This window comes from Nostoc commune NIES-4072 (assembly GCF_003113895.1).
Taxonomy (GTDB): domain Bacteria; phylum Cyanobacteriota; class Cyanobacteriia; order Cyanobacteriales; family Nostocaceae; genus Nostoc; species Nostoc commune.
The window spans coordinates 1,015,759-1,073,429 of record NZ_BDUD01000001.1 but is presented as its reverse complement, the minus strand read 5'-3'; the positions used below and the strand labels follow the sequence as shown (position 1 = coordinate 1,073,429).

General features: G+C 42.2%; 53 protein-coding genes and 1 pseudogene (2 of these 54 only partly in view). 22 read left to right on the top strand and 32 right to left on the bottom strand.

The window, feature by feature from the left end; all coding sequences use genetic code 11:
• Positions 1–698: the 3' portion of a PEP-CTERM sorting domain-containing protein gene (locus CDC33_RS04765; protein ID WP_109007518.1), read on the top strand. The gene continues 286 nt to the left of window position 1, outside the view; only the last 698 of its 984 coding nucleotides appear in the window; its start codon lies off the left edge, out of view; it ends in the stop codon at positions 696–698.
• Between the two features lie 191 nt (positions 699–889).
• Here CDC33_RS04765 and CDC33_RS04760 read toward each other — a convergent pair whose 3' ends face one another.
• The 3 genes from CDC33_RS04760 to CDC33_RS04750 form a co-directional block, all read right to left on the bottom strand.
• A complete protein-coding gene (locus CDC33_RS04760; protein WP_109012442.1) occupies positions 890–1,219 on the bottom strand; it encodes an MgPME-cyclase complex family protein in 330 nt (109 codons plus the stop codon).
• A gap of 65 nt (positions 1,220–1,284) precedes the next feature.
• Positions 1,285–2,001: a nuclear transport factor 2 family protein gene (locus tag CDC33_RS04755; RefSeq protein ID WP_109007517.1), complete on the bottom strand. Its 717-nt coding sequence runs from the start codon at positions 1,999–2,001 to the stop codon at positions 1,285–1,287.
• A gap of 166 nt (positions 2,002–2,167) precedes the next feature.
• Positions 2,168–2,893, bottom strand: coding sequence for a pyridoxine 5'-phosphate synthase (locus CDC33_RS04750; protein ID WP_109007516.1), 726 nt, complete (start codon positions 2,891–2,893; stop codon positions 2,168–2,170).
• Positions 2,894–3,261: 368 nt separating this feature from the next.
• Here CDC33_RS04750 and CDC33_RS04745 point away from each other — a divergent pair, with 368 nt between their 5' ends.
• Complete coding sequence (locus tag CDC33_RS04745; protein ID WP_109007515.1) at positions 3,262–4,698, top strand: phosphoglucomutase/phosphomannomutase family protein; 1,437 nt, start codon at positions 3,262–3,264, stop codon at positions 4,696–4,698.
• An 87-nt stretch (positions 4,699–4,785) separates the two neighbouring features.
• Entirely contained in the window at positions 4,786–5,361 is a 576-nt protein-coding gene (gene rdgB, locus CDC33_RS04740; protein ID WP_109007514.1) for an RdgB/HAM1 family non-canonical purine NTP pyrophosphatase, read from the top strand.
• A 110-nt stretch (positions 5,362–5,471) separates the two neighbouring features.
• On the opposite strand, the gene CDC33_RS04735 is transcribed toward rdgB, so the two are convergent.
• The 3 genes from CDC33_RS04735 to thiD form a co-directional block, all read right to left on the bottom strand.
• Positions 5,472–5,810, bottom strand: coding sequence for a P-II family nitrogen regulator (locus CDC33_RS04735; protein ID WP_012410794.1), 339 nt, complete (start codon positions 5,808–5,810; stop codon positions 5,472–5,474).
• Between the two features lie 358 nt (positions 5,811–6,168).
• Positions 6,169–6,771, bottom strand: a complete 603-nt coding sequence (locus tag CDC33_RS04730) for a hypothetical protein (RefSeq protein WP_109007513.1) — start codon at positions 6,769–6,771, stop codon at positions 6,169–6,171.
• A 245-nt stretch (positions 6,772–7,016) separates the two neighbouring features.
• Complete coding sequence (thiD, locus tag CDC33_RS04725; protein ID WP_109012441.1) at positions 7,017–7,850, bottom strand: bifunctional hydroxymethylpyrimidine kinase/phosphomethylpyrimidine kinase; 834 nt, start codon at positions 7,848–7,850, stop codon at positions 7,017–7,019.
• An 824-nt stretch (positions 7,851–8,674) separates the two neighbouring features.
• Between thiD and CDC33_RS04720 the strand changes: the two genes are divergently transcribed.
• The 4 genes from CDC33_RS04720 (at position 8,675) to CDC33_RS04705 (ending at position 15,290) form a co-directional block, all read left to right on the top strand.
• On the top strand, positions 8,675–11,512 hold the full coding sequence (locus CDC33_RS04720) for a choice-of-anchor D domain-containing protein (protein ID WP_109007512.1): 2,838 nt from the start codon (positions 8,675–8,677) through the stop codon (positions 11,510–11,512).
• Between the two features lie 417 nt (positions 11,513–11,929).
• Positions 11,930–12,715 (top strand): HAD family hydrolase, encoded by a 786-nt coding sequence (locus tag CDC33_RS04715; RefSeq protein WP_109007511.1) that lies wholly within the window; start codon positions 11,930–11,932, stop codon positions 12,713–12,715.
• Positions 12,716–13,053: 338 nt separating this feature from the next.
• Positions 13,054–14,229 (top strand): DNA double-strand break repair nuclease NurA, encoded by a 1,176-nt coding sequence (locus tag CDC33_RS04710; RefSeq protein ID WP_109007510.1) that lies wholly within the window; start codon positions 13,054–13,056, stop codon positions 14,227–14,229.
• A 338-nt stretch (positions 14,230–14,567) separates the two neighbouring features.
• Positions 14,568–15,290 carry a TerC family protein gene (locus tag CDC33_RS04705; RefSeq protein WP_109007509.1) on the top strand — a complete coding sequence of 241 codons (723 nt, stop codon included), beginning with the start codon at positions 14,568–14,570 and terminating at the stop codon, positions 15,288–15,290.
• A 115-nt stretch (positions 15,291–15,405) separates the two neighbouring features.
• Here CDC33_RS04705 and ndk read toward each other — a convergent pair whose 3' ends face one another.
• Positions 15,406–15,855 carry a nucleoside-diphosphate kinase gene (ndk, locus tag CDC33_RS04700; RefSeq protein ID WP_109012440.1) on the bottom strand — a complete coding sequence of 150 codons (450 nt, stop codon included), beginning with the start codon at positions 15,853–15,855 and terminating at the stop codon, positions 15,406–15,408.
• A gap of 238 nt (positions 15,856–16,093) precedes the next feature.
• Here ndk and speA point away from each other — a divergent pair, with 238 nt between their 5' ends.
• The gene (speA, locus tag CDC33_RS04695; protein ID WP_109007508.1) at positions 16,094–18,109 is read left to right on the top strand and encodes a biosynthetic arginine decarboxylase; all 2,016 of its coding nucleotides are present in this window, start codon (positions 16,094–16,096) and stop codon (positions 18,107–18,109) included.
• Between the two features lie 87 nt (positions 18,110–18,196).
• Here the strand turns inward: speA and CDC33_RS04690 are convergent, their stop codons facing one another.
• The 3 genes from CDC33_RS04690 to CDC33_RS04680 all read right to left on the bottom strand — a co-directional run bounded on the left by CDC33_RS04690 (position 18,197) and on the right by CDC33_RS04680 (position 21,706).
• Positions 18,197–19,366 carry a nucleotidyltransferase family protein gene (locus tag CDC33_RS04690; protein ID WP_109007507.1) on the bottom strand — a complete coding sequence of 390 codons (1,170 nt, stop codon included), beginning with the start codon at positions 19,364–19,366 and terminating at the stop codon, positions 18,197–18,199.
• 230 nt (positions 19,367–19,596) lie between these two features.
• Positions 19,597–20,424 carry a segregation/condensation protein A gene (locus tag CDC33_RS04685; protein ID WP_109007506.1) on the bottom strand — a complete coding sequence of 276 codons (828 nt, stop codon included), beginning with the start codon at positions 20,422–20,424 and terminating at the stop codon, positions 19,597–19,599.
• Between the two features lie 196 nt (positions 20,425–20,620).
• On the bottom strand, positions 20,621–21,706 hold the full coding sequence (locus CDC33_RS04680) for an AI-2E family transporter (RefSeq protein ID WP_109007505.1): 1,086 nt from the start codon (positions 21,704–21,706) through the stop codon (positions 20,621–20,623).
• A gap of 133 nt (positions 21,707–21,839) precedes the next feature.
• Here CDC33_RS04680 and pdxH point away from each other — a divergent pair, with 133 nt between their 5' ends.
• Positions 21,840–22,484: a pyridoxamine 5'-phosphate oxidase gene (gene pdxH, locus CDC33_RS04675; RefSeq protein WP_109007504.1), complete on the top strand. Its 645-nt coding sequence runs from the start codon at positions 21,840–21,842 to the stop codon at positions 22,482–22,484.
• A gap of 138 nt (positions 22,485–22,622) precedes the next feature.
• Here pdxH and CDC33_RS04665 read toward each other — a convergent pair whose 3' ends face one another.
• Positions 22,623–23,240 carry an FMN-dependent NADH-azoreductase gene (locus tag CDC33_RS04665; protein WP_109007502.1) on the bottom strand — a complete coding sequence of 206 codons (618 nt, stop codon included), beginning with the start codon at positions 23,238–23,240 and terminating at the stop codon, positions 22,623–22,625.
• Between the two features lie 149 nt (positions 23,241–23,389).
• Here CDC33_RS04665 and CDC33_RS04660 point away from each other — a divergent pair, with 149 nt between their 5' ends.
• Positions 23,390–23,764, top strand: coding sequence for a winged helix-turn-helix transcriptional regulator (locus tag CDC33_RS04660; RefSeq protein WP_109007501.1), 375 nt, complete (start codon positions 23,390–23,392; stop codon positions 23,762–23,764).
• Positions 23,765–23,939: 175 nt separating this feature from the next.
• On the opposite strand, the gene CDC33_RS04655 is transcribed toward CDC33_RS04660, so the two are convergent.
• From CDC33_RS04655 to CDC33_RS04645, 3 genes are all read right to left on the bottom strand, one after another.
• A complete protein-coding gene (locus CDC33_RS04655) occupies positions 23,940–24,848 on the bottom strand; it encodes a DUF3153 domain-containing protein (RefSeq protein WP_109007500.1) in 909 nt (302 codons plus the stop codon).
• Between the two features lie 400 nt (positions 24,849–25,248).
• Positions 25,249–25,791 (bottom strand): tetratricopeptide repeat protein, encoded by a 543-nt coding sequence (locus CDC33_RS04650; protein ID WP_109007499.1) that lies wholly within the window; start codon positions 25,789–25,791, stop codon positions 25,249–25,251.
• 369 nt (positions 25,792–26,160) lie between these two features.
• The gene (locus tag CDC33_RS04645; RefSeq protein WP_109007498.1) at positions 26,161–27,342 is read right to left on the bottom strand and encodes an RNA-guided endonuclease InsQ/TnpB family protein; all 1,182 of its coding nucleotides are present in this window, start codon (positions 27,340–27,342) and stop codon (positions 26,161–26,163) included.
• Between the two features lie 60 nt (positions 27,343–27,402).
• Here CDC33_RS04645 and CDC33_RS04640 point away from each other — a divergent pair, with 60 nt between their 5' ends.
• A complete protein-coding gene (locus tag CDC33_RS04640; protein ID WP_109007497.1) occupies positions 27,403–27,588 on the top strand; it encodes a hypothetical protein in 186 nt (61 codons plus the stop codon).
• A gap of 39 nt (positions 27,589–27,627) precedes the next feature.
• On the top strand, positions 27,628–28,032 hold the full coding sequence (locus CDC33_RS04635) for a hypothetical protein (protein WP_244919141.1): 405 nt from the start codon (positions 27,628–27,630) through the stop codon (positions 28,030–28,032).
• A gap of 80 nt (positions 28,033–28,112) precedes the next feature.
• Here the strand turns inward: CDC33_RS04635 and argB are convergent, their stop codons facing one another.
• Entirely contained in the window at positions 28,113–29,009 is an 897-nt protein-coding gene (argB, locus tag CDC33_RS04630) for an acetylglutamate kinase (protein ID WP_109007496.1), read from the bottom strand.
• 213 nt (positions 29,010–29,222) lie between these two features.
• Here argB and CDC33_RS04625 point away from each other — a divergent pair, with 213 nt between their 5' ends.
• Complete coding sequence (locus tag CDC33_RS04625; RefSeq protein WP_109007495.1) at positions 29,223–29,375, top strand: Uma2 family endonuclease; 153 nt, start codon at positions 29,223–29,225, stop codon at positions 29,373–29,375.
• 103 nt (positions 29,376–29,478) lie between these two features.
• On the opposite strand, the gene CDC33_RS04620 is transcribed toward CDC33_RS04625, so the two are convergent.
• Genes CDC33_RS04620 through CDC33_RS04610 form a run of 3 tightly spaced genes read right to left on the bottom strand, consistent with a single transcriptional unit; the run spans position 29,479 to position 30,784 of the window.
• Positions 29,479–29,814 carry a XisI protein gene (locus tag CDC33_RS04620; RefSeq protein ID WP_109007494.1) on the bottom strand — a complete coding sequence of 112 codons (336 nt, stop codon included), beginning with the start codon at positions 29,812–29,814 and terminating at the stop codon, positions 29,479–29,481.
• Complete coding sequence (locus CDC33_RS04615; protein ID WP_109007493.1) at positions 29,802–30,218, bottom strand: XisH family protein; 417 nt, start codon at positions 30,216–30,218, stop codon at positions 29,802–29,804. The genes CDC33_RS04620 and CDC33_RS04615 overlap by 13 nt, the downstream gene beginning before the upstream one ends.
• 20 nt (positions 30,219–30,238) lie before the next feature.
• Positions 30,239–30,784, bottom strand: coding sequence for a shikimate kinase (locus tag CDC33_RS04610; RefSeq protein WP_109012439.1), 546 nt, complete (start codon positions 30,782–30,784; stop codon positions 30,239–30,241).
• 903 nt (positions 30,785–31,687) lie between these two features.
• Here CDC33_RS04610 and CDC33_RS04605 point away from each other — a divergent pair.
• The gene (locus tag CDC33_RS04605) at positions 31,688–31,882 is read left to right on the top strand and encodes a hypothetical protein (protein ID WP_100901787.1); all 195 of its coding nucleotides are present in this window, start codon (positions 31,688–31,690) and stop codon (positions 31,880–31,882) included.
• Between the two features lie 19 nt (positions 31,883–31,901).
• On the opposite strand, the gene CDC33_RS04600 is transcribed toward CDC33_RS04605, so the two are convergent.
• The 3 genes from CDC33_RS04600 to CDC33_RS04590 form a co-directional block, all read right to left on the bottom strand.
• On the bottom strand, positions 31,902–32,597 hold the full coding sequence (locus CDC33_RS04600; RefSeq protein WP_109007492.1) for a hypothetical protein: 696 nt from the start codon (positions 32,595–32,597) through the stop codon (positions 31,902–31,904).
• 455 nt (positions 32,598–33,052) lie between these two features.
• Positions 33,053–33,673, bottom strand: coding sequence for a flavin prenyltransferase UbiX (locus CDC33_RS04595; RefSeq protein WP_109007491.1), 621 nt, complete (start codon positions 33,671–33,673; stop codon positions 33,053–33,055).
• 149 nt (positions 33,674–33,822) lie between these two features.
• The gene (locus tag CDC33_RS04590) at positions 33,823–36,174 is read right to left on the bottom strand and encodes a ribonuclease R family protein (protein ID WP_109007490.1); all 2,352 of its coding nucleotides are present in this window, start codon (positions 36,172–36,174) and stop codon (positions 33,823–33,825) included.
• A gap of 1,219 nt (positions 36,175–37,393) precedes the next feature.
• On the opposite strand from CDC33_RS04590, the gene CDC33_RS04585 reads away from it, so the two are divergent.
• On the top strand, positions 37,394–38,281 hold the full coding sequence (locus CDC33_RS04585; protein ID WP_109007489.1) for a slr1353 family protein: 888 nt from the start codon (positions 37,394–37,396) through the stop codon (positions 38,279–38,281).
• Between the two features lie 236 nt (positions 38,282–38,517).
• Here the strand turns inward: CDC33_RS04585 and clpP are convergent, their stop codons facing one another.
• Entirely contained in the window at positions 38,518–39,129 is a 612-nt protein-coding gene (gene clpP / locus CDC33_RS04580; RefSeq protein WP_109007488.1) for an ATP-dependent Clp endopeptidase proteolytic subunit ClpP, read from the bottom strand.
• Between the two features lie 467 nt (positions 39,130–39,596).
• On the opposite strand from clpP, the gene CDC33_RS38310 reads away from it, so the two are divergent.
• The 3 genes from CDC33_RS38310 to CDC33_RS04570 all read left to right on the top strand — a co-directional run bounded on the left by CDC33_RS38310 (position 39,597) and on the right by CDC33_RS04570 (position 42,819).
• A complete protein-coding gene (locus CDC33_RS38310) occupies positions 39,597–39,752 on the top strand; it encodes a QAALIT motif small membrane protein (protein ID WP_181373890.1) in 156 nt (51 codons plus the stop codon).
• A 388-nt stretch (positions 39,753–40,140) separates the two neighbouring features.
• A complete protein-coding gene (locus tag CDC33_RS04575) occupies positions 40,141–42,195 on the top strand; it encodes a thioredoxin domain-containing protein (RefSeq protein ID WP_109007487.1) in 2,055 nt (684 codons plus the stop codon).
• A gap of 27 nt (positions 42,196–42,222) precedes the next feature.
• Positions 42,223–42,819: a molybdenum cofactor guanylyltransferase gene (locus tag CDC33_RS04570; protein ID WP_181373889.1), complete on the top strand. Its 597-nt coding sequence runs from the start codon at positions 42,223–42,225 to the stop codon at positions 42,817–42,819.
• Positions 42,820–42,947: 128 nt separating this feature from the next.
• On the opposite strand, the gene CDC33_RS38305 is transcribed toward CDC33_RS04570, so the two are convergent.
• From CDC33_RS38305 to CDC33_RS04550, 5 genes and pseudogenes are all read right to left on the bottom strand, one after another.
• On the bottom strand, positions 42,948–43,124 hold the full coding sequence (locus CDC33_RS38305; protein WP_181373888.1) for a hypothetical protein: 177 nt from the start codon (positions 43,122–43,124) through the stop codon (positions 42,948–42,950).
• Positions 43,125–43,254: 130 nt separating this feature from the next.
• Positions 43,255–43,821 (bottom strand): annotated as a pseudogene (locus CDC33_RS04565) (WD40 repeat domain-containing protein); the annotation flags it as partial.
• Positions 43,822–43,976: 155 nt separating this feature from the next.
• Positions 43,977–46,289, bottom strand: coding sequence for an nSTAND1 domain-containing NTPase (locus tag CDC33_RS04560; protein ID WP_244919140.1), 2,313 nt, complete (start codon positions 46,287–46,289; stop codon positions 43,977–43,979).
• Positions 46,290–46,308: 19 nt separating this feature from the next.
• Entirely contained in the window at positions 46,309–46,701 is a 393-nt protein-coding gene (locus CDC33_RS04555; RefSeq protein ID WP_109007484.1) for a Het-E N-terminal domain-containing protein, read from the bottom strand.
• Positions 46,702–47,129: 428 nt separating this feature from the next.
• Positions 47,130–48,629, bottom strand: coding sequence for a family 10 glycosylhydrolase (locus CDC33_RS04550; protein ID WP_109007483.1), 1,500 nt, complete (start codon positions 48,627–48,629; stop codon positions 47,130–47,132).
• 288 nt (positions 48,630–48,917) lie between these two features.
• On the opposite strand from CDC33_RS04550, the gene CDC33_RS04545 reads away from it, so the two are divergent.
• Positions 48,918–49,853, top strand: coding sequence for an ABC transporter substrate-binding protein (locus CDC33_RS04545; RefSeq protein ID WP_109007482.1), 936 nt, complete (start codon positions 48,918–48,920; stop codon positions 49,851–49,853).
• 69 nt (positions 49,854–49,922) lie between these two features.
• Here CDC33_RS04545 and CDC33_RS04540 read toward each other — a convergent pair whose 3' ends face one another.
• From CDC33_RS04540 to CDC33_RS04520, 5 genes are all read right to left on the bottom strand, one after another.
• Positions 49,923–50,360, bottom strand: a complete 438-nt coding sequence (locus CDC33_RS04540; protein WP_109007481.1) for a hypothetical protein — start codon at positions 50,358–50,360, stop codon at positions 49,923–49,925.
• Between the two features lie 262 nt (positions 50,361–50,622).
• Entirely contained in the window at positions 50,623–51,591 is a 969-nt protein-coding gene (locus CDC33_RS04535) for an FTR1 family iron permease (RefSeq protein WP_109007480.1), read from the bottom strand.
• A 79-nt stretch (positions 51,592–51,670) separates the two neighbouring features.
• On the bottom strand, positions 51,671–52,105 hold the full coding sequence (locus tag CDC33_RS04530; protein ID WP_109007479.1) for a ferritin-like domain-containing protein: 435 nt from the start codon (positions 52,103–52,105) through the stop codon (positions 51,671–51,673).
• A gap of 175 nt (positions 52,106–52,280) precedes the next feature.
• The gene (locus CDC33_RS04525; RefSeq protein WP_109012438.1) at positions 52,281–53,315 is read right to left on the bottom strand and encodes a 4-helix bundle domain-containing protein; all 1,035 of its coding nucleotides are present in this window, start codon (positions 53,313–53,315) and stop codon (positions 52,281–52,283) included.
• A gap of 169 nt (positions 53,316–53,484) precedes the next feature.
• Positions 53,485–54,519 carry a multicopper oxidase domain-containing protein gene (locus CDC33_RS04520; RefSeq protein WP_109007478.1) on the bottom strand — a complete coding sequence of 345 codons (1,035 nt, stop codon included), beginning with the start codon at positions 54,517–54,519 and terminating at the stop codon, positions 53,485–53,487.
• Positions 54,520–55,216: 697 nt separating this feature from the next.
• Between CDC33_RS04520 and CDC33_RS41570 the strand changes: the two genes are divergently transcribed.
• The 3 genes from CDC33_RS41570 to CDC33_RS04505 form a co-directional block, all read left to right on the top strand.
• On the top strand, positions 55,217–55,408 hold the full coding sequence (locus tag CDC33_RS41570) for a CbtB domain-containing protein (protein WP_109007477.1): 192 nt from the start codon (positions 55,217–55,219) through the stop codon (positions 55,406–55,408).
• 426 nt (positions 55,409–55,834) lie between these two features.
• The gene (locus tag CDC33_RS04510) at positions 55,835–57,004 is read left to right on the top strand and encodes a hypothetical protein (protein WP_109007476.1); all 1,170 of its coding nucleotides are present in this window, start codon (positions 55,835–55,837) and stop codon (positions 57,002–57,004) included.
• Between the two features lie 421 nt (positions 57,005–57,425).
• Positions 57,426–57,671, top strand: the start of a protein-coding gene (locus tag CDC33_RS04505) for an ArnT family glycosyltransferase (protein WP_244919139.1). The gene runs 1,770 nt beyond the window's last position; 246 of the gene's 2,016 nt are visible here — the first part of the coding sequence; it begins with the start codon at positions 57,426–57,428; its stop codon lies off the right edge, out of view.

Here is a 57,671-nt window from a genome sequence, read left to right as displayed (position 1 = left end):
ACTCTTCTTTTCTTCCTGCTCACTTTGCGCTTGGAACTTTTGCTCCCGTTAGTTTGGGGAATAATATAGGCGATGCCCTTGATTTAAGCTTTGATTTTCGCTTCACTACTGAGCCTAGTCTTTCTAGCACTTCTGCTGAGTTTCCGCAAATTCGTGGTAGTGGTTTGCGTTTTGGTTTATACAACTCTGGTGATACACCTGTCACGACTGATATTTTAAATTCACTTGTTGGCAGTAGCACTCCCATCGAAGATGACGGTGGTTATTGGGTGTTGTCTGGTCTAGCTGTTACCAAATCACTGGGAATTAATAAAGAAAACTTCGACTCTGGGGATAGCATTACTGGTGGTGATGGAAATGTTCCGTTAGCATTAACTACCTCTGTACCTACTATTAACGACACAGCACCTCATACTGCAAACCTCCTTCTCGAACGCTTAACTCCGCAATTAGTTCGACTAACTGCATCAGTTGATGGTTTTTCTATAGAAGCATCTGATTCTGGTTCTGGGATCATTAGCTCTTTTAACGAAATTGCAGTCAGGAGTGTTTTCAGTAACCTTGATGTCAACATCGACAACGTGGTACTCCAAACGCATACAAATACCTCAGTTCCAGAACCGTCTACTAATATTGCAATTTTCGGCTTCGGTCTAGGTTGGCTATTAAAGCGGAAGCTCAATCGCTTCATCAATTGAAGACATTACATTCATTGCACGTCTATCCATGAGGGGTTATCCGGGCATCCTCACCCCTAAACAGTATGCAGCAATTACTCTTGATGCTGTCAGCAAGAAACTGCATTTATCAACTCAATCAAGCGAATGGGTGATGAGGAAGGCAAAGGGACAATGAGATAACGAGAATAACCCAATGCCCCATACCCAGATTAGGAAACAGTAGCAAGCGATGCCAATGCATCGGGTATTGTCTCAGAAGGAGCTTGGAATTCACCAGTGATGACGTACTCTAAACGCAGTTTTAACCAAGTAATAAATTGGGGATTAGTAGAAATAATTGCTACTGCTGGTTGAGGACACTTCGCTTTTAGCTCTGTAAACTGCGGTGTTTCTAAGAAAGCTGGTTGTTGAACCAACCAAAAATCTATTTGTTTTTCTTGTTCGTGGTAGTGGCGGGTGCGTTCTTTGAGAACTTCGTGTGTTGGTTCTTCATCGAGAAGAAATTTTTTACTAGCCAAAACGTAATAATATGTTTGCATTTTCATCCTCTGGTTACTATGTGAATAATTTAAGGGCACAGTACTGCACTCTGTACCCCTAAAAACTAACTCTTGTGCTTCTTGAACCAAGAACTGAACGGACAAGCACTTCCCTGCTTTTGGGGATTTATCTGTTTGCCACCAGATGTTAGCTTTTCCAAGAACAAATTATTGTCGAAGTAATGTTCCAAAGAAATAACCTTCAAGTCATCGGTAACTTTTGCAATGCTCATGCCGATAATTTCTACTGTCTCTCCAGTAGGTGCATGGCCTTTGTATTCTCCTTTAAAATGTCCCCAATGCCGCCATTTGAATGTGACATTTGGTGGCCCTGAGAAAACTTCCAGCACTTCCCAAGGAAATCCTTGGGGAAATGTTGTGTGGAAGACTTTTGCGGATGATTCAAAGCTTTCTTCTGAAGCCTTGTAGTGTTCTGAATCAGCCATAAATAAATTGTAAGTACCTTGGGCTGATAAATCTGCTGCTGTGTACTCGACTCCGCCATTGGTACTTACACGAAACTTGTCATTCACAATAGATAACCACTGTTGCGGGTTAGCTTTAAAGGATACCTCCATCTCGAAGGTTCGTACCAAGTTTTGCACGATCGCTTCCAGTGTACCTTCAAGGTGATTATAAGTACTTTCTTGAGCGAGATTCTCTTTGGAACGTGAATAATCAGGCGGTGTCTGATAGCGCCACTCGACATCAGTGCTTTCTGCTATCACCTTATCCCGATCCTGTACCCAAAGCGGCAGGTTGTTAGACTGTGTTGCGCTCATAGAAGTTTTTGTTGAAGGTTTGCTCTCAATTTCTAGATTTCGCAGTAGACAACCCTCTTTTAAGATGTGGGAGTGGGGAGATGAGGGAGTGAGGGAAAAGAATTAATAATCAATGCCCAATGCCCGATGCCCAATGCCCAATGCCCAATGCCCAATGCCCTATTCCCTATTCCCTACTCCCTCTTATAGCTTGTTTCATCTCGCGGACTGCCCTTTCTATACCTACTAATGCTGCCCGACTGATGATGGTATGACCAATATTCAGTTCTTCCATACCTGGAAGCGCAGCTACCGGATAGACGTTCCAGTAGGTGAGTCCATGACCAGCGTTGACTCGCAATCCAGCTTGAATCGCTTGTTCACACCCCTTAGCTAATATGGCTAATTCTCGCTGGCGATTGGTTTCATCTTTAGCCTCAGCATATTGTCCGGTGTGCAATTCAATAAATCGCGCCTGCACCTTGACAGATGCTTCGATTTGTGATGGCTCGGCGTCAATAAATAAACTAACCGGAATATTAGCGCTTTGCAATTTATCGACTATCTCACCTATTCTAGCAATTTGCAGGGTAATATCTAATCCGCCTTCTGTTGTGACTTCTTCGCGCTTTTCGGGGACTAAAGTTACATAATCTGGTTTGATATCGAGAGCGATCGCTAGCATTTCATTTGTAGCGGCCATTTCTAAATTAAGATGCGATCGCACTGTTTCTCGCAATATACGCACATCTCTATCTTGGATATGCCGCCGATCTTCCCGTAGATGCACCGTAATTCCATCTGCACCCCCTAATTCTGCCAGCACCGCCGCCGCCACAGGGTCAGGTTCCACTGTCCGCCGTGCTTGCCGGATGGTGGCGATGTGGTCAATGTTAACGCCAAGTGTAGGCACCCCAAATTTCTCCCAAATCCACAGTCCTCAGAATTTGATTTTACCGGAAATACTGGTCTTACATCGCGAAGTAGTCAAGATAATTGATTATTTGGTCAAAGCAAAGACTAAAAGCAGAAAGCACAGCAGTGAAGTTATGCTCTGCTTTGGTAAAGTATCAAAGATTCATTAATGAAGTTCTAATAGGATTTAAACACAACTTAAAACAATGTCTGCAACAGTATAATTCTGGGGCGATCGCACTTCTAGAATGCACAAGTTTGCCCAATTTACTGTTAATTATTAGTACATATTATTACTAGATTCTTTTTTTACTTTGTACACTGTATAAATGCTAGAATCCTCAAGTAGACAGTTAGGATACTTAGATGCCAGTTGTAGCTAACTCAATCAAGTTTGGTACAGACGGCTGGCGGGGCATCATTGGTGACGAGTTCACCTTTGAACGCCTAGCCCTGGTCGCGCCAGTTGCCGCAAAAGTATTATATGATACATATTTTCCTACGGTGGGTAGCCGGACAATAATTGTCGGTTATGATCGCCGATTCATGGCCGAAGATTTTGCTCGTGCTGTTGCAGATACTGTCACCTCTGTCGGATTTGATGTGCTATTGAGCGAAAACTTTGCCCCAACCCCAGCTTATAGTTGGGCAGCAAAACAACTCAATGCTTTAGGGGCGCTGGTGATTACAGCTAGCCATAATCCTGGTAAATATTTGGGGTTAAAAGTCAAGGGTTGTTTTGGTGGTTCGGTGCCGCCAGAAGTCACAAAAGAGATCGAAGCGCAGTTGTCGGTTGGAGTCCCATTAGCAGCTACTCCAGGGAAGCAAGAGAAATTTGATCCTTGGCCCAGTTATACCCAAGCATTAGAGGGTAAAGTTGATATTGCCAAAATTCGAGAAGCGATCGCATCAGGCAAATTGACTTTATTTGCCGATGTTATGCATGGCGCGGCGGCTGGCGGATTGGCGAGACTACTAGGCAATCAAGTCAAAGAAATCAACTCAGAACGCGATCCCCTATTTGGTGGTGGTGCGCCGGAACCGTTGCCTAAATACCTTTCAAAATTATTTGAAGTCATCAAAACTCACCGAGAAACAGATAAATCAGGTTTAACGGTGGGGTTGGTATTTGATGGAGACTGCGATCGCATTGCGGCTGTAGACGGGGAAGCCAACTTCTTGAGTTCTCAAGTCTTAATCCCAATATTAATCGACCATTTAACCTTGCGGCGCGGCTTTAAGGGTGAAATAGTCAAAACTGTTAGTGGTTCCGACTTAATGCCCCTAGTAGCAGCACTACATAACCTGTCAGTATTTGAAACAGCAGTTGGTTATAAATACATCGCTGACAGAATGTTAGTTGCAAAAGTGTTACTGGGCGGCGAAGAGTCGGGAGGCATTGGCTATGGCAGCCATATACCCGAACGTGATGCACTGCTGTCAGCATTATACGTTTTAGAGGCGATTGTAGAATCTGGTTTAGATTTAGGTGAGTATTACCGCTACTTGCAGAAACAAACAGGGTTTATTTCTGCTTACGATCGCATTGATTTACCCTTAGCAAGTATGGAAGTGCGATCGCGTCTTTTGCAACAACTGCAAACTCAACCCTTAACAGAAATTGCCGGGTTAGCAGTGATTGATTGCCAGACAATTGACGGCTATAAGTATCGCCTCGCTGATAAAAGCTGGTTAATGATTCGATTTAGCGGTACTGAGCCAGTTTTACGCCTCTACTGCGAAGCCCCGACAATTGAGCAAGTACATCAAACTCTTGCTTGGGCAAAACACTGGGCAGAGTAAAATTAGTGAGGAGTTGAGAGTTAAGAGTTAGGAATTAATTAACTTATAACTTATCACTCCTAACTCCTAACTAATAATTTGTAATTCATGACATTACTCGTAGTAGCTACAGGAAATCCAGGTAAGTTGCGGGAAATGCAAGCTTATCTGGAAAATTCTGATTGGGAATTAACCCTCAAACCTGAAGATTTGGAAATTGAAGAGACAGGCGAAACCTTTGCCGCCAATGCTTGTTTGAAAGCATCACAAATTGCTCAAGCTACAGGAAACTGGGCAATTGCTGATGATTCTGGTTTGCAAGTAGATGCTCTAAATGGCGCACCAGGGGTATATTCTGCACGTTACGCCAAAACCGACTCAGAACGCATTGCTAGGCTATTGAGAGAATTAGACAACGAGGTAAATCGACAAGCTCAATTTGTTTGTGCAGTAGCGATCGCTCGTCCTGATGGTGCGATCGTATTAGAATCTGAAGGTATTTGTCGCGGCGAAATTCTCTATGCACCGCGTGGTGATGGTGGTTTCGGCTACGACCCAATTTTTTATGTGCAAGAGTTGCAATTGACCTTTGCTGAGATGACACGGGAGCTGAAAGGGTCAATTAGCCATAGAGGCAAGGCTTTTACAGCTTTACTTCCACAGCTAGAGAAAATTAAGAGTTAGGAATTGGGAGTTTAGATTTATGAATTTTACTAAATCATTACTCATTTAGTCTTGATTCACAAATCATAACTCCTGTACAGACGCGATTAATCGCGTCTCTTATAACTTTTTTAAACTGCTTCTGTGTTCTTTTCGCCGGTGCGAATCCGAATCACTTGCTCAACAGGCGAGATGAAAATTTTACCATCGCCGATTTCACCAGTGCGGGCAGCAGCAATAATTTTATCCACCACCATATCAACTTGATTGTCATCAACAACGATTTCCACTTTGAGTTTCTGTAAAAACTCAACAGTGTACTCAGAACCGCGATAACGTTCAGTTTGGCCTTTCTGCCGTCCGAATCCCCGGACTTCAGAAACAGTCATGCCGACAATACCAGCATTAACCAAGGCAATTTTTACCTCATCTAGCTTAAATGGGCGGATAATAGCTTCTACTTTTTTCATCTTTTTGACTCCTGACTTTTACTAGCTTCGTTTATATATCTAACCAGATCCTTTGTCTGAAGCTGTAACTAGCAGTGCTTTTCCTAAAATATATGTAATAATTACCACTTTTTGAAAGTGTAGATGCTTTGCTTGAGGGTTTGGGATATGAAAAGCGGCAAGGATTTATTAATTAGATAATCTTTAAAGTTGTAACATAAAGAAGTTGCTGTCAATTTAGCATTTTATGTAGCTTTTATAACCTAAAAATAAATAAATTCCGCCATTTAGCAGATATGCTCAGATATTTTAGAGAATGATTGCAGAGAAATTGCTCGGTAGCTTGAAAGCTTGGTGCTGCTGACTGTGGGAGTGCCAACTAACGTTTCTGATGTTCAAACAAGGGACGCACAACGAAATATCCAGCACTAAAGGCAGTAAGCATGATTAACAATATGGTGATAATTAACCACCAGCCATTAAGTTCCTTGGCATCTGGCTCAGTAGTGGGATAATAACTTACTTGTTGCTCTTCTATATAAACTGGTTCTGCTATCGGAAAATTCATTTCCATTACAGGTGGAGAAAAGTCTTGGCGGCTTTTTTTGGGTGGTGTTTTGGGAGTTACGGGTGGATGCGACCAATACTGCTGAGGTGGACGCGCTTGTGTTACTGGCACTTTAGCGGCATTTTTAAAATCACTAGAAGTTTGAGGAACTTGCTGATAACCAGGCGCAGTATGGGAATCCACAAACTTTTGCAAATGAGAAAAAGACTCAACAACTTTGGTAATTTCTTGGCGTAATAGTTGATTTTCTTGTACTAATTGCTGATTTTTGGTGGTAAGTGCATGTAGCTTCGCCTGTGTTGCTTGCAACTCTGTTGATAATTCCCTATATACAAAAAGTGGTACAGAGGGAGGGGAGGCTTGAGTAGTCGGTGTTGGCGAATTCCTGTGAACTGAACCTATGGTTGTTCGCATCGGGGACTTGGTATTAAAAATCAAAGTAAGTAGGTCGTACAGAGATGCTAACAAAGATAGTCAGCCCTGAAACTATGCCCAAGAATAATAGAAAAATGCCGAAAGAGCAAAGATTTATTGGGAATTGGGAATTGGGGATTGGGGATTGGGGATTGGGGATTGGGTACTAAGAAAACTTTTCTCTAGTCCCTAGTCCCTAGTCTCTAGTCCCTAGTCCCCAGTCCCTAGTCCCTAGTCCCTAGTCCCTAGTCCCCAGTCCCCAGTCCCCACAATGGGAAGAAATGTCCTACAGGGCCTTGCCCTTCGCCAATATCTAAGGCGTAAGTGAGTGCAGTAGTTACATACTTCTTTGCCTCTTGCACTGCCTGCCACAAGCCTTGTCCCTTGGCCAGATTAGCAGCGATCGCAGCCGATAGTGTACAACCAGTACCGTGGGTATTTTTTGTCTCTACCTGCTGGCAAGTCAAAACTTCCAACTTGTCCCCATCAAACCAGATATCAACACCACGTAAATCTCCCTGCATACCTCCGCCCTTGACTAAAACAGCCTTCGTCCCTAAAGTCTTGTGAATAGTTTCAGCAGCAGCTTGCATATCTTCCAAAGAATTAATTTGTAAACCGCTTAAAATCTGGGCTTCGTAGCGATTCGGCGTGATTATAAGCGCCTTGGGAATCAGGGCATGGCATAGAGTCTTCACAGCATCATCATCAATCAATTGTGCCCCTGTACGTGAAACCATTACCGGATCAACTACTAAATTATTGATTTGTAAAGCTTCCACCTGCTGGGCAACAGCAAAGATAATTTCCTGATTCAGCAACATTCCCGTTTTGGCAGCTTGTACGCCAATATCCTCAACTACTGCCTGAATTTGCGCCACAACAGCCTCTGTTGGCATGGCATCAACCCTTTTCACCCCTAAAGTGTTTTGTGCCGTGATGCAGGTTATAGCGCTAGTACCGTGGACACAGTGAAAAGCAAAGGTACGTAAATCGGCTTGAATTCCTGCACCGCCACCGCTATCTGAACCAGCAATAGTCAAAGCAACGGGTATTCTGGAGTTTATTTGAGTGTTCATATTATGAAGATTAAGTAGGTTGGCATTATCAAACCAAACTATCTCAAAGAAAGATTGATGAACTAGGCCAAAACCTTCTTCTTTCCAGCTTCTTTTGCGATCGCAACCACAAAGATTTACGATAACCTGACTTAAAAGTGCTGTTAGGGGTAGCGGGACGTTTAGTAAAGAAGGTATCTCTTCTTCAAAAATTTTTCGAGAAACTTCATCAAAACCTTGCACAAAGCGCTCTCCACTGCCATATCACTCTGAAAATTAACAGGACTCCAGCACGACATCTCCATAAAAGTTTTGGCTTTGTTGTAAAAAAAATAACTATATTCCGAATATTCACTGATTCTGATCTTCTATGTAAAGGTTAATTTTAATACATGAGTTCACAACCCTTAGTTACACCGCTTACAACAAGTTCGACCAAGTTGTTACATTAGTTCCCTTTAAGTTAAGGGGTAAACCTACTAAAGTTTCAACCAATTCAACTTTGACCACTGAATAAAACGCAGAGATGACAGGAAACGTCTTTGGCTTTGCGCTGCCTTGTCTGCGTGCAAATTGCCCGATTACCCTCAATAAAACACTGACGATTGACGGTATTGACATACCTACTTTAACCATCAACGGTTAGTAGGATAAAAATTTTCAGTTTTATAACAGTTTTGCTAAAAAAAACGCGATTTCAAGTTGCGATCGCCTACGCCATCGCACAACTGCGACTGCCTTGAAAAAGCCAGATAAATGACCCATTCAAATAACTACTTAGCAACATAGTTTGTTGCTGAAAACGTACTACCAATTCCCCTTATAAATATTAGGAGTTAAGTCTCATGGCTGGCAAAACATATTACGTTTCTGGAACAGGCGATGATAAGAATGATGGCTTGAAACAAGGAGAGGCATTTCGCACCCTCCAAAAAGCTGCGGACTTAGTGCAGGCAGGTGATACTGTCTACGTCATGAATGGTACTTACACAAACATTTACCCTAATATCCTGAGTATTTCAGATAAGCACGGTACTGCTAGTGCGCCGATTACATTTACTGCTTATCCAGGACACACACCTGTTTTAGAAGCACACACAAACAATTGGAATGCTATCTCAATTACAGGCTCTTCTTATATAGTCATTAATGGGCTGAAGCTCGTGGGAGCACGAGATGAAACTACATTAGAATATGCGCTCGAGCATAAAGATAATTTGAGTAATCCAGCAACATCTGGGAATGGTATTCACATTACATTCATTGATGATGACCAAAAGATACGTTCACATCACATCACAATTAGCAATAACAACGTTTCTAAGTTTCCAGGAAACGGGATTGCAACAGAAGAAGTAGACTACATTACAGTAAAAAACAATATTGTTTCTGGAAATGCTTGGTACTCACCTTTTGGAAACCAAGGGATTACAATGCTTCACCTTTGGAATTCCGATAACAACGTAACAGATTATAAAGTAGTTATTGAAGGTAACACCTCTTTTGATAATAAACAATTAGTTCCTTGGGTTAATGCAGGAAAAGTAACAGAGGGTCATGGAATAATGCTTGACACTGCTTCTGTTGAAAATGTTGCATACCAGGGCAAAGCCTTAATCAGTAATAACGTAGTTTACAACAATGGTGGCGCAGGTATTCAGATTTTCAAAGGAGAAAACCCTGTAGACATCGTGAATAATACAACTTACCAAAATTCCCTTGAACTCTCAGCCGGAGAAATTTTCATTAACAGCGCTAAAAATGTTCGGGTTGTTAACAATATTATGTATGCGTCTGGAGAGTCTGCCAGTTCTATTGCTAATTCTAGTAATTATTCATTTGACAATAACCTTGCTTACAACGGAGTTCTTAAAGGTACAGGATCAGGAAATATATTAAACAAAGACCCGTTGTTTGTTAATGCAGCGAATGGTGACTTTAGGCTCAAACCTGGAAGTCCAGCAATCGACGGTGGTTCCAATGCTTTCAATAGCATCACAAAGAACACTCCCCTAGATGGCAATGGCGACGGCAGTGTATTGATTGATATTGGCGCATACGAAGCCCCTACCAATAAGACTCCTAGCCCCGAAATTGAAGTTCTTGATGGCACAGTTGACATTGCAGATAACAGCACTACCCCCATTAACTTTGGCGAGGTGATTGCTGGCAGCACCGTGACCAAAACTTTTACCATTAAGAATACAGGTATAGCTGCACTCAACCTGAGTAATCTCAGACTCCCCGACGGCTTTAGTTTGGTAGGAACTCTTCCATCTACTGTGGCTGCCAAAACTTCGGCGAATATAACAGTGGCACTAAATACCACCACTGGCGCAACCTACACTGGCAGCTTCAGTTTAACCAACAACGATAGTAACGAAAGCCCTTTTAACTTTGTTATTAGTGGTAAAGTTAATGCTCCCGAAATTGAAGTTGTCAATAACAAAGTTGATATTGTAGATGGCAGCACTACTCCCATTGACTTTGGCGACGCCGATTTCGGCAGCACTGTATTTCAAACTTTTACCATTAAGAACACAGGTAAAGCTCCACTCAACCTAACTAATCTCGAACTCCCCGACGGCTTTAGTTTAGTAGGAACTCTTCCAGCTACCTTGGCAGTTAATAATTGGGCGAGTCTAACGGTGGCACTCAATACAAAAACACCTGGAACATACGGTGGCAGGTTCATTTTGAGTAATAACGATCCTAACGAAAGCTCCTTTGATTTTGCCATTAAGGGTAAAGTTCAGCCCGCTCCTGCCCCCGAAATTCAAGTTCTCAACGGTACAGTTGACATTGCAGATGGCAGCACTACTCCCATTGACTTTGGCAACGTCACTTTCGGCAGCACCGCTACCAAAACTTTCACCATCAAAAACATCGGTACAGCTACGCTCAATCTAGGTAATCTTACACTTCCCGACGGCTTTAGTTTGGTAGGAACTCGTCCATATAGCTTGGCTGCCAAGGATTCGACGAATATAACAGTGGCACTCAATACAAATATACCTACACCTGGAACATATTCTGGCAGTTTCAGTTTGACCAACAACGATAGTGAGGAAAGCTCCTTTAACTTTGCCATCAAAGGCACAGTTAAACCCCCTCTTGCTACTGAAATTTATCTTCTCAATGGCACTGATAGTTCTGAGTACTTAAAAGGCTATGCCCCATCTAACAAGATTTATGGGTTTGGCGGTAACGACAACATTGTAGGTAATCTAGGAAATGACCAACTATTCGGAGGCGACGGAAACGATACTCTCTGGGGAAATGAAGGTAATGACCTGCTCTATGGCGATAGCAGCAATGACAGGCTTTTGGGTGATAACGGTAACGATACACTATTTGGTGGTATCGGCGATGACCAAATATTCGGTGGCGCAGGCAATGACTGGCTTTATGGGGGCTATGGTAAAGATGTACTTACAGGGGGCTATGGCGCTGACACCTTTGTATTGGCTTTAGATGAGGGCACGGACTCCATTACTGACTTTGAAATAGGTAAGGACAAACTTGCATTGTCAGGTAGTCTCCAGTTTGGTCAATTGTTGATACAGCAACAAGGAAGTCAAACCTTCATTATGAATAGTTCTGATAATCAAGTGTTGGCGAAGTTGGATAATGTCACTGCAAGTATACTTTCGGCTCAACCTTCTACTTTTATCACGATTTAGTTTGTGTCTTTTGATAACCAAGCTAGACAAAGAAGATTTAATATTCAGCAACTAAATTGTTTGCTAGGCTACCCTACACCCTATCTTTGTAAAGGGTTGCGTTTAAAAACTGGCATTAGTCTGTTGAAGTTCTCCCTGACCTTTTGGTACAGGGATTTTAATTATCACTAATTAGGTTTTCTCTTTCATTGAGTTCCTTGCAAGTGTGAGTTCTAGACGAAGTACCCAAAGGGGTACTGTTGAGAAGCAAAAGGTCGAGGTGCTTTGGAGTCATGAATACAATGAAAAGTTACTCGGTTGGGAGTGCTAAAGCGATCGCCTGTAATCATCCAGACTATTTTTTCTGCCTACAGTTGTGATACAACAAATCATTGCTAGTTCAGTTAAGCTGGCAACAGCAGTTTCATCCTCAAAACAATGGTAGCAAGTAGTCCCACAATTTTAGCCCTAGACTTTGATGGAGTCATATGCGACGGACTAATTGAATATTTTGAGGTAGCATGGCGTACCTACTGTGAAATTTGGTCTTTTGCTAACGACACACCACCAGATGATTTAGCTTTAAGATTCTATCGCCTACGACCTGTAATAGAAACAGGTTGGGAAATGCCCGTTTTAATCAAAGCCTTGGTAGATGGAATTCTTGATGATAAAATTCTTCATGAATGGGCAAGCATCGCCCCAAAACTTTTGTTAAACGACAAGCTGCAAGCAAAAGAAATTGGCGCGAAACTAGATAAGCAACGAGATGAATGGATTACCACAGATTTAGATGGTTGGCTAAGTCTACATAGATTTTATCCAAGTGTAATAGAAAAAATCAAATTAACTATTGACAGTGGAGTTGATCTATACATTGTGACAACTAAAGAAGGGCGTTTTGTCCAACAATTGTTACAACAAGAAGGAGTGAATTTACCAGCAAAATCAATTATTGGCAAAGAAGTCAAGCGTCCTAAATATGAAATTTTGCGAAATTTAAAGCAGGAAGCAGAAAATAAGGCAATTAGTCTCTGGTTTGTAGAAGATAGACTCAAGACTTTGCAGTTAGTCCAACAACAAGCAGACCTTAAAGAGGTGAAACTCTTCCTCGCAGACTGGGGTTATAATACCCAAGCAGAAAGAGAAGCCGCCCAAAATGATCCGCGAATTCATCTGTTATCACTGTCTCACTTTTCCAAAGATTTCTCTGCTTGGCTTTAAATACATGAAATACGTTGCAATAATCTCTTGATACCTTTACCTTAAAAGGGCTTGTCATTGTCTAGATTTCTGTAATAGTCAAATTGTTTGTTGCCTTTTTCGATATCCCGCCAGGAACTTAAGTTCCTGGCTGATAACCTAAGTCCACTCAAGTGGACTGAAATCATTTATTTAGTCGTTTGAAGAGAACTTTAGTTATTAGCTTCGGAATTTATTCTGAGGTCAAATGGTAACGAAATGGGATAGATAGCAAAGATTAGAAACCAGAAGCTTACGTTTTTCGATTTAGGTGAAATAATAACTCATAACGATTCACTCCTCACTTAGCACTTACTTTTATGCTTGACCTTACAAAACTAGCGCGACAAATGCAGGGTTTAAGTCAGCATCTTACTTTAGAAGCTGTTGCCAGTCGTCAGCGTTTAGAATTGGCGCAACAACATCTAAAAAATGCTTACGAGTCTCAACAAGATTTAATTGATCGCCAGGAAAAATGGCGCGATCGCATTCTCTTTGCTAATGCTACCCCAATTGAGCCGTTAGAAACCTGCATTGATATCCCAGTTCCCCCCAAGATACATACTGTCATCGCTACCGATGGTTCCCAAATTGCCCCCAACCATCACGAAATTGCTTATTGTTATCTCCTAAATATCGGCAGAGTCGTATTACACTACGGGCAAAATCGCCATCCATTACTTGATAGTTTGCCAGAGGTATTTTACCGTCCAGAGGATTTATACATGTCTCGGCAGTGGGGAATTAGAACCGAAGAATGGATGAGTTTTCGCCGCACTGCTTCAGAAACAACGGTATTAGCAGAACTTGCATGTGCAGCGAAAGGGGAAGCACCAGCATTGGCGATGGTAGATGGTTCCTTAATTTACTGGTTCTTAGAACAATTACCAATGGATGCACGCGATCGCATTTTACCCCCAATCCTGGAAGCTTGGCAGCAGATGCGTGATGCTCAAATTCCGTTGATGGGCTATCTTAGCGCCTCTCGCAGCATCGAAACAATGAACTTTTTACGGTTGTTAGCTTGTCCTCATCCAGTACCAGACTGTAAAACTTATTGCCCAAATCAGTTAGAAAAAGTAGCTTGTAAAATTTTTGAACAGTTGCGAGATACTTCTGTTTGGGCAACCCGACTCAAACCAGGACAACGCAGTACCCTGTGGCGCAGTAATTCCCCAATTATCGAACTCTACGGAGATCAAATCATTTACTTTTGCTATGTCCACGTTGGTACCGAAATCGCTCGGATCGAAGTTCCAGCATGGGTAGCAGAGAATGTAACTATATTAGACCAAGCATTGGGGCTAATGCTAGCACAAGTCCAAAAAGGATATGGCTACCCAGTAGCGATCGCAGAAGCCCATAATCAAGCAGTAGTTAAAGGTGGCGATAGAACGCGTTTCTTTGCCCTCCTCGAACAACAAATGATTAAAGCTGGTTTGAAAAATGTGGGAACTTCCTACAAAGAAGCCAGAAAGCGCGGCAGTATTGCTTAGGAACTTCTAGAGTAATCTATTTAAGATCCAGTTAGCCTTTAAAGATACCGATCTTAAAAATGGCGATCATAGCCATCCGAATTTTTGTTCTTATATTCTAATTTTAGATGCGAACTTACAGTAGTCCATTGCGATCGCATTCACTAGATGTTAAAACTTTGGGTGTATTGACTTATACGCAAATTACCCCACTCATATTACGATCACACACATTCAATCCTCTTCAAAATCCAGCACAAGCACGTTAAGCTGGATTAGAGTGGCAATTTATTGCGATTTTTAATATATAAATCTCTGTTCTTGTCAAATTTTAATTTTTTCTGCTTGAGAAACCCGGAATGCTAGACCGAATTTTTGATTACCTCGACTTTCATTTCAGCATTGAAGCCCCAATAGTTCTGCTGATCTTGGTGCTTTTAGAGGCGCTGTTATCTGCCGACAATGCCATCGCCTTGGCTGCGATCGCAAAAGGGTTGGAAGACAAGGAACTTGAGCGTAGAGCTTTGAACTTTGGTTTAGTCGTTGCTTATGTGCTGCGAATCAGCCTGATTCTCACTGCCACTTGGGTACAACAATTCTGGCAATTTGAATTATTGGGCGCTGCTTATCTGCTGTGGTTGGTATTCCAACACTTTACCTCAGAAGAAGCCAAGGACGATCACCATCACGGGCCGCGTTTTAATTCATTGTTGCAAGCGATACCTGTGATCGCATTTACAGATTTGGCATTTTCTTTGGATAGCGTGACAACTGCGATCGCAGTTTCTCAAGAAAAATGGCTAGTGCTGACGGGTGCAACAATTGGTATTATCACGCTGCGATTCATGGCGGGATTGTTTATCCGTTGGCTAGACGAATATGAAAACCTAGAAGACGCAGGCTATATAACTGTGGCCTTGGTGGGTTTACGCTTGTTGTTGAAAGTGGTGAACGATAGTTTTGTTCCACCAGAATGGATCATGATTGCTGCGATCTTCCTGATTTTAGGCTGGGGATTTTCCAAGCGTGTTGGCACTGAATTGCCCCAAGTAGAACCAGAAAAGAGCGAAGTATCTAAATAAGTGAGAAGTCAGGAGTCAGGAGTCAGGAGTTATTAATTTTCAACTCCTAACAGACGCGATTAATCGCGTCTCTACTCCTGACTTTTGTACAGACGCGATTAATCGCGTCTCTCCATTACTCGTGCAACCAAGGCGTTAAATGTGGTTGCCAATTTACTAATTCTTCATCCTTAAACCATAGGGCTATTTCCTTTTGCGCGGTTTCTGGAGCATCAGAACCGTGGATTAAGTTGCGACCAATATTTATGCCAAAATCACCGCGAATCGTTCCTGGCTCTGATGTTAAGGGGTTCGTCGCACCAATAATCTTTCTGGCAGATGCAACAACACCATCACCTTCCCATACCATCGCCACCACTGGGCTAGAAGTGATAAATTCCACTAGACCAGCAAAAAAGGGACGTTCCCGGTGAACATCATAGTGTTGTTCTGCCAATTCTCGACTGACTTTCAGGAACTTTAAACCAACTAGGGTAAAACCTTTAGTTTCAAAGCGACGGATAATTTCCCCCACTAATCCCCGTTGTACTCCATCTGGCTTAATTGCTAAGAATGTACGTTCCAAAGCTATCTCCAAAAACTTAATGAATTTTTTATTTTGTCAATTGTCATTTGTCTTTTGTCCTCTGTCTTAAGTCCAAGGGTTTTCCACTAATGACCAATGACTAATGACTAATAACTAATGACATACGACTCTTGACCAATCAGAGTTTATCTCAGAAATTATCATTGGGTGCATATACGTTCCCAAATGAATGCGTTAAATTGTTAAATTGTGGGCGAAAAACAGAGGTTAGGAAGAAATGGGTGCTGATTCAACTGCTACATCTGACGAGGTGGTACAAGTACCGTCCAATGGACACAAAGAAGTGAAAAACCATAAGCAAAAAAAGCTGTTACCACCTAGTCCTACCACAGGAGATTTACCTCGCTCTTGGAAAATTGAGGATAGTGAAGCCTTATACCGGATTGAAGGTTGGGGACAACCTTATTTTTCCATTAGCGCTGCTGGACACGTTACCGTGTCACCCAAGGGCGATCGCGGCGGTTCTCTTGACTTGTTTGAATTGGTCAACGCCATGAAGCAGCGCAACTTGGGACTTCCCATGTTGATTCGATTTTCTGATATTTTGGAAGACCGGATTGAGCGGTTGAATGCTTGTTTTGCTAAAGCGATCGCCCGCTATAATTACCCTGGTGTCTACCGTGGTGTGTTCCCCGTTAAATGCAATCAAGAGCGGCATTTGATTGAGGATTTAGTAAAATTTGGCAAACCCCATCAATTTGGTTTAGAAGCCGGTTCCAAGCCTGAATTAATGATTGCTCTGGCTGTTTTGGATACACCAGGAGCGTTGTTAGTTTGCAACGGCTACAAAGACCGAGAATACATCGAAACGGCAATGTTAGCCCAAAGACTAGGGCAAACACCAATCATCGTCTTAGAACAGATTGAAGAGGTTGATTTGGTGATTGATGCCAATCGCCAGTTAGGTATTAAACCAATATTAGGTGTTCGTGCTAAACTCAGTACCCAAGGCATGGGACGTTGGGGAACTTCTAGTGGCGATCGCGCTAAATTTGGTTTGACTATGCCTGAAGTAATCGAGGCTGTTGACAAATTACGCGAAGCTAACCTGCTCGATTCTTTGCAGTTGATGCACTTCCACATCGGCTCACAAATTTCTGCCATTAACGTGATTAAAGATGCTATCCAAGAAGCCAGCCGCATTTATGTGGAATTGGCAATGCTGGGAGCAGATATGAAATACCTTGATGTTGGTGGTGGCTTGGGCGTAGATTATGATGGCTCCCAAACCAACTTCTATGCATCGAAAAATTACAACATGCAGAACTATGCCAACGACATCGTGGCAGAGTTAAAAGATACCTGTGCAGAGCGGCAGATTCCCGTACCAACACTGATTAGCGAAAGTGGACGAGCGATCGCATCCCATCAGTCGGTACTGATTTTTGATGTTCTCAGTACTAGTGATGTCCCTCTCGATTCACCAGAACCTCCACAAGAGGGAGAATCCCCGATTATTAATTATCTTTGGGAAACTTACCAATCCATCAACCAAGAGAATTATCAGGAGTTTTACCACGACGCTGCACAATTCAAAGAAGAAGCCATCAGTCGTTTCAACTTAGGAATTTTACGCCTCAGAGAACGAGCCAAAGCCGAACGCCTATACTGGGCTTGTTGTCAGAAAATTCTCAAAATCACTAGACAGCAAGAATACGTACCCGATGAACTGGAAGACCTAGAACAAATCATGGCTTCCATCTACTACGTCAACATGTCAGTATTTCAATCAGCACCAGATTGCTGGGCGATCGACCAACTATTCCCAATCATGCCAATCCACCGCTTGGATGAAGAACCAACACGGCGGGGAATTTTGGCAGACCTTACCTGCGATAGTGATGGTAAAATCGACCGCTTTATAGACCTGCGCGATGTCAAATCGGTTTTAGAGTTGCATACTTACAAGCCCGGAGAACCATATTATTTGGGAATGTTCTTGAATGGAGCTTACCAAGAAATCATGGGCAATTTGCACAACTTATTTGGGGATACTAACGCCGTTCACATTCAATTGACGCCCAAAGGTTACCAGATTGAACATGTTGTCAAAGGTGACACCATGAGCGAAGTGGTGAGCTATGTCCAGTATGACTCCGAAGATATGGTGGAAAACATTCGCCAGCGTTGCGAGAAAGCATTAGAAGAAAAACGAATCACTCTAGCAGAATCTCAGCGACTGCTACAAACCTACGAACAGAGTCTCAGAAGATACACGTACTTAAATAGTTAGGATTGGGGATTGGGGATTGGGGATTGGGAATTAATTGGGGATTGGTTATTCCCCCTGCCCCCTGCCCCCTGCCCCCTGCTCCACTCCCTAACTTGCGTTTGTCCCCAACAATTCCTCTATCGCTTGTAACTCAAGAGGCGTATGTGATGGCGGAGTCTGACGGGCATCAGTAATCAGCCAGTCTAAAGCAGCCGCTTGAACATCTATTGCAGCGCCAGTTTTATCCACGCAATAACGTCCAAACACCAGCTTATCGACTAAACGCACTCCTGGGCCCAGGCGCGACCATTCAAAAATCACGCTGTTTTCTACTGTTGCACCACTACATATCCAACAATTAGGGCCAATCATTGCTGGGCCGACAATTTTAGCTCCGTCTTCTATTCTCGTCATACCGCCAATGTAAACTGGGCCTGTGATATCCACTTTGTCCCAATTTACGGCGACATTTAAGCCAGTATAGATGCCAGGAGCGACTTCATGACCAGGAATTTGCACATTCTTGATTTCACCTAGCAGTACACCACGAATCGCCCGCCAATAATCTGGTACCTTACCGATATCTACCCATTCAAAGTCCATAGGGATGGCGTAGAAGGGGGCTTTAATTTCTACCAATTTGGGAAACAATTGGCCACCAATATCATATTCGACACCAGAGGGGATATGGTTAAACACCTCTGGTTCAAAGATGTAAATACCTGTGTTGATGTTGGTGCTGAGGGCTTCTTCTGTTGAAGGTTTTTCTTGGAAAGCTTTAACACGTCCCTCTTCGTCTGTTACCACCACACCGTAACTAGAAACTTCTTCCTTGGGGACAGATTTCGTAATAATAGTAGCGATCGCTCCTTTGGATTTATGCCATTTAACCGCCGCAGTTAAATCCAGGTCAATTAAAGCATCACCACATAAAACCACAAAGGTATCATCAAAAAAGGGTGAGAAGTCTTGGATGCGCCGCATCCCTCCAGCTGAACCAATTGCTTCGCCCACCAGTTTCCCGTCGTCATCAATTTTTCCTTCAAAGGAATAGGCAATTTGCACTCCAAACCTCTGACCATCACGAAAATAGTTTTCTATTTCCTCAGCCAAATGACTAACATTTACTAGAATCTGGTCAAATCCATGATGCCGTAACAGTTCCAGCAAGAATTCCATCACTGGCTTTTGCAGGATAGGCATCATTGGCTTGGGCATAGTGTACGTAATCGGACGCACGCGAGTACCCTTGCCAGCCGCGAGAATCATCGCTTTCATAAAATTTATTCCTCAACCACAAGCCAGTTTACTTTTATCGAGTGATACTTAATCATCAATTTTTATTTCTGCTCTAAGTTATCCCTTAAACAGGGATAACAGGAATTTAGTGGTTATTGCAACCATAGGTATACTTAGATGACAAGCGATCGCTTATCTTTTCAATTTACTCGGATTTTGGGACTGAATCAAAAATCTGTAAATTATCTGTAAAGCTACTTTTTGCTTTTTTAGTTCATCGACTCCTCAAAAGGTTTACCAGTCTGAGCTGATGTAAGTAGCCGAACTTTAATCTCATGGTAAAACTCCTCTTGAAATAGCTCTACTTTCGATTGAGCCGAGAGCAACAGCAGTGCCCAGAAAACGCTAACTAAATTACTGTGTTTAGAATCATGTCCAGACCCATTTTGGTTGAGATGCTTTGTCTGAGTCCACAACTCTACAAGTTGTTCTAGATTCAACCAATTTTGTTCTAAATTTAGCTCCCTTGCCGACACATTCAATACCTGCTCCAGTTCCTTAGCTACTTCCGTCAGATTTTCCTGGTGAGCTAACTCCAGTGCTTCCCGCATACTTTGGACGCTAGGCAACCGCCTGGGACGGATAGGTTTGCTGACTTTTTCTACCTGTTTTAGCTGGTTTGCCATAATCTGCAATTGTTTAATTAACTCTTGCAGAGTCACCCGACGCTTTGGTGGCGGCATTGCCGATGCACGACGACGCAATTGCCGTTCTAATGGTAGACGATGACCCTGATGTGATATTCCGTCTTCATCTTCCAATAGGGAATCATCTACTACACCATTCTGGATATCTCCTACTGTTGACAATTGCATCAAGGTATTAGCTTTGAATAATACCAGCATTGATGCTGACAAAAATGCCTGTCCAGATTGAGACAAGTCCGATTCATAACCTCTTCCTATTGCCTCCGGTGCCATCAGTTCTAAGTAACGGTCAATCACCTCAATCACTTGGACATCCCAAGGGTCAATTTCTCCCTGTTGGGCTTGGTAAATCAGGAGTGTGATTGTTTCTAATAGCTCGGAAGCTTCCATCAACGGGTTCTAAGTTAATTAATCAGAATCAATCACCATTGTGAATTGTGAGATCAGATTGTGCAACTTTTGACCTTGGGCATTGGGCATTGGGGAGATGAGGCAGAAGTTGTTTAATTGTGAATTTTGTTAGCGCAGCGTTAGCGAGTCCGCGAGCGTCATTTTGAATTTTGAATTGATTTCTCCCCTTACCCTCTTAATCAGGGGGTGGGTCATGAGTAATAGTGACAGTTGAGACAAAATCACTTGGCTTGCCGCTCTTAATTGCATCGAAAGTTCCTTTGATAGTACCAGCAATGGGAACAGCAACAAGTGTCCCCAACAAGCCAGCAATCTCAAATCCCATCAAAATAGCTACGAAAATCCAGATAGGATTCAACCCAATAAAGTTGCCGAGTAATCTGGGAGCTAACAAGTTATCTTTAAGCTGCTGCATGAGAATTGCCGCTATAGCAACTTGAACTGCCAACCACCAATTTTGCAGCAGTACTAAAATCGTTACTAGACCAATGCCAAGAGATGCCCCGATAAAGGGAATGAGTTCCGAGATCCCGATTAATATGGCAAACAACAGAGCAAAGGGCAGCTTCATTACTAAGAAAATTGGCGTTAGGGTTAGCACCATGAACAGTCCTAGCAATAACTGGCTGAGGAAAAAGTTCTGAAAATTTAGGCGCAAGGATGCGGTGAGGGGATCTGCAATATTAGATGGCAAAAGATTGACCAGACCATACCAGACGCGATCGCCATATAAAAGCATATAAAATGCAAGCACAATTACTAACACTACGTCAAGTAATCCTGAAAGCAGTGTTCCAGCAAATCCCACTGCACCAGAAGCTAGTTGTTGTACCAGATTCTGAATGTTGGCATTGATTTGACTGCTCACAACCCTCAAATCAATTGGCAAACGTCGTTGTTTTGCCAGCATCTCAAACTGCTTTAAGTTCTCTTGACTCGCGCCTAACCAATCAGGGATATTATTTAACAATTGAACTGTTTGATCAATGATCAACGGCACTAGAGTTACGCCTAAAATCACCAACAGAGTTAATGTTGCAAGTAAAACTATGATCACCGCCTGAGGGCGCGTGATCCGGGCACGTTCAAATAACTTAACCGGATAATTTAGTAGAAAAGCCAGAATCGCTGCAATGATCAAGACGGTAATGGGATGCTGAAAATAGCGAAAAAGCACAGATAGCAGCCAGACATTGAGAGCGATAATCGGGCCGCTTAGACCATAAATTAACAGGCGTTGAAGGGAGGCCGAACGGCGCATCTTATGCAACCTATTTTAGATTTAGATATTCCTTGAGAGAATTTGTAAAATTCTTGATGGTGCTGATCATCATCATAGATATTTTTGACAAAGACATGTATAAGCGTATCTGATAGCAAGGAAGTAAATCAAAATGGACAAAACCATAGCTGACCTTCGTAAAGACTACACTTTAGAAGGTTTGAGCGAACTTGAGGTTGACCTCAATCCGTTCATCCAATTTAAAAAATGGTTCGATCAGGCACTAGCAGCGCAACTCCCAGAACCCAATGCCATGACCATTGCTACCGCAACACCTGACGGTAAGCCCTCAGCCAGAATGGTGTTACTCAAGGATTTTGATGAACGGGGCTTTGCCTTTTTTACTAACTACAACAGTCACAAAGGACAAGAACTGGCAGAAAATCCTCAAGGAGCTTTAGTGTTCTGGTGGGCAGAACTGGAACGTCAAGTGCGGATTTCGGGGTATGTAGAGAAAGTTTCCGAAACTGAGTCCGACCAGTATTTTCACAGTCGTCCTGCTAACAGTCGCCTGGGTGCGTGGATATCTAATCAAAGCGAGGTGATAGAAAGCCGAGAAGTTCTTGAGCGACGTTTGCAGGAGTTTAAGAGCAAATATGAAAATGAGGAGATTCCCCGACCGCCTCATTGGGGAGGCTTACGAGTGATCCCCACAGAAATTGAGTTTTGGCAAGGCCGCCCCAGCCGTCTGCACGATCGCTTACTTTATAGCCGTTTAGATAATGACACTTGGAAAATTGAGCGGTTGTCACCGTGAAGAAGAGGCAGGGGAGCAGGGGAGCAGGGGAGCAGGGGAGCAGGGGACAAAAGTTTAGAACTTCCAACAAGTCTTTCCCCTTGTCCCCAAGTCCTCTCCCCCATGCCCAATGCCCAATGCCCAATGCCCCGCGTCACATTACCACTGGGGGATCAAATCTTGAATTGCTGCTCGTGCTTCTGATAGAGATTGGGTACGGGCATCTCCCTCATTCAAGCTATTAGCGTTAATAAATTGAATGTCTGTAAGTCCAATAAAGCCGAAAATCGTCCGCAGGTAGGGTTCTTGGAAGTCGTAAGCAGCGTAAGGAGATGTGGCGCTAAAGTCAGCGCCGCGAGCTGTAATGATCACCGCCTTTTTACCCTCGACTAACCCTCTCAAGCCTTGAGCATCTATAGCAAAAGTCCGGTTAGCGCGAACGATTTGGTCGATGTAAGCCTTAAATGTGGAAGGTATATTGAAGTTATACATTGGCACTCCAAAGACGTAGCGATCGGCTGCCAAAAACTCATCAATCAGTTCGTCAGAAATCCTAAGTGCCTCAGTTAATTCTGGGGTATGGGTTTCTGGTGGTGAAAATGCAGCTGCAATCCAAGCTTCATCAACGTGAGGAATTGTGTGATGCCCTATATCTCGATAGGCGATCGCATCTTCAGGATGTGCTGCCTTCCAACCACTGACGAATTCTTTTGATAGTTCTCTGGAGTGCGATCGCTCTCCACGGGGGCTGGAATCAATATGTAGAATGTTTACCACCAAATATCTCCTGATTAACTAGCATTTACTGCTTTTACTTTTTTTGAGTCTAAATTTCAAAGCATTACATCAGATACTAAAAGTAACTAGTTCCTAAAGTAAAGTAGTTACTATAAAGTAACTGCCGCACAATTTTAGCTAACTTATCGATGTCTGTCTCTAAAAATCCTGATGCTTGCCCTGTCAGTATTCTGATGTCCTTACTATCAGGCCCCTGGACAATGTATATACTGTGGGTGTTGTGTAACAGTGGGCCTACTCGCTTTGGTGCATTGAAACACCTCGTTGAAGGCATCTCTACCAAAGTTCTGACGGAAAGACTGAGGATGCTTGAGGCAGCAGAGATTATTTATCGCCATTATGAACCGACTGTCCCACCTCAAGTAACTTACGGTCTTACAGAACGTGGTCAGGAACTCGTTGATGTACTTCATCAACTCAGTACACTTGCTGAACGTTGGTATGGCAGCGAACAACAGTCTGAATGTGAAGCAAAAAAGCCGATGCATTCTCCATCGGCTTAACTGACAATATTGAACAGATGAATATAGCGCTTCTCGCTTGGATGCAATACACTTTGACCTCACTTCCATTCCTCTCTCCTAAAAGGAGAGAGGCTTTGAGTCTTACTCCCCTTCCCTGCAAGGGAAGGGGCTGGGGGTTAGGTCTGTATTTCATGCAATTGAGAACCGCTATAGTCTACTGTTCTTGAGCAGTGGCTACTTTGGGAGGGAATTGAGTTCTGGGATCTGGCATGAAATTGTATCTCAAGTACAATCCTCCCCAAATAAACAGGATAATTAACAATGCACCAATACCAAGCGGACTGGGAAGCCAGAAAATAGTTTCTATATGGTTTAGCTCACCAGGCTGGAGTTTCCACACTAATCGATTGCCATTTTTTTCTGGCTCTATGGCAGTTTCAGTTAGTTGAATATTTTTGGCTCCCCAAGGAGTCTTTAAGCTAAATTCCAAGTCGAGAATTGAACCAGCATTAGCCAAGACGTTACCTTTGCTGGCAATTAAGGATAGCGATCGCAAATCCAAATCATAAATCAATCGATTTCGGACTAAAAGTAAAAAATTGTTTTGTTCCAAAAGGACGTTTGATTCAATTTTCGGCAGTTCTGAGTTAGATTGGCTCCCCACTGACTCAGAGGCTTGATTCGCACGGGAGTTAAAAAATTCGTTGAACTTCTCTTGCAATTCCCTACCACTACTAAAAGGAATTGTGACAATGATTTCTTCTTGGGAAACTCGCTGTGTTTTCCCCTCTAGTTGACGGGCGCGGCGCTCTATGCTATTCAACCATTCGTATACAGAATCGCCACTAAAACTAGTTAGCCGCTCTCCCAACTTAATATGCTGTACTAGTTCGCCACTATTTGAGTTGTCAAAATTAAGCCCTACATCGTACTTAACACAACCAGTCAGTAGCAGGGATGTTAACAGCACTAGCCAGAGAATAGGATTTCGTATGGGAAAGACACGGTTCATTCGATTCCGACCATTCAGTACTGAGAGAAATTTCATATTTGTCAATACAAAACTAAATGGTCTAATTAGCCAAAAGAAAATCTTCCCAAAAATTGAAGAATTTGAAATCATAAATATCCCCAAAAGTCAAACTTTTTAACCAATCTTGACTTCTACTACTGGGCGGCGCAATACGGTTCGGTTAACTTGCTTTATCTCTGGAAGATCCCCCCAACCCCCCTTTTTAAGGGGGTCGCCGCAGGCGGGAGGATCTAATCCGAACTTATCGCTCTTCCATCACTCTGGTCAAAGAAAATCTCAGCCAACTTGTAAACAAGAGACAAAAACTGGGTTTCGAGCTTTATTTTTTAACATTATGGCTAGAATCATCAGTTTTGCCTGAAAGTTTTGTGTAGCAAGGATTATTGTTTTTTCCTCTGGAGAGAGTGATGGAAGAGCATTATACTGCTGAGTGACGAACGGGCTGCAAAAGCAGCAAGGAACCCCAGTACGGAAATATCTACTGTTAGGATCAGCCGGGGGTTCCTGAAAAATTTAACCAAACCAAGTATGAGATGGTTAAAGCAATAGCAATTAGCGCCACCCAGATAAAGCGATTATCTCTGGTATTGACCTGACTGAGATCAACGAATTCTGGCTCTGTAGGTTTAGGTTTCTGCTGCACAGAAGATTTAGTAGACTTAGCAGGAATAGAAATTTTGAGTTCATTATCGGCTAGTGCGCCCAAATCGGGGATTTCGGTCATCCACTCGCTGGGTCTTTTTAGCTTTGGTGCTTTTAAGATGTAAAGCATCCGTCGCGCTTGTTTGCCAATTTCAAAATGGGCATGGCGTTTAAGTTTTTCGCAAAGAGCGATCGCATCATCGGTGCGTCCAGCTGCTTCATAAGCTGTCACCAGATAGATTTCTACTTCCCCCCCAAGGCGAGAATTACGAGCTAACAGGGCGCTGGCCTTTTCTAAATTTTCTATGGCTTCGCGGTATTGCCCATTTTCAAAGGCAGCTTTCCCAGCCTGGTAGCGGGTTTTAGCAATTTCTAAACTTTCTACACTCACGGCTTATATAAAAATCAGCACTATTTTAATTTTGCCAATACCAGCAATCTTTTTGGAATTTTTTCAAAAGCTGGCAACCTGAAACTAAATAAACTTCTAAAATTTTAATTAAGTAGCTGCGATTATTTTCTAATTAAAAATTCCGGTATCGAATACAAGTGAGCAAAATATGTTGAAAATCAAGCATTTGCAACTTAATTGGCTCAAAGCCGCCATAACTTTAGCAGTTATGGGTGTAAGCATTGTTCCAGCTTCTGCACAGTGCTTCAAAATACTTACCTAAACTTAAGCTTTAGCTTAAGAATAGAGATTTCTTCCCGTGTCCACCAAGGATGTCGGCATCTTCTTGTCAACGGGCGTAAATTTCGGTTAAGCCAACCGTATCTTGTCGAAAGGGGCATCCCTCAAGTTGATCGAGGCGTTCTCATCACGATCTCTAATATTGCCGCATCCTGCTTCACATACAAATACTCGTTCTGATAAGGGCATTGACTGAATATGACCACATTCGCAGCAGGTCTTAGAGCTAGGAAACCATCGGTCAACTAACTCAACCCTAGTCCCAAAAAATGGCTGCTTGTATGTGAGCATTCGCCTAAACTCATACAATCCGAGATTGGCGATCGCATTGGAGAGTTTATGATTAGCCATCATCTGGCTAATATTCAGATCCTCAATCCGAATCCGGTAGTAGTTGCGGCTAATATCGGTAGTGGTTTTTTGTAGAAAGTCTTGGCGAATATTAGCGAGGTGGGCGTGAGTTTTGGCTATCTCACCAAAATACTGTTTAGCCTTATTTGATGCCCTAATAGCTTTTTTTCGATTGCCAAACTGTTTATTACGATTATGCCACTGCTGCTTACTTAACTTGATTTTCGCTATTTTCAACTGCGGTGGAGCTGTAATTGTTGTGCCATCGGACAATGTAGCAAAACATTTGATGCCTAAGTCAACTCCAACAGATTCCATAGGGTGAATTATTGGTGGAATAACATCGGCATCTAACATAAACGCTACGAACCATTTCTCAGCAGTTCTAGAGATGGTAAAAGTTTGACTCGAGCATAGAAACGGTATTGCTCTTTTAAGCCTAAAACTACCCAGTCCTGGGACAGTAATCTGCTTGCCTGGGTATAAGACCTGCCTATTGCTAAAAGGCAACATTGGTTCACCCTTGGTAGGATAAATACCTGCTTTCTTCAGAACAGTAAAACTATCGCCACGCTTTTTAGACTTAAATCGGGGGAAATCAGATTCACCTTTGCGCCATCTATCAAAGGCTTTTCCTAAGTTACGAAACGCCGACGAATAAATGGCTGAGGGATACTGCTGCATCCAAGCGTAATCAGGACTTGCTTTTACATAATTAGTAAATACCTTTTCTATTGCTGATAAACGTTTAGAGTCACTTGCCTTTATGCCTTCAAACTCCCAGGACTGGACAAGCATCGACAGTCCATAGTTGTAAACAAACCTTGCAAAACCAGCGCATCCACTAAGTCGAGTTTTTTCCTTGTTATTGAGTTTTAACTCTAGCTTTAGTGAATACATCGTGGCTTATCTTACTTGTCTGCACTACAATTAGTTTAGTCTACTAAGCTGGATTTAGCAATGAGAAAAGGTAAAAAAGCCACACGCGATCAACCACTATTTTATGAAGAGTTGAAATACAAGCATGGGATATGGCTAACAAATACAGCTTGGGAGATTTTAGTTATCCAGGCTGGCAATCAAGATATAAGTATTAGTGAATTGCTAGAAAGATTCGCCAGAAGCTTTATTCGTGATGAAGTATGAGCAAGTTTAATTAGGTTTTTTGCTATTTAATTTACCTCTGTGATCGTGATTGATGGTGGTTATGGAGTTAGGCGTAGATGCGAAGCAGCTTGTCGTCAAACATCGCCTGCTGTAGGTTCCTTCATTTATGGTAATCCGATTCTCACACCTGGTTATGGAATCAGGCAATCGCCTCCTGTCGGTTCCTTCATTTATGGTAGTCCGATTCCCACACCTATGCCTGTAGACCCAGCAACGGGACTAATGCCACAACGCAATAATTACCCCGATTATTACTATCCCCAGTTCAGGCAGAACGTGAGAAATTCCACGCTGATTAATCCGACTTTGATTAATCCGGCAATTCGAGACTCAACCATAGTTAATCCGGTGATTATAGATAATTCATGGCATCGTAGACCATTTAGCGGCGGGCGATCGCGTGTTTTCATTTATCCCCGGTAAAGAGAGATAAGGGAGAGATTTTTACCCCAAACTTCTAACTCTTGTACAGACGCGATTAATCGCGTCTGTACTCAATACTCTTAATAAGTAAACTGCGAACCCAGAATCATCGTCCCAATCCCAACATCAGTAAAGATTTCTAGTAACAGGGCGTGGGGAATGCGACCATCGATGATGTGTGCTGCCCGGACTCCTTGAGCAAGCGATCGCACACAACAACTAACTTTGGGAATCATCCCACCGCTAACTATACCATTGGCAATCAACTCGCGTGCTTCACGGATATCTACTTTCGGAATCAAAGTAGATTGGTCTTTGTAATCTTTTAAAATTCCACTGGTGTCGGTCAGTAAAATTAACTTTTCTGCTCCTAATGCTGCGGCTATTTCTCCGGCTACAGTATCGGCGTTAATGTTATAAGCTTGTCCCGTCTCATCTGCGGCGACGCTAGAGACTACCGGAATATAACCATTGCTAGCGAGGGTTTCTAAAATCTTGATATTTACATTGCTGACTTCCCCTACAAAGCCAATACCTTCTTCACCTTGAGAACGGGCTGTAAATAGATTACCGTCTTTACCGCAAAGTCCTACAGCCAATCCACCAGCTTGGTTAATCAAGGAGACAATTTCTTTATTAACTCGACCAACTAAAACCATTTCCACCACATCCATTGTGGCGGCATCAGTGACTCGCAAACCATTCTTAAATTGTGGTTCGATTCCCAGCTTATCTAACCAACTGTTAATTTCTGGGCCACCGCCGTGGACTACAATCGGACGCAAGCCGACGCAGGATAAGAATACAATGTCGCGGATAACTTTGTCTTTGAGTGCGCTATCTTTCATGGCTGCGCCGCCATATTTGACAACAACAGTGCGACCGGCAAATTGTTGAATATAAGGTAGTGCTTCGCTTAGTACACGTACACGAGTGGCTTCAGCTTGCCTGATGTATTCAGAATCGTTGACCGTCATGAGGAGCTGCCGTTAAGAGTTAAAACCTATTTCAGTAAGTGTAGAAGACTTTGTAACTCGTCACAATCTCTGATGCCATTGAGTATGTCTGTACTGATCAGCCATAGCTGTTTAGTTCGTCTCAGAAATGTGAAAATCTATAAAAGAAGGACTAGCAACCAAAATCGAAAATTATCAGGAGAAATATGGATACACCGATTCTCCATCGGCTAATTGAAGTTACTAGGCTGGTTAATTGATCGGCAAAATCGAAAAGTCTACATTTACCATCCGAATCGAGAAATTGAAATTTTGGAAAATCCCGAAGCAGTTACGGGTAATCCAGAATTACCAGGGTTTATCCTGCGGATGGGCAAAATTTGGTAATTTGAGTCTTTTTAATGAGAAACTTGTGTTTTGAGAACGTTAAGAATTGCTTCAAGTATTCGCTGAGAGTAAAGTGATATTCGTTGTTCGAGGAGCGATCGCATTACGCTACGCCATAATCTGTATACTGACGCTTGTATGGAGCTTGCAAACCCAAGACAATATCCTCTCGTGGTACTCCCATCATCACTAATTCCTCTGCTGGATTGCGATCGGTTAAGTTCTGTTGTAGCCAGATTTTGCCATCTTTAATATCAAAATGGATAACGCATCGATAAATACGATTAAATCCTTGCCAACCTACATTCATCCATTGATAATGATTTCGTTCTGTGTCTAAAATCAGTTGGACTTCGACATTGTTATCCGAGACATCATCACTGGCATAGTTCGTTAACAATGTTTTAACATATTCTTGATATTTTGCTAGTTTATCCACTCTACAATCACCTCATCTACTGGATTGTAAACAATTAATAGCACCTGATACTGTTTGATCGCAGTTTGAGTAAATTCCAGTTGAAAAAATGTTTTGTACGTATCCAATGGAACTGCTAAGTATAAGATTCGCTCTGGTTCATATCCTGCTAATGCTAGACGGTAACTAAGAAATTGTCCCAAAGCAGAGTAAAAATCTGTAATTGCCGAGGGGTTTAAAAAGCTTTTGATTTCAATTGCTATTTTTTCATTTCCTTTTTCTGCGGCAATTATTTTCTCTACGCCTAAATCAATTTGGAAATTGACTTCCCCAAATTTAAATTTTAATGGATCGCTCGTAATCCTCCATTGTTCTTTTTGCAAAGCTTTTTTAACTGATTCATGAAAAATATCTTTTGCAGACACAGTTAGATTAATATTCCCTATTAATGAGAAACAGTTTTTTTTAGTACGCTAGGAATTGCCTCAAGTATTCGTTTGGCAACGTCTTCAGGTGTATCTCCCTCTCGCTCGGTGATATGCAAGTCGGCTTGAGAGTAAAGTGGTGTTCGTTGTTCGAGGAGCGATCGCAATTTCCCTTTAGGATCAGCATCTTGCAGCAGTGGTCTTGTGGTATCCTCAGCTAAACGGCTGTAAATTATCTCCACTGGCGTATCTAGCCAGACTATCAAACCGTGGTGCAGATAACCCCAGTTTTCTTGCCGCAGTACAATGCCTCCCCCGGTTGCGATAGTCAACTTTGTAAAAGCACAAACTTGTGAAAGTACGTCGCTTTCTAGCTTGCGAAACCCTACTTCACCAACTTGTGCAAATAACTGATTGATAGATTTACCTGTTACTTGGGCAATAACATTATCGGTATCCAAAAACCCATAACCCAATTCCTTCGCTAGTAAGCGCCCTACTGTCGTCTTACCAACGCCCATTATCCCAATTAAATACAAGTTAACTCCTTGTAATAAGCTGCTCACCAGTTGTTTCGCTCCAATTCTAAGTTCTGTTAGCGGATAGCTAAGGTTTAGCCCGTGCTGAGTCACAGTTTCTAATTATAAACTTAACGACTTAATCTCGGATTTAAAAATACTTGAATTTTAATCTGGGAAGTTCTTGTGCCAGAAGAAATTAGCTATCAACTTGAATTTATTTGAAAGCTTTTATTTATAAGAAGAATTCAGAACTCAAGAGCAAAGCCGGAGACGTTTCCGTTGCTCCGGTCAGAATTCAATATTAATTCTGTACGAGTGGGTGACGAATATTGGTTAAAACCTTGCCCGAAGTTAAGCGAAAAAAATTAAAATATTCTCGCCTTAAAACTCTATCCCTTTATGGGTAAAGTATTCTGAATTCTGTATTCTGACTCCTGGTTTATTTTTAAGTTATACAAATTCATCTTCTATTTAAGAAGAATCAATTGTCGTTATTAATGTATTAAAATTAACTAAAATATTAAGATTATTCTGTGAAATTACCACAAATAATAAACGATGAATTTTTCAGAAATCTAATAATATCCATGATGTAACTTTGTATTTGCTGCATAGCGATCGCTATGCTTAACCAAAAAATTAATATAGCTTGTTTGAAACTTTATCCAAACAATTTCTGTCTATTTAAATAGTACGAATTTTAACTCTGGTGAGTAAATTTAAGTATACACAACACTGTGTTTCTACTAGCACCGGGTCGTTTTTCTAAAAGTTCAGTTATAACAAGCCCTAATCAATTAAATGTTTCCTATAAAGGTGTAAATAATGACTTATATCCTGCGATCACCCACAAAAGCTTGCCAAGTTGAAATTTCGGCACAAAGACTACTGCATATTTCACCCCAATAAGCCTGAATGAATAAATATAGGATGGATGAGGCGTCAACTATGACTCGAATTCGTGATGTTGTACAAAAAGCTTTAGCAACTGGCTATTTGACAGTGGAAGCTGAAAATCAACTACGACAACTGTTGACTTCCCGGTATGACTTGGAAGATTTTAATGCTTTCATGACTTTGCAAGAAGCTGCCATGACTGGTAAGGTCAAGCAAGAGTCTAGAGAGCGGTGTGGCATCAAATAGAGACGTAGCCTGCTACATCTTACCGACGGGGGCGTTTACCATCATCTTCAAAATCATCATCATCATCAAAAAATTCCCAATCATCATCATCGGCTTGATTGGGAGTTGGCGGCTGATAAGGGGGGATGATTACCCGGTAATCAGCATCATAAACAGATTCAGTTTTTCCCGCAGCCGTATTTTTTGGTTCCCGGTAGCTGTAGGAATAAACTGAACCAGACTGAGAACTGCTTTTGGCTTCTGATTGACGTTCGTAAGTTGTAGAGTCTTTAGGTTGTTGAGCTTGAAAATTAGGAGTAGGTGTTTCCTTTGACTTTTCATCAAAGTTCCAATCATCATCTTTACTGCCATTTGTCTCCCAATCATCAAATACATCACTAGTAGGCTCTTCTTTTTTACTAGCTGGTGGAGAACTGGCAGGACGAGATGTAAATTCTTCTCTACGGGTTGCCTTCGCACGAGGCGTTGTGCTTCGGCGGTCAGGAGTTTGGCGTTGTCTTCCTCCAAAATAATTGGATAAGTTAAATAAAGTAGCAATCAATATAGATGTGAAAGCACCAGTGGCAGTACTAAACAAAATCCATATCGCTAGTGGTAATGGTTGAGTTGGCACGCCCAAAAATACTAGCGATAGGGCAGGTGAGAAATTTTGGACTAATAACAGCGTTAGTCCTCCCAATACTGCCACCAATAGAATTAAGCGAATTACAGCCATAGCAATTTTGTCAGTTGTCAGTTATCAGTGGTCAATGAAGAGGAAAGGGGGCAGGGGGCAGGGAGCAGGGGGAAAACCCCATAAATAAATTCATTGGCTCTAAAACCCTAATGAAGCGGGGAATTCCAGAATCTTTCTCCCCCTGTCCCCTGCTCTCGACTCCCCTGCCTCTTTGGTCAGTTGTCAGTGGTCAGTTCTCAGTCTGAATAATATTCTTCGCTAATTACTGTTCACTGACTACTGACACTATCAGCCATCTCTATCATTACCTTTTTAGGACTATTGTGAAATTTAACGTGATGTGCAACTTATCCTTAGAACCCCGCTTCCATTCCTCTTTCCCACCCTGAGAGGCTTTGATTCTTGCTCCCCTTCCCTTGTAGGGAAAGGGTTAGGGGTTAGGTCTGAGAAAAAGTTGTACACGACGTAAATTTACAATAAATCCATTGAGAATGTTAGCGACGACCTTGCCACCTCTGAATTGGAATGCAGTCAATATCTAGTTGATCTAAAGCACGGGCAACTACAAAATCCACTAAATCCTCAATGGTTTGGGGATTGTGATACCAGGCAGGAATTGCGGGGACAATTCTCACTCCAACTTCTGCTAGAGAGGTTAAGTTACGGAGGTGGATGAGGCTAAAAGGGGTTTCACGAGGAACAATGACTAGCTTTCGTCCTTCTTTGAGTTGGACATCCGCCGCCCGTTCTAGTAAATCGGAACTCAAGCCAGCCGCTAGCTTTGCCACTGTACTCATGCTGCATGGAATAATTATCATCCCCAGAGTAGCAAATGAACCACTGGCAATCCCAGCTCCAACGTCACCCCAAGGATGGCAGCGAAGTTTACCCGAAATTGCGACTCCAGCTTGCTCTCGCCAGAATTGTTCTTGCGCGGTTGGTTCTGGTGGCATCCGAATTTCCTGTTCTGACTGCCAAACCATGTAAGTAGATTTAGAGGCAACCAATTCAATACTAAACTCCGCTTCTAGCAAAAATTTGATTGCGCGAACAGCGTAAATCAGACCAGATGCGCCCGAAACGCCTAAAATTAGAGGTTTTGTGTTATTTGACACGTAAGGTTTAGTTTATAAGAGACAGGGGTATTGGGCATTGGGCATGGGGCATTGGGCATTGGGCATGGGTTATTAATTATTCTCCCAACTCCCTCATCTCCCTCATCTCCCTCATCACTCCCTGCTCCCTGCTCAAGAGCTTTTTGACTTTACTCATCATCAGAGTAAGGGTCTAGGTCATCAGGTTCAATATCATTTGGTAAGTAGAGGTCTGAAAGCTCCTCACTGGAACCACCGCCAGTTAAACCTCTGGGTACGCCATCGCTGCCAACTGTTACTAAATCAATTTGCTGACGGTAGTAATCGACACTCTTAACTTGTACGGCGACGCGATCGCCTAGTCTATAAGAAGCGCGATTTTTGCGACCAAATAGTGCCTGTTGTCTGGCGCGATATTCATACCAATCGTCTTTGAGAGAACTGACGTGTACCAATCCTTCTACCCGCAAAGGCACACCAGGATTACTGCTGGACTCTACCTCGGCTGCTGGTACTTCAATTTCCACAAAGAAACCGTAGGATTGAACCCCGGTAATCACGCCTTGAAATACCTGACCGATGCGTTGCTTCATCAGTTGGGCTTTTTGCAGCCCGGCTAAATCGGCTTCAGCTTCTTGGACTTCTTTTTCTCGGTCGTTGATTTGGACAATTACCCTAGTTAAATCGCTTTGCAGTTCCTGTTGCAATTCTGGGGGTAAAACGTTCCAGTTAATTTCCTCGTGGCTGGAGGAGTGGCGCAGGTTAACGCGCTCTCTCACACGGGTATTGCGGCGATCGCGTCCGTTTTCGAGTAGCGCGTAATACACTCTCTGCATCAGCAAATCTGGGTAACGCCGCAAGGGAGCGCTAAAGTGGACATATTGCGGTAGTGCCAGACCAAAGTGAGATCCTTTGGTGGTGCTGTACGCTGATGGCTTAAGTGTATCTTGTAACAAGTAAGTAAGAACTTGCTCAGAAGGGGATTCCGCAAAAGCTGTGGTCAAATGTTGGTAATCTAAGGGTTGGATCTCGACTTCTGGATCTAGTGTGAGGTCAACGCCTAAATTAACTGCCAATTTCAGCATTTCCTGGACATCTTCAACATCGGGTGTACCTTGAACTCGCCAGATGGCGGGAACACCAAGAGCATTTAAGTGAGTTGCCATCAGTTGATTAACTAACAGTACCAACTCCGTGAGTAGCGATCGCACTGGTAAATCATTTACCACCACAGCGCCGAGAATCCCCTCATCATAGTAGGCGTTTTGGCTAGGCGGCAGATTCAACTGGAGGCTACCACGAGTCAACCGTACCTGTTTGACGGCTGTTTGCAAGGCTTGGAGGTCTTGCAGGATTTGGGAAACCTGTGATGATTGCTCTTGTGCCTCCCCTGTAAGAAAAGCTTTAGCAAGTTCTGTACTCAGTGCAGTTTCGACGTTAATTACACTGGGTTGAATTTCCCATTCTAGGACTTGTCCAGATTGGGGATCAATGGTAATTAAAAAAGAGATAGTTAAGCGATCGCTCCCAGGTACTAAAGAACAGCGTTCTGCCACACCTGGGGGCAAAATTGGCAGCACTAATTCTCCCAGATACACTGATTTGCCCCGTTTGAGTGCTTCTCTATCTAGGGCTTCGTCAGGTTGGACATAGTGAGAAACATCAGTGATATGAACGCCCAAAAGCCAATTTCCGGCTAAGTTTTTTTCTAAACTAAAAGCGTTTTCTATAACTTTGGTATCGCCTACCCCTTCAATGGTGAAGGTAAATAAATTACGTAAATCCAGCCGATTTTTCAGGTCTGCTTTGAGTAGCTTTTTGGGTAACTTGGCGGCTGCATCTAGGACATTATCTGGAAAAGTCCGGGAAAGGTCGTGTTTGCAGGTAACTAAATCTATATCAGCAGCAGCTTCGGCATCGCTACCGAGGATTTGCACCACTCGACCAAGGGGAGGATATTGTGCTAATGGATAACGCAAAACTTCTACATGAACCAAGTGATCGATCGCTTCTTCCAACTTTGCCCCGTTAGGCTGGATCTTCAGTTCAAACAGCAATCGATCATCTAAAGGCACAGCCCTAAAACCGCTTTCCACCTGCTTAATTCGTGCCAGTAAAGTGTGGTTAGAACGTTCTAGAATTAGCTTTACCTCCCCTTCGGGAGAGCGACGGCGACTGCCTTCTTTGAGAACTCTGACTAAAACGCGATCGCCATTCCAAGCATTACTCAGATGACTTTCGCGGATGTAAATATCCTCAGCTCCTTCCACATCTTGAATAGCAAAGCAAAAGCCTTTACTAGAACAACGGAGTTTGGCCTCAATTATTCCCTCTTCTGAGACACGGCGGTACTTGCCCCGTTCCTTCACTAAAATACCGATTTTTTCCAGAACATCTAAGGCAATGTGAAGTTTTTGTAAGCTTTTTTCATCTTCACAGCCAAGTTTCTTTTCTAAAACCTTCCGAGCTACCAATTTATCATCGGTGAAATTGGCAAGGAGTGTAGCGATTGAGAATTCCATGCAGTGAACCGACCTTTGGTCAAAACATCATTTTTTGTTTAACAAAACAGAATTCAGGAGTCAGGAGCTAGAACTCAGAATTTAATTCTGTGTGACTGGCGGATAGCGCAGCGTAAAGCCTTTTCTACGAGAGGCTTCGCCAACGGCATGGCTTCGCTTAGAGCGAGTCCGCAAGCGTCTGAATTAAGGGGTTTAAGTTGACCACAAAAATTTTCTTGTTTTGTGGTCAACTTTTATAGTGGCGGGTCTAAATTCCCCACTATATTGATTCTGAATTCTGAATTCTGAATTCTGAATTCTTCTTCAATCTGGTTCTTTTCTGTATACCCTCACGGCTTACAGAAACAAGTTGGAAACGAATTGCTCAGAGGCAAGACTTCCTAAGTTCTAAGGAAAGGAAGCCCGACCCCGCAAGAGCGATAAACTACTCCCACAGTTGGGAGCAAAGGAAGGCAACCCACAGACAATGGGCGTCTACGAACTTCTCACTGCACGATGCTCTCAGAGTTCGCCTGCGTTCAAGTCTCTTCACCTAACCAAACTTAAGATTACACGCCTGATTAGGATTTAGCCCCGCTAGGTAATTACGCGACGGGTTTTTGAGAAGCTGGGTTTAGAGAATCCATACTGCCCAAAAGCGCTATGCAGGGGAGCCACTGCGGCCGTTGGGGAAACCCCAAGTGGAGCAAGTGGCGTGGAAACTACAGGTGTTTGATTGTCTAGAGTGAAGGTAATTTTACGACATTAGACTCTGATTTTGAACTAGGCGGAACTGCCGTGAACCCAATTTTCCCACATGTAGAATCGGTAACAATTAGGTGAGCAGGTTAATAAGCAGTGAGGGCGAACCTTATCTCCATTATTGTAGATTTAGAGCGCACTTCCAGAAAATACTTCTAGATATCGAGTTGGGTAATCAGTATAGCATTGCAGGCAAGACTACCCAGATAAGTTAGCAGTAGCCAAAAATTTCGTCAAAAAAGAGCTACTGCTACAATTAGGACACAAGGCAAAGTAAGAATATCACCTTGATGGCTCAGAGCAGAGAATTATATTTAACTCATCGCCTGCCAAGAAACCGATAACACATAGTAAGCAATATTGGCAGGCATTCTGGGTATCGAGTGGATGTAAATTAAAGTAAGGGCAGATGATCTCGCTTGAACATACAGGCAGTATCAACTCCGTTATGAAAAATATTTAGATTGGTAGCAGTATTATGTTGGCTCAATTCCAGAGCTTGTATCCCAAAGGCAGTCTGATTTCTGAATTAGTGCAAATTTTTCAAGGAAAATATATTGTCCGGGCAAGCGTGCAAATAGAAGGCGTAACCCGTGCTACGGGTATGGCAGCAGCAGAAACAGTAGAAGCAGCAGAAGACCAAGCCAGAACCAGGGCGTTGATAGTTTTGGGTATAACAAATGCGCCACAGCAATCAGTGGCATTTAGCTCAAATCCAATTCCCCCAGCGCAGCTAAATTCTTCTTTGAATACCAAAGGTGGATTAAATGAATCGGCTGCTTATTCCTCTGCAAAAGATGAGGATTTTGTTGGTACTCAGTGGCCAATGGTCAACGACAAAGAAATATCGATACCGCCTTCTAAAGTACGGAACATCAAACCAGAAGTAGTAACAAATAATAATGAACAGTACGGGTACAGCAGTGGTGCGTCCCTACCAAGCGATAGCTATAGCCAAGATTTAGGTCAAAACTTTCCTGCGACAGCCAACAAGGAGCTAGAATTTGATCCTCCAGTGGAAAACTTGGAAATAACCTTTGATAATCAGGTGGAAAATCAAACCTTTCCAGAGATTTCTGCCAATAATGTCACACCATTTACACCTCGGAGTTACACCTCACAAGAGAATGTCGCTACCCCGTCAGTGACAGGAAAGAGAAAGAAGAAAGCTGAACCCGTTGATTTATCTGATGTAATTGCTAAAACAGATGTCGAACTTCAGCGTTTAGGCTGGACACCAGAACAGGGGCGGGAGCATCTGATTGAAACTTATGGTAAGCGGGGGCGTACTTTGCTAACTGAAGAAGAATTACACGGATTCCTCAAATACTTACAATCGCAGCCAGACCCAATAGCGGGATTTTGATTTTAGTCATTTGTCATTAGTCATTAGTCCTCAATCTCAGCCAGATCCACTAGCGGGATTTTGATTTGTCATTTTTCCAAAAATAACCCCTCTTCATAAGTGAAAAGAGGGGTTATTTTTAGGGCTTAAGGAAATTAAAAGCCAATACGCTTGCTTAGGTTAAGGATAAGTTTTTATGGCTAACACCAAGCGTATTGAATTAAAAGTGGTAAATCACCATTAACCGATCGCGACTATTAATTAAGAACAGCAACTGCTGGACGGCTACCAGCAGCATGGCGATCAATCACTTGGTCAATCAAACCGTAGTCTCTGGCTTCCTCTGGTGACATGAAAAAGTCACGTTCAGTATCTTCAGCAATCCGCTCGATTGGTTGACCTGTATGTTCAGCTAAATAGTCGTTTAGCCGCCGCTTGTGGTACAGAATCTCCCGCGCCTGAATTTCAATATCAGTCGCCTGTCCTTGAGCGCCGCCTAAAGGTTGATGAATCATAATCCGAGAATGGGGTAGACTCATCCGCTTACCCTTAGCACCAGCACTGAGGAGGAAAGCGCCCATACTCGCCGCCAATCCGGTACAAATTGTACAGACATCAGGGCGAATATGTTTCATAGTGTCAAAAATGCCCATACCAGCCGTCACCGAACCACCGGGAGAATTGATGTACATATAAATGTCTTTCTCCGAGTCTTCGGCATCCAAATACAGCAGTTGGGCAACAATCAAGTTAGCAATGTTGTTGTCAACTTGTTGTCCCAAAAAGATGATGCGCTCACGCAACAGCCGTGAGTAGATGTCAAAGGCGCGTTCGCCTCGACCCGATTGTTCAATAACGATAGGAATCATGGAAGCGTGTTTGTGGCTACTTTAAATACATTTTATCGGTGACAGCACGAAACTGGGGTTTATCTCTACTGTTCTCAAGCAGATAAATCAAACCTTTCTCGTTTTCTCTTGCCCAAAAAGAGTACAAAAGATGATTTTGCGATAAATTCAACCCACTAGGGCACTTTTTAACCGCAAAAGGTGTCTAAGAAAATATCCCATGAAGAACAAATCAAAAAACTCCAATCATCACCAACCTCATATCTCGGCATTTGCTGGACAACTTTGGCGATGTGGTGATTAGACCGATAACCAAAATCAGATTTGCTTAGGGAATTATGTTAATCCTGTAACAATTTAAACATTTTTTTAGGATTTCCCTCGGCAAATATCAAATTATTTTTGTTACATTCAGTAAGTCCCTCAAACTAAATGTATTTAGAATAACTAGTCATACTTGAAATGCTATCCATCCAGAGAGACGTGCCATGTTGGAAAAACTTGTACAAGCCGCCATCATCACCTTCTTGCTCCATCTGATAGCAGGACTTAGCCCAAATACTTTAATTCAGACAAAGACAGCATCACCTGTGCGAGAAACGCCACCAAATATTGTTAGCTTGCTATTGCGATCTTTTCAGTAAGAATTTTTCACAAATTGCATAGGTGTCAGCCCCTACGGGGAAGTCAAAAGTTAACACTGAGCGAAGTCGAAGTGTCAAAAGTCAAAATTAATACCAATTTGAAAAAAGAATGCGACAGATGGATAAGGGCACAAAATTGTTGTGCCCTTACAAATAATTGATGTGTCGCAAACATTATTTGAATTGGTATAAGAACCTTATAAATAAATTTAGTTGCTCTGCATCCAAATTATTTTTTGGTCAAGAATATCACAGATATGCACTACGACCTCTGACCCAAGAGATAATTCGCTCGTAGGATTTCTTGCTTATCTACATACCCGTCTAGCCTAAGACTCCTGAGAAGAGGATAGACTGAAGCTTTGAAGGCAACTACTTGCATTTTATCATGACTAATCGCCTTGCTGAAGCTAAGAGCCTCTATCTCCGCAAACACGCCGAAAACCCGATTGATTGGTGGTCTTGGTGTGATGAAGCACTTGCAACTGCAAGGGCGCAAAATAAACCGATTTTTCTCTCCATTGGCTACTCTAGTTGTCACTGGTGTACTGTCATGGAAGGTGAGGCTTTTTCTGATATTGCGATCGCTGAATACATGAATGCTAATTATCTTCCCATCAAAGTAGACAGGGAAGAAAGACCTGACCTCGATAGCATCTACATGCAAGCTTTGCAGATGATGAGTGGTCAAGGAGGTTGGCCTTTAAACGTATTTCTTTCCCCAGAAGATTTAGTGCCTTTTTACGCTGGTACTTATTTTCCTGTAGACCCGCGCTATGGTCGTCCGGGATTTTTGCAGGTGTTGCAAGCTCTTCGCCGTTATTACGATACAGAAAAAGCAGAGTTACAGCAACGCAAAGCCTTAATTATTGAGTCGCTGCTTACGTCTGCGGTCTTGCAAGATGGTATAACAGATGAGCTTGAAGACCGTGAATTACTCCGCCAAGGTTGGGAAACCAGTACGGGTGTAATCACTCCTAGTCAATCTGGTAATAGCTTTCCGATGATTCCATACACAGAATTAGCACTGCGGGGAACTCGATTTAATTTTGAATCTCGCTATGATGGCAAGCAAGTTTGTACCCAACGGGGACTAGACTTAGCGCTGGGAGGCATTTACGACCATGTGGGCGGTGGCTTTCATCGCTATACTGTTGACGCTACTTGGACAGTACCCCACTTTGAAAAGATGCTCTACGACAATGGGCAGATTGTAGAGTATATAGCTTCTTTATGGAGTGCAGAAGTACAAGAAGCAGCCTTTGAAAGAGCAGTTGCTGGTACTGTACAATGGCTGAAGCGAGAAATGACCGCGCCTGAAGGTTACTTTTATGCTGCTCAAGATGCCGACAGCTTCATTGATCCCACAGCAGTAGAACCAGAAGAAGGAGCCTTTTATGTCTGGAGTTACGGCGAACTACAACAATTATTAACGCCTGAAGAATTGAGGGAATTAGAACAGTTTACTGTTACACCTAACGGCAACTTTGAAGGGCGTAATGTCTTGCAAAGGCGCTATTCTGGGCAACTAAGTGCAACGGTGGAAACGGCTCTGAGTAAGCTGTTTACCGCACGCTATGGTGTTAGTTCTGAGTCTTTAGAAACTTTTCCTCCAGCTCGTAACAACGAGGAAGCAAAAACCACTAACTGGCCAGGTCGCATTCCCTCGGTGACAGATACGAAGATGATTGTTGCTTGGAATAGCTTGATGATTTCTGGGCTGGCTAGGGCTGCTGGGGTTTTTCAAGAACCGTTATATCTGGAATTAGCAGCACGAGCAGCGAATTTTATCTTGGAAAATCAGTTTGTCGATGGGCGTTTTCATCGACTCAATTATCAAGGAGAACCAACCGTTTTAGCGCAGTCTGAAGATTACGCCTTTTTTATTAAAGCTCTGCTGGATTTACAAGCTTCCAACCCTGAGCATAAGCAATGGTTAGAAAAAGCGATCGCTATCCAAGATGAATTCAACGAATTTCTCTGGAGTGTAGAGCTAGGTGGTTACTATAACACATCAAGTCGTTCTAGTCAAGATTTAATTGTGCGGGAGCGTAGTTACGTTGATAATGCTACACCATCAGCGAATGGAATTGCGATCGCTAATCTTGTGCGTCTTGCTCTACTCACTGATAATCTAGATTATTTGGATTTAGCAGAACTTGGCTTAAAAGCTTTTAGGAGTGTAATGCATCGCGCTCCTCAAGCTTGTCCCAGTTTATTTACAGCGTTGGATTGGTATCGTAATTCTACCTTGATTCGCAGCACCACTGAGCAAATAAACTCTCTGATCCCCAAGTTTTTACCAACGGCTGTGTTTACCGTAACATCTGATTTACCAGAGGGAAGCGTTGGGTTAGTTTGCCAAGGTTTGAAGTGTCTTGCACCAGCAGAAAGTGTAGAGCATTTATTGCAGCAAGTGGAGAAAAGTCAGAATAGGGGATGATGGGCATTGGGCATGGGGCATGAGGCAATGACGACCAGAAGCGAATTAACTGCCATTGTATTAGCAGGCGGTAAAAGTTCTCGGATGGGTGAGGATAAAGCCTTGATTCCCATTCAAAGAGTGCCGTTGTTAGAGCGAGTTTGTGGGATTGCTCAAAGCTGTGCTGATGTTGTTTATGTAGTCACTCCCTGGCCAGAACGCTATCAAGATTTGCTTTTGCCTGGTTGCCAGTTTATCCGGGAAGTGCCTTTGTTTGGAGAACCTCTCGCCCACGGGCCTTTAGTTGGGTTTGCCCAAGGACTAGCCGAAGTACAGACAGAATGGGTGCTGTTGCTAGCTTGCGATTTGCCGAGGTTGCGGGTTGAGGTGTTGCAAGATTGGGTAACTAGACTTGATAGCGTGGGAGATAATGCGATCGCAGCTTTAGCCGATCATCCTAAAGGCTGGGAACCTCTGTGTGGTTTCTATCGCCGTCGCTGTTTGCCACAACTCTTAGAGTTTATCAACCAAGGGGGGCGATCGTTTCAACAGTGGCTTCAGCAATATCCTGTAGAAGTTTTGCCTTTAGCAGAACCAGAAATGCTGTTTAACTGTAATACACCAGAAGACTTGGCTTTAAGTTAACATTAGTCTCCAACAGAGGCGCACGTTAAAAATTTAATTGCGAATTGCGTTAGCGAAGCGGTAGCGTACCCCTGCGGGGAAGCAAGCTACGCACAGCGTCTCGTAGCTACGGTGTACACACAAGTCTTTTAAAGTTGCTGTGTAACGTAGGGTGAGTTAATTCTTGTAGGTCGATGCATCAAAGGTGCAGAGCAATGCAACAAAGATGCAGGTCGATGCAACAAAGATGCAGGTCGATGCATCAAAGATGTAGGTCGATGCATCAAAGATGTAGGTCGATGCATCAAAGATGTAGGTCGATGCATCAAAGATGTAGGTCAATGCATCAAAGGTACAGATTAAGAGACTTGTGTGTACACCGTAGGCGTCTCGTAGAGAGGAATGAGCGTCATTGCGTTAGCGTAGCGGGGCGTAGCCCACCATTGCGAATTGGTTTCATTTTTGCGTGCCAATACCGTCGCACAAGTGCTTATCACTCTGGCTAACATTAGGATTATTTTGTAAATAACCCCGCACCAAATCACAACTGCGCCCCATTAAAGAACCTAACTCTAAATCTGGAAGATTCCAGAGTTTGATCGTCTTGTCATAACTGCCAGAAGCCAAAGTCTTGCCGTCGGCGCTAAAACTGACGCTATTGACATAGTCATCATGTCCCTTGAGGGTGCGGATTTCCTTTCCTGTCTCTAGATTCCAGAGTTTGATCGTCTTGTCCCAACTGCCAGAAGCCAATGTCCTGCCGTCGGCGCTAAAACTGACGCTCCTGACAATGCCATCATGTCCCTTGAGGGTACGGATTTCCTTTCCTGTCTCTAGATTCCAGAGTTTAATCGTCTTGTCATAACTGCCAGAAGCCAATGTCTTGCCGTCGGGGCTAAAACTGACACTATTGACAGAGCCATCATGTCCCTTGAGGGTGCGGATTTCCTTTCCTGTCTCTAGATTCCAGAGTTTAATCGTGCTGTCAGTGCTAGAAGCCAATGTCTTGCCATCGGCGCTAAAACTGAGCTTATACAAATAGCTACCATGGGGAGCAACGCGAAAAAGTGAGATCGGGGTTTAGTTCTCAATTACACCCCTATATTCTCAACAAAATCTGGTTTTTTAGTTGCGATCGCATCCTGAAACAAGCTATATACGTCCCAGATTTTAGCACCTCACAAAATCGCGTTGCTCCCGCTACCATGTACCTTGAGGGTATGGATTTCCTTTCCTGTCTCTAGATTCCAGAGTTTGATTGTACCGTCCCAACTGCCAGAAGCCAATGTCTTGCCGTCGGCGCTAAAACTGACGCTACCATCTACCTTGAGGGTGCGGATTTCCTTTCCTGTCTCTACATTCCAGAGTTTGATTGTGCTGTCATTACTACCAGAAGCCAATGTCTTGCCGTCGGCGCTAAAACTGACGCTCCCGACAATGCCATCATGTCCCTTGAGGGTGCGGATTTCCTTTCCTGTCTCTAGATTCCAGAGTTTGATCGTGTTGTCCCAACTGCCAGAAGCCAATGTCTTACCGTCGGCGCTAAAACTGACGTTCGTGACATAGCCATCATGTCCCTTGAGAGTGCGGATTTCCTTTCCTGTCTCTAGATTCCAGAGTTTGATCGTGTTGTCATAACTGCCAGAAGCCAATGTCTTGCCGTCGGCGCTAAAACTGACGCTATTGACAGAGCCATCATGTCCTTGCAAGCGGTTGCGTTCTCTTCCTGAAAAATTAACTACCTGCAAAGCATTCATTACCTCTGGGTTAGTTGTATGTTGGCTTTGCAGAATTTTTCCCGCCTTGATTGCTTGGACAAAAGCCTCTAAGTCTTTATTTTCATTCAATAGAGACAAAGAATATCGACCAAGAGATTCGGCTTGATTGAGTTCCGATTGGTTTTTCTGATTCCATGCCGTGAAACCCAATCCACCGCTAATTACCATCGCCACCAAAGAACCAGCCGCAATCCCCCAAGCGGTTCTGATTTCGCGCTTTCTGCGAGCTGCTTCAGCTTGTTTGAGGCGCTGTTGTTCTTGGATACTCTGCTCAATAAATTCTTTCTCATCAATTAAGTCGTCTGGGCGTTCTTTCAGTTTTTCTTCTGCCTCCGCCAAAGCTGCACCACGCAACAATGAACCCGAATCTCGATTTGTTGCTTCCCATTGTCCCTTTGCTCCCCGCAGTCGCTCTTGCCAAGCTCTAAAAACGCGGCTTGTATTCATCCATTCTCGCAATTCTCCCCAATTACGAATCAGAGCTTCATGAACTACTTCGACCGTTTCTTGACTGCTGAGATTGCGACTTGTCACCACCAACCGAGCATCAGCTAATTTTTTTACCAAAGACCAGCTTTGCTCCCCCAATTCCGCTTTCATCGCTATGCGTCTGGTATCCTCTGCTCCCTCACCCGGACGCACCAATTGAATAAAAATCCGCCGGACTTTTTTCTTTTCATCATCTGTCAAGTTGCCATATTTCTCATCAGCATGGCGAGCTAATGCACCTTCTACTTGACCAATTTCTTTATAGATTTTGTGAGTTAATTGTTTACCCGTTCGCTTGTTCCACAACTCTGTTAATGCAAACTCTAGCAAAGGTAAATTTCCCGGTTGGTCTTCCACATCATCCAGAATGCGTTCTACCAGTCCGGTTTCAAATGTCACCGCTAATTTTTGGGCAGGTTTTTCAATGACTTCTGTTAGTTCTTTCCGATTCATCGGCCCCAGTTTCAAGTCAGCATTTTGCAAGACATCAGCAAAAGGACGATAGGAGAGAGCATTTCCCAAAAAATCTGCCCGCATCGTTGTCACCAACACCGTAGCCGATGAAGACAGGGAAACAGGAGTTTCTAGACTGGCTAATAAGCAGTCGAGAAACTTACGGCGAATTTCCTGATTGTTACAGAGCGTGTAAATTTCTTCAAATTGGTCAGCAATCAGTAGCACCCGATGATTAGGGTGATTTTGCTGAATTTTAGCAAAAACGTCCGAGAGAGGAACAGAGCCATCTTGCAAGTAACCAGCCATCTTTCGGGCTTGGGCAATTTGGTCAGTTTGATCTAAATCATGTGTATAAAGAGGAACAAGAGCTAAAGCGATCGCATGGAAAGGATCAGAACCAGGACGAAAGTGAGTAAACTGCCAATGACCCTCTTTTTGTAACTTAGGGACTAATCCAGCTAATACCACCGAAGATTTACCGCTCCCCGACGCACCCAGCACGGGTATAAAATTACGGGTTTTAGTTGTAATATAAAGTTCTTCTATAAAAATTTTCCGCCCAAAGAAAAACTCAGCATCATTGGGGCCAAAATGAAATAAACCCTTGTAAGGACAAGGGAGATGTTCATCAATAGCGATCGCAGAATCAACAGGTTTTACCTCTTCCCTGGAGTAGAAGTAGTTGTAGATAATGTTTCCTTCACCAACTACAGCACCTTTGATTTCATTTTGAAAAGTTGAATTGTAGTTAGAACTCTCTTCAGCCATCTAGATACTCCAGTGGCTTCTAGCTAAATTTATTTTCTTGTGTGTTGCGATCGCCCACCTGAATCCCTTTCACTTCTCCTTGAAATACTGTGTTATACTTACCTGCTGCTGACTCTTCTGGCTTTTCCTGTTTCAGTAACTCCTGCGCTAACTTAATAATTTCCGCATCTTTATCAACTCCTAGATTTACTAACTCTTCTTTAAGCAATGCTTTAACTGCTTCAGAATCCAGCTTTTTCTCATGCTTATCTACGATATTGCTATCATCTTCTTTACCTTGGTCAGCAAACCTCTTCTTAATCAAAGTCTTCAAACCCTGATAGGCATCTTTAACGGCTGTTCCTGCGGTATCTTTAGTAGCAGCGATCGCACCAGCACCTAAAGCCGTAATAATTATAGAAACAGGTTCCATAGTTAATCCTCAATAATTTCTAGTAGCTAGAATAGTTATCCGTTTAGAGAATATTTTAAAAGGGTCTTTTGCTCTCATATTTTATTTAGCACAGCGAAGCATTATATGGCTAAAACATTTATTTTTCGTAGCATTTAACCCAAATCAGAACGGCAAAAATATACCTTCCGCGACTTTTCAAATATTCTTTTACCCCACCCTAACCCTCCCTTTATAAAGGGGAGGGAACCGCATTTTCTTGTTTCCACCCTTTACAAGGGGGGATTAAGGGGAGTAATCATTTGATTAATATCACAACATAGAACTTTTCAAACACCTCTTAAATTATCACAGGGCATGTAACTTATTACTTACAACATAAATTTGGCAATCAGTAAACCAAAAAGTTTTTTAGAAGTCTTACGATGTGGATATTTAGTATCTGCTGTTTACCGAGTACGACAAAATTTGCGATCGTTATCACTCTCAGGATATTGCCAAGAATAGGCAAAATGGCTAACTCCCTTCAGTTGAGGGGAAAATTTGCGAAGTGCCTGCATTTGCGCTTCTAGGGATGGACGATTACTAATAGATTCTCCCCATTTGCCTGCTAAAGCTGGGATTATCTGCGTACCCGGTTTTGCCATACTCAAAACTCGTTGCACTTGCGTCACAATACAACTGGCATTACCGCAATTTCCATAAGCCATAGGATGCCACTGCAATGAAGTAGGGAAGCGATCCCAAGGTTGCAAACGGGAATCATATCCTTGTCCTACAGTTTGGTTGCCATCCGGGAAAAACACTACTCCCGTGGAAATACCTTGCTGCTTTGCTGGATAACTGGCTATGGTGACAAAATCTAAAATTCCTTGCATAGCGTGGGCAACAGCAAGCTGCCATAATTCCCATTGTAAAAGCGGCTGTCTATCGGTTGCAGACAGGATTGATTTTTGCGCTGGTGAGGGAATGCGTCCTTGCCACAGAGGTTCCCCTTCTTGAGGATAAAGTTTATCAACTTCCGCTATATCTCCAGCGCCGACAAATCCCTTACTCAAAAAGCGCCGAATCAATTCCAGCCCTTTGTAATTTAGTGCCCGTTTAAATAAAGCTTCTTGGGTTGCGGGACTAAATAGCCATAAATCTGAAACTTTGGTGGCGATGGAATCACTTCCTGCTTGTCGGGGATAGCGCACATAGTCTAATAGCAAGCCATCTGGGCGACGGCGCAAAATTTCTTTTACTAATTGGTAGTAGTCGCGTTTTGCTTGCAAGTTGTAGGGGTCGATAAATACTTGAGAGCCGTTATCTACTACATATAGGCTCGTTTGACCTTTACCATTACGAGCGATCGCACTTTCTCTATCTCGGCGCTGGGCGTAAGTATAGCCGAAATTGGTAGTAAACATCCAGGCGTAAACCTTTAAACCGCGTTGCCGACCTTTTTGAATTGCTGTAGCGAGTAAATCGGCGTTTTCTGCTCCTGGGGTGCGAATTACAGAAGGCCAAACCGTCGGGTTAGCTTTTGCTGGCAATAATGCCTGCCCGTCGTAAAATACTTCTAAATAAACTTGATTATAGCCACGGTTGACAATCCGATCCATAATCTGGTCAATTATTCCTGGCTGAATATCACAAGGATACAAGCGCAACCAAATGGCTTGGACTTGCGGCCAAGTCCTAGTGCGACACTCCTGTAATTCCTGCGCTTGTTTTTTTACAATGTTTTGATAGCGGGTTTGGGCATCTGGTTTGCCTTTGAGGGCTGACAAACGTAAGTTTTCTTTTTCTTGTGCCGCCGTTGATGATAATTGACAATACTGGGTTACTTGTGCCCTTGCTGGTTCGCTTCCAAAGTTGGGGAGCAACGAACTACTAGTGAAAACAATAGCGAATAGACGCCGCCAAAATAATGTTGATCTTGCAACGTTCAAAGGATGGTTAGACATATCTAGCAGTAGATGGACACAATAATCATTGACCCCAATTCAGATAATTGTAGTCAGTTTGTATAGAATTATACATTTAAATAACAGGAGGTTTTTAAACCTATTTTTTTAAGACTACCAAAGGCTTGTTAGTGTTGCTGAATTTTTTGATAAAGACATAAACACATATAGGGAAGTATAAAACATTTGAAGATACACCAAGCTTAGTCTGTTATTAGGTAAATTCTGCCTCTACCTTAGTTAGTGAAAATCTGCTTATCCCATTCTTACCCTAAAAGGAATTTTAATATGCATCGTCGCTGGTTTTTATCTGCTTTAGCACTTTTGATGAGTATATTTTTAGCTGCTTGCACGACTGTAAACACTCAGCAGCCACAAACAAAAATCACAAGCACTACGGAGAGAATAAACACAAATTCTCAGCAATTACCGAAAGGATCAGCAGAAAGAGTTGTTGCTCTTTCTTCTCTTTCTGCTGACATTATCTCTCGACTCGATCAAACAAAAATTGTTGGCATTACTGGTAGTAAATTATTTAAGAATGACTCAAGATTTAACGATATTCCCCGTGTTAGTGAAGGGCAAAGTCCGCCAAATTTAGAAAAAGTGGTAGCACTCAAACCAGATTTAGTTATTGGTGCAGAAGGTTTTTCTAACATTCCAATTCAAAAACTTCAGCAGCTAGGAATTCCGACTTTTCTAACTAAGGTGAATAATTGGGAATCTCTAGAAGAACTTACTAAAACACTTGCTAAATCAATAGACGCTGATCCTCAGCCTTTGTTAAATCGTTACAAAACTTTCCTGCCAGAAAAGCCAATCCAAGGTTTTTCTACTCTAGCGTTGGTTAGTCGTCAACCAATTTTAGCGCCAAATAAAAACAGTTGGGCAGGCGATTTGCTGGCGAAATTCCAGGCGAAAAATATAGCAGCAGATTTACAAGGTAAAAGTCCTGTTGGTGGCTATGTGACGCTTTCGGCTGAGAAGGTTTTAGAAGCAAATCCAGAGGTAATAATTTTGGTTAATCCCCCACAAGGAAATTCGGAAGTAGCGCTTTTAGATTCACTGAAAAAGGAAGCTTTTTGGCAACAACTGCAAGCTACTAAAAATAACCGAGTCTATGTGTTTGATTATTATGGCCTGGTGAATCCAGGTAGTATAAATGCAATTGAAAAGGCTTGTCAGCAGCTTAAGCAAGCCTTGTTTGCGCCACAGGGTACTTAGCTCGTCTTATACCAATTCTCTAAAATAAGGCTACAGATGAGATAATAATATTAAACCAGATGAAAGAAGCTATTTACAGTGTTGTTGAAGAAGAGATACAGCTAACTCAAAACTATTAGGTTGAGTTTGTACTGCATAGGCTTCTCTCTCTAAATCTTGTCGTTTCATATCAGTATAACGTTTAAAAAATGGTCTAGCATAATTGATTGGTTGAATGTCTAAACCTAAAGTTTTGATTTTTCCTTTTCCGGCACATACTTGCGCTGCATGAACAGTTTCATGGATTAATGTTTGAGTCCCAATACCTAACTCAAACACTACGGGATTAATCCAAATTTTTTTGTCAGCTTCTCTTAGTAACCCATAAGCTCCTCGCTTTGGTGGTAGTGCAATGATTACCTGAAACCCTTTTTTTTCTAATTTATTTTTTAAATCTAAAAATTTTACTTCTGGATTGGGTATTTGAGAAAGCAACAGTAAGGAATTTAATATAAAAGTTTTGCTCATTACCTAATCAGCTCTATAGGAATCAGGTTTGATTTATGAAAATATCCGTAGGATGCGTTACGCTGTCGCTAACACATCAAACCCTTGATAATAGTGCGTTACGAACTCCGTTCTAACACACTCTACAACACCTAATTTTGTTCAAAAATCAAATAGTAATCTTATAGGAAAGCTTTGGTTACTTTGTGTTGGTGACAAATACCGATCGCTAAGGTGATTCCCAGTCAGAGATAGACTGGGAACAAGGCAACTGACTATGCTTTTAATCTTTTGCAGAACTAATTGGTTTTTGACCAAAGGGGATATTTTTTTTACTTTGAGAAAAAGTACCTCCAAGGCTGCGGAAATACAGTCCTCCAATGGTGAGTAAAAATGCCACATATCCCACTGCTTGCACAAGATAAAGATTGTCTCTATAACCAAATAAAGATTTAAGAATAATGCCAGGAAACTGTTCGTCAGGCAAGATTGTGGAAGTATTGGAAACCATTGGCCCCAAAATACAGGAGTGGACTTTTGTAAAACGTTCGTAATAGAAACAAAGTCCTTCTGTGGCGCGACTGCTAAGGGCAAGGTTAGCCACTGCTTCGTCAAAATGTTTTAAGGCTGAAACTACTAACCCAGCGACAATTAATACTAATAAAACGCCCATTACCTGGAAAAACTGGCGGATGTTAATTTTGACACCCCCTTTAAATAACAGCACCCCAATGGTGGATGCTGCTACCAAACCACCAATAGCACCCAATGCTGGCATTAATCCCTGTTGGAAATTAGCAGCAACGAACAGAACAGTTTCAAAGCCTTCACGGACAACGGCAATTAAAATTAAAGTAAAAACACCCCAACCAGCATTTGAGTTTTGTGTGAGTGCTTCTGTTACTGCTCCTTCAACTGTAGCTTTCATGAATCTGGCTTGTTTAGTCATCCAGATTAGCATCCAACTGAGCATTGCGATCGCTAATACACTAAACACACCCTCCAACGCTGGCTCAACTACGGTGGTGTATTGAGGATTTGCTGCTCCCAGTATTTGAATTATCCAACTGAATAGCACGCCTATTAAGGCACTGACGACAATACCAACGCCGACACCAGCATATACCCAGGAGTTGAGCCGGGATTGTTTAGCTTTTTTCAGCAAAGCTAGCACAATGCCAACAACAAGGGCAGCTTCTACTCCTTCTCGGAGCGTTATTACAAAAGTAGGTAGAGCAGTACTAAAATCCATCTTTTATCCTTTGTTTTTTGTCCTTAGTCATTAGTCATTTGTCATTTGAATTTAACTAATGACTAAGGACTAATGACTATTAACTAAAATCGCGTAGCATCTTTTTGAGTTCGAGATTATGCATCTCTTCTTGCCCAATCATACCGCGAGCGAATTCTTCAAGATAAATGCTGGCATTGGTAACAGTATCGAGCAGATTTTTATACAGATCCAATGCCTTTTTTTCGTGGGATAAGCTTTCTTCTAAGATATCCTTGACTTTATGCCGGTAGGTTTCTTCCATTGGGGCAATTTTTAAGGAGGGATGCCCATCTAAACCGGTGAGAATTTCTCCCACTTGTTCAGCATGAAGTAAAGATTCACTTGCCTGTGCTTTGAAAAATGCCACAATTGGAATACGGTTAGGGCCAGTCACCATCAAAGAATAATGTGTATAGCGGACTACCCCTGCTAGTTCAAATTCCATGATGGCGTTCAGCAGGTCAATGGTCTTTTTCTGGTCAAGTTCTTGCATCAGTTGTTAGTTCAAGTAACGAATTTTCATGAGTTAGGAGTTGGAAGTTAGGAGTTACTAGATCAGGATTCATAACTTATAATTCATAACTCCTAATTATTAATTCATAACTCCTAACTCTTAACTCCTAACTATTTTAAACTCCTTATCATATACTTCCCATTAAATTAAAGTGTTATCGCTGTGCTTGGGTATTGGATTTGTCAACCACTTTTTGAGAGTTTTCCTCAATGGTTTTCACTAGCTTGGTAACATCACTAGGAGTTTTGACTGCTTTTGCTGGTGGGATGGCAGCAGGCCAAACTTTTATAAGTTCAGCGAAACTAGTATCGATCGCTTTGTGCGCTTCGGGATCTGCTTGAGCTACTTGACTAGAAATCCCTTTGTATAAATCATTGGCGTAAAAGACAAAACCACGGGAGTCTTGATACTCAATTGGGGCGGTTATTTTACCATTTGCGATCGCTGCGCCATATTCGGAATTGGCTGAATCTAGCAATTCGTTAATTACCTGTAGCACAAATCCTGGCTTTGAGCGTTGAGATTCTGGCAAAGCTGCGATCGCTCCATCAACTGCTTGCACTGAAGAAGTAAAATTAGTTTTAACTTTGCTATCCTTCGGACTAGATTTTACTAAGTCTTGCAAACTTACCAATGTTGTCTTAAATTCTTTGACTTTGCGCTCATTTAGTTGATCTTCTACATCAACATAAATCTCTTCAACTGGATGTCCAATATGAGGTTCTGCCTGCTTCGGCTGATTCTGATCCAACAGTTCTCGTGCTACTAAAAGATGCCCTTTCATTAAGCCTAATTTAGACATGTAGTCAACATCTTTTGCTTCACCCGTGAGTGCAACTTCTTGAACACTAACCTGGTCTTTAATTTGGTCGAACTGCTCTTGAGTAATTACTTTTTTAGTGACTAAATCTTCTGGGCTACCATAAGGACGACTTGCCTGGATTTTATTCGATAAAGCCGGAACACCTAGTTTGGCTTCAAATTTATCTAATTCTGACAATATAGCAGTGTTAATGTTAATTTTTTCTTTGCTACCGTGACCACTGTGACTGTTATTACTTACTGCCTCTGTAGCTGGGCTAGCAACTGGTGCTGATGGATTTTCTGCGGTTGGTGTACTACTACAAGAACTTAACGTAACTATTACTGCTGCTGCTGCTGCTAAACAGATATAACGAACTTTTATCATCTTTACTCCTCGCACAACTAAAAAAGGTATTAATTGAAACATTGCAAACTACTAAAAGCTAGTTTATTTGACAGATTGTCATAGATTTTACTGTCTCATATAATGAGATTTTTTATCAACTATTTATCTAAAACTTTAATAAATTAATTAGGAATTACTAACAATATTGTCAGGACTTTTTAACAGGATCTTGAGAGCTACTCTGGGCAAGTACTTCAAATTGACCCATGCAACCGTTTTCTGCGATCGCATCCTGATGAGGATGGAACATATACTTACCTGGGTAGCGAAAAGCAAATTCTAAGATGTGCCTTTCTGCAACACCCATCGTAATCACATCAGTTTTCTCGCTAGGAGTCATACTCATGCCATAGCGATAGACATCAAAAAAGTTGGCGTGGAGATGAAACGTCACTGCCGGATCGTATTCAATGATGTTCAGAACATACAGCCGAATCAACTGATCTTTGTAAATGCGAATCGGGTTATGCATGTAATAGTGCGGCAGACCGTTGAAGGCGTAATAATCATTATGGCTATCATCATTCACGTCATACCCACCCATCACTAATACCATTTCATCAGCAGGGGGACGCGCAGTAGGTGGATCGATGATGAACATCCCATACAATCCCTTGGCGATGTGGCGGGTGACTGGTTCAATATGGCAGTGGTATAAGTGAACGCCATAAGGTTCAGCATCAAATTCGTAAATTGTGGCACTACCATTGCTGATTGGGCGAATACCATCCATTTCTGCCGGATGAACGCCATGAAAATGCAAAGAGTGAGAATGTCCCGCATTGTTGAGAAATAGTACCCGGATGCGATCGCCCTGTTTTGCTCTTAGCGTTGGCCCTGGTATGCGTCCGTTTAAATCCCAGATGTTGTAAGAAACAGCACTATTAAGTTGAATGATGGAAGTACCGGCAGTTAACTGAAATTCGCGGATAGTCCGCCCATTTTCTTGCTTTACCGTCCCATAATCAAAATCCCTTAACATCCTCATCGGGTTAGTAACGTCGTCTGGTACTTCAATATCGAATGGTGGCACTGGTGGCACTTTGACCATTGACTTACTTTGTAGATTTAGCATCTGCCAAAGTCCAGCTGCACCAGTCACTCCAGCACCTGCTAGTCCTAGCTGCAATAATTGACGGCGGCTCCAGGGTTTTCCGTTACCTAGAGCGAAGTTGTTGGGCATGACATTTCGTTACGGTTAGCGCCAAAAAAGAATTGCAAAAGATTTGCAATTGCTTTTAGATATTAGAGGAATTAATAATTATTGTCAATAATTTTATGGCGCTTCAAAATTGCTAGTTAAGTTGCTAAATCTAGATAAAGCTAGAATCAGTCCCTGAAAAGTGTAGCCAATTATCTTGAATTTTTACAGTATTTATACGCCTATTTTATGTATAAATAGTATTTGTATTAAACTAACTTTTTATGCCTATTCCTGATATGCTTATTGCTTCAGCAGTACTTTAAGTACAAACAGTGAGTATAATATCTAGCAACTTTGATATAAAATATGTTGGTAATCTGTGGCACATTTAATTAGCTTAGAGATAATATCAATTGCATTTCAAGGAATTTTGGATGATTGGCAACATGACCAATTTTAAATTTTTATCTGTTACCTTCGTGTTATCAGGATTGAAAATGCCATCATTCAAATCCATGTGTCATTCTTTTGTTATTTGTATGGACTTTATGTGGAGATTTCTGTCTCATGATGAGTCGATCTTCAAAAGATAGTATAGTATTCATTAAAGCCCAATTACCCAATACATTTGATACACACTTGTCAAAAACAAAGTTGATCGTATATCTTTTTGCAATCAAGCGGCATAATGCCCTTTGATTAATGAATTACCCGAATTTATTATAGGAGGTCAAAAATGACTAATTTTTCTCATATTTCAGCATTGCAGAAGACCGCAGGTATTACCTTATCCAAGCCTGTGCAGGTAACGCTTTATATGTTGCTATCTTCTTTAGTTATCTGGACTGTGTTGTTCTCTACCTATCCTGCGGCTCATAACACAGCACACTCAACGCGTCACCACACATTAGGCGTTGCATGTCACTAAATTATCATAATCTCAAGATTTTTTAGAATGCTTTGACATCTAACGAAATTACGACGCTAAAATAGCGCAAATTTCGCGCCAGTGTTTTTTGGATATACTTTTAGGTTTTGTAGAGATGCTTTATTTACCATCTCTACATCACCTTAATTAGATTTAGAATGTTGTCTGGTTTATGACTAATTATTTGACTTAAATTTTTTACTTTAACTTTCATCAACTGCTATTTAAGTTTTAGTTGCCAAAAGTACATGAGTTTCACATATAGAAATCCGGTTTTATTTATGAAAATATCCGTAGGATGTGTTAGCGACAGCATAACGCATCAAACCCTTGATAATAGTGCGTTACGAACTCCGTTCTAACACACTCTACAACACCTAATTTCGTTCAAAAATCAAATAGTAATCCTATATACCGTAAGTTTTTATGAAAAAATATCGCCTTTTTGGAGTTATCAGTGCTGTTTGCATAACTTTATCAATTCTTTATTCCTTTGTAGGGAATTCCCAAATTCCTACATCCAGAGTGCTACTCTCCACCAACCCACCTTTAGAACGTATTCTCCCCTTTGAAGCAGAGGCAGAAAGACCGCAATCTCCCGTTACCTTAAAGTTACAAGCTGTTAATGCTGCGGGTAAACCATTAGAAAATGCCAAAATTAGCTTACAAATTTTGACGCCTAATCGGAATCCTTGGTTAACAACAGATTTTCCCATTGTTGAGGGAACAAAATTGCTGCAAATGGATGCCACTGCACCTGATGGGAAGCTAGAAATTCAACAGATGTTACCCATTCGTGGTAATTACCAACTGCTGGTAAATGTGTCACCTTTAGTAGCAAATGCTTTTACCCCATATCAGCAAACTTTAAATCTGAATGTCCGCGAAAATCCAGTTAAATATAAATACTTTGTTGTTATTGCAGCTATTTTGCTATCACTTGGATTGTTGGGTGGTTGGGTTATTGGCGGACAAGAAGAACTCCAACAAGGAGAAATTGCACCACAGTCAGTCCGCCTTTTATTAAGTGCATTGACAGTGGTAGCTATAGTAACCCTATTAGTTATCAATATCAGTGCAGAAGTTGCAGAAGCTCATGGCAGCGAACACCATTCAAATAGTACCGAAGTAATTGCACCATCATCTCAAAAATCTCAGGGATTGGAAATTAACCTTGGTGGAGATAAAAACGCAACTGTAGGAAAACTTGCGAACTTATCATTACAGGTGAAAGATAGCGCAACTGGACAACCTATCAAAGATGTAGCGTTACAGGTAAAAGCGATCGCCCTTGAACATAATTTAACAGTCTTTGATTACAAAGGTATTCCCGACGAACAAGGGAAGTTAGCATGGCTAGAGCAGTTTTTTGATGGTTCACCCCACAAAATCGAGGTGGAAGCAACTCCTCTACCAGGATCTAGCCGTCAATTTGCACCAGTGAAGGTAGCACAAGAAGTTGAAGTTGAAGCGATCGCACCACCAATTTATATCCGATTGATTGGTTTATTCTACTTTACAGCCTTTGTCGGCATTGGTATGGCGATCGGATTACTAATACAGCACCGACGCACACCACAAGCAAGGGAAAGTTAGTAATATCAGTCTTTTACTGAGAATTCCAGCCAATATAACAATGTACATTAAGTAAGTGGGTTAAATTAAATACAAAATCTTATCTTTAATCCCTCTCCTTAGCAAGCAAAAGAATTGAGGATAAGCTTTTATCTTATATTTAATTACGCCTACCTACTTAAATTTTAGACTGGCAAAAAATAAATTATCCAAAATTATTTGCACATTTCTAGGGACGCAAGGTTTTGCGCCCCGGAAATAACATATTTTTAAACCGGAAGTTTCTTAAGTGGGTAAGAATAAATCAAAGTATCTTACGCAGTGTAAAATTAATTAAATTAGCTGGTAGTAAGCGGCTTCAGACCATATTACAATTACCAGAGGAGAAATTATATTTATAGGACTTACGCACACTCTACGAATTCTCGGCGTTCTTGGCGTCTTGGCGGTTCGACAAATTAAGCTTTTGGGCTATTTGTGCGTAAGTCCTAATTTAAAATGGGTAATATTATTGATGTTTATATTTTTACCTCTTATTTCCTTAATAACTATTTTTTTGTTAGTTAATAAAAAACGTATCGATTGGCGCGAGTCACTGATATTAGCAATTACTTACTGGGGAATTTTAGTCACTGCGATCACAGAATTTTTAAGTCTTTTTAAATTAACTACTTTTGGCTGGATAGTG

Bases quoted from the DNA above. Each gene is read 5' to 3' on its own strand.
- CDC33_RS04760 (WP_109012442.1), bottom strand. From the start codon at position 1,219: ATGCAAACATATTATTACGTTTTGGCTAGTAAAAAATTTCTTCTCGAT.
- CDC33_RS04755 (WP_109007517.1), bottom strand. From the start codon at position 2,001: ATGAGCGCAACACAGTCTAACAACCTGCCGCTTTGGGTACAGGATCGG.
- CDC33_RS04745 (WP_109007515.1), top strand. From the start codon at position 3,262: ATGCCAGTTGTAGCTAACTCAATCAAGTTTGGTACAGACGGCTGGCGG.
- rdgB (WP_109007514.1), top strand. From the start codon at position 4,786: ATGACATTACTCGTAGTAGCTACAGGAAATCCAGGTAAGTTGCGGGAA.
- CDC33_RS04735 (WP_012410794.1), bottom strand. From the start codon at position 5,810: ATGAAAAAAGTAGAAGCTATTATCCGCCCATTTAAGCTAGATGAGGTA.
- CDC33_RS04730 (WP_109007513.1), bottom strand. From the start codon at position 6,771: ATGCGAACAACCATAGGTTCAGTTCACAGGAATTCGCCAACACCGACT.
- thiD (WP_109012441.1), bottom strand. From the start codon at position 7,850: ATGAACACTCAAATAAACTCCAGAATACCCGTTGCTTTGACTATTGCT.
- CDC33_RS04720 (WP_109007512.1), top strand. From the start codon at position 8,675: ATGGCTGGCAAAACATATTACGTTTCTGGAACAGGCGATGATAAGAAT.
- CDC33_RS04715 (WP_109007511.1), top strand. From the start codon at position 11,930: ATGGTAGCAAGTAGTCCCACAATTTTAGCCCTAGACTTTGATGGAGTC.
- CDC33_RS04710 (WP_109007510.1), top strand. From the start codon at position 13,054: ATGCTTGACCTTACAAAACTAGCGCGACAAATGCAGGGTTTAAGTCAG.
- CDC33_RS04705 (WP_109007509.1), top strand. From the start codon at position 14,568: ATGCTAGACCGAATTTTTGATTACCTCGACTTTCATTTCAGCATTGAA.
- speA (WP_109007508.1), top strand. From the start codon at position 16,094: ATGGGTGCTGATTCAACTGCTACATCTGACGAGGTGGTACAAGTACCG.
- CDC33_RS04690 (WP_109007507.1), bottom strand. From the start codon at position 19,366: ATGAAAGCGATGATTCTCGCGGCTGGCAAGGGTACTCGCGTGCGTCCG.
- CDC33_RS04685 (WP_109007506.1), bottom strand. From the start codon at position 20,424: ATGGAAGCTTCCGAGCTATTAGAAACAATCACACTCCTGATTTACCAA.
- CDC33_RS04680 (WP_109007505.1), bottom strand. From the start codon at position 21,706: ATGCGCCGTTCGGCCTCCCTTCAACGCCTGTTAATTTATGGTCTAAGC.
- pdxH (WP_109007504.1), top strand. From the start codon at position 21,840: ATGGACAAAACCATAGCTGACCTTCGTAAAGACTACACTTTAGAAGGT.
- CDC33_RS04660 (WP_109007501.1), top strand. From the start codon at position 23,390: ATGTCTGTCTCTAAAAATCCTGATGCTTGCCCTGTCAGTATTCTGATG.
- CDC33_RS04655 (WP_109007500.1), bottom strand. From the start codon at position 24,848: ATGATTTCAAATTCTTCAATTTTTGGGAAGATTTTCTTTTGGCTAATT.
- CDC33_RS04645 (WP_109007498.1), bottom strand. From the start codon at position 27,342: ATGTATTCACTAAAGCTAGAGTTAAAACTCAATAACAAGGAAAAAACT.
- CDC33_RS04640 (WP_109007497.1), top strand. From the start codon at position 27,403: ATGAGAAAAGGTAAAAAAGCCACACGCGATCAACCACTATTTTATGAA.
- argB (WP_109007496.1), bottom strand. From the start codon at position 29,009: ATGACGGTCAACGATTCTGAATACATCAGGCAAGCTGAAGCCACTCGT.
- CDC33_RS04605 (WP_100901787.1), top strand. From the start codon at position 31,688: ATGACTCGAATTCGTGATGTTGTACAAAAAGCTTTAGCAACTGGCTAT.
- CDC33_RS04600 (WP_109007492.1), bottom strand. From the start codon at position 32,597: ATGGCTGTAATTCGCTTAATTCTATTGGTGGCAGTATTGGGAGGACTA.
- CDC33_RS04590 (WP_109007490.1), bottom strand. From the start codon at position 36,174: ATGGAATTCTCAATCGCTACACTCCTTGCCAATTTCACCGATGATAAA.
- CDC33_RS04585 (WP_109007489.1), top strand. From the start codon at position 37,394: ATGTTGGCTCAATTCCAGAGCTTGTATCCCAAAGGCAGTCTGATTTCT.
- clpP (WP_109007488.1), bottom strand. From the start codon at position 39,129: ATGATTCCTATCGTTATTGAACAATCGGGTCGAGGCGAACGCGCCTTT.
- CDC33_RS38310 (WP_181373890.1), top strand. From the start codon at position 39,597: ATGTTGGAAAAACTTGTACAAGCCGCCATCATCACCTTCTTGCTCCAT.
- CDC33_RS04575 (WP_109007487.1), top strand. From the start codon at position 40,141: ATGACTAATCGCCTTGCTGAAGCTAAGAGCCTCTATCTCCGCAAACAC.
- CDC33_RS04570 (WP_181373889.1), top strand. From the start codon at position 42,223: ATGACGACCAGAAGCGAATTAACTGCCATTGTATTAGCAGGCGGTAAA.
- CDC33_RS38305 (WP_181373888.1), bottom strand. From the start codon at position 43,124: ATGCATCGACCTACATCTTTGATGCATCGACCTACATCTTTGATGCAT.
- CDC33_RS04560 (WP_244919140.1), bottom strand. From the start codon at position 46,289: ATGGCTGAAGAGAGTTCTAACTACAATTCAACTTTTCAAAATGAAATC.
- CDC33_RS04555 (WP_109007484.1), bottom strand. From the start codon at position 46,701: ATGGAACCTGTTTCTATAATTATTACGGCTTTAGGTGCTGGTGCGATC.
- CDC33_RS04550 (WP_109007483.1), bottom strand. From the start codon at position 48,629: ATGTCTAACCATCCTTTGAACGTTGCAAGATCAACATTATTTTGGCGG.
- CDC33_RS04545 (WP_109007482.1), top strand. From the start codon at position 48,918: ATGCATCGTCGCTGGTTTTTATCTGCTTTAGCACTTTTGATGAGTATA.
- CDC33_RS04540 (WP_109007481.1), bottom strand. From the start codon at position 50,360: ATGAGCAAAACTTTTATATTAAATTCCTTACTGTTGCTTTCTCAAATA.
- CDC33_RS04535 (WP_109007480.1), bottom strand. From the start codon at position 51,591: ATGGATTTTAGTACTGCTCTACCTACTTTTGTAATAACGCTCCGAGAA.
- CDC33_RS04530 (WP_109007479.1), bottom strand. From the start codon at position 52,105: ATGCAAGAACTTGACCAGAAAAAGACCATTGACCTGCTGAACGCCATC.
- CDC33_RS04525 (WP_109012438.1), bottom strand. From the start codon at position 53,315: ATGATAAAAGTTCGTTATATCTGTTTAGCAGCAGCAGCAGCAGTAATA.
- CDC33_RS04520 (WP_109007478.1), bottom strand. From the start codon at position 54,519: ATGCCCAACAACTTCGCTCTAGGTAACGGAAAACCCTGGAGCCGCCGT.
- CDC33_RS41570 (WP_109007477.1), top strand. From the start codon at position 55,217: ATGACTAATTTTTCTCATATTTCAGCATTGCAGAAGACCGCAGGTATT.
- CDC33_RS04510 (WP_109007476.1), top strand. From the start codon at position 55,835: ATGAAAAAATATCGCCTTTTTGGAGTTATCAGTGCTGTTTGCATAACT.